General features: G+C 67.0%; 43 protein-coding genes. 13 read left to right on the plus strand and 30 right to left on the minus strand.

Going from position 1 to position 42,033, the window contains the following annotated elements:
- Positions 1–909: threonine ammonia-lyase, biosynthetic (ilvA, locus tag PSK12I2_RS0121115; RefSeq protein WP_027599953.1), on the plus strand; the 909-nt coding region annotated here is incomplete at its 5' end.
- Between the two features lie 576 nt (positions 910–1,485).
- Here the strand turns inward: ilvA and PSK12I2_RS0121120 are convergent.
- From PSK12I2_RS0121120 to PSK12I2_RS0121230, 22 genes are all read right to left on the minus strand, one after another.
- Positions 1,486–1,722, minus strand: coding sequence for a hypothetical protein (locus PSK12I2_RS0121120; RefSeq protein WP_027599954.1), 237 nt, complete (start codon positions 1,720–1,722; stop codon positions 1,486–1,488).
- Positions 1,723–1,781: 59 nt separating this feature from the next.
- Positions 1,782–2,231 (minus strand): hypothetical protein, encoded by a 450-nt coding sequence (locus PSK12I2_RS0121125; RefSeq protein WP_007161066.1) that lies wholly within the window; start codon positions 2,229–2,231, stop codon positions 1,782–1,784.
- 101 nt (positions 2,232–2,332) lie between these two features.
- On the minus strand, positions 2,333–2,731 hold the full coding sequence (locus tag PSK12I2_RS0121130; protein WP_027599955.1) for a hypothetical protein: 399 nt from the start codon (positions 2,729–2,731) through the stop codon (positions 2,333–2,335).
- Between the two features lie 23 nt (positions 2,732–2,754).
- Complete coding sequence (locus PSK12I2_RS0121135; protein WP_027599956.1) at positions 2,755–3,987, minus strand: beta-ketoacyl-ACP synthase; 1,233 nt, start codon at positions 3,985–3,987, stop codon at positions 2,755–2,757.
- The gene (gene fabG, locus PSK12I2_RS0121140; RefSeq protein ID WP_027599957.1) at positions 3,987–4,724 is read right to left on the minus strand and encodes a 3-oxoacyl-ACP reductase FabG; all 738 of its coding nucleotides are present in this window, start codon (positions 4,722–4,724) and stop codon (positions 3,987–3,989) included. Before fabG ends, PSK12I2_RS0121135 begins: the two co-directional genes overlap by 1 nt.
- On the minus strand, positions 4,721–5,170 hold the full coding sequence (locus PSK12I2_RS0121145; protein WP_007161062.1) for a hotdog family protein: 450 nt from the start codon (positions 5,168–5,170) through the stop codon (positions 4,721–4,723). The genes fabG and PSK12I2_RS0121145 overlap by 4 nt, the downstream gene beginning before the upstream one ends.
- Positions 5,167–6,351 (minus strand): beta-ketoacyl-[acyl-carrier-protein] synthase family protein, encoded by a 1,185-nt coding sequence (locus PSK12I2_RS24255; protein ID WP_037008001.1) that lies wholly within the window; start codon positions 6,349–6,351, stop codon positions 5,167–5,169. The genes PSK12I2_RS0121145 and PSK12I2_RS24255 overlap by 4 nt, the downstream gene beginning before the upstream one ends.
- A complete protein-coding gene (locus PSK12I2_RS0121160; protein ID WP_027599959.1) occupies positions 6,348–6,848 on the minus strand; it encodes a hypothetical protein in 501 nt (166 codons plus the stop codon). Before PSK12I2_RS0121160 ends, PSK12I2_RS24255 begins: the two co-directional genes overlap by 4 nt.
- A complete protein-coding gene (locus PSK12I2_RS0121165) occupies positions 6,845–8,092 on the minus strand; it encodes an NAD(P)/FAD-dependent oxidoreductase (RefSeq protein WP_027599960.1) in 1,248 nt (415 codons plus the stop codon). Before PSK12I2_RS0121165 ends, PSK12I2_RS0121160 begins: the two co-directional genes overlap by 4 nt.
- Positions 8,085–10,409: an MMPL family transporter gene (locus PSK12I2_RS0121170; RefSeq protein ID WP_027599961.1), complete on the minus strand. Its 2,325-nt coding sequence runs from the start codon at positions 10,407–10,409 to the stop codon at positions 8,085–8,087. The genes PSK12I2_RS0121165 and PSK12I2_RS0121170 overlap by 8 nt, the downstream gene beginning before the upstream one ends.
- Entirely contained in the window at positions 10,406–10,990 is a 585-nt protein-coding gene (locus PSK12I2_RS0121175) for an outer membrane lipoprotein carrier protein LolA (protein WP_027599962.1), read from the minus strand. Before PSK12I2_RS0121175 ends, PSK12I2_RS0121170 begins: the two co-directional genes overlap by 4 nt.
- Positions 10,978–11,412, minus strand: coding sequence for a thioesterase family protein (locus tag PSK12I2_RS0121180; protein WP_027599963.1), 435 nt, complete (start codon positions 11,410–11,412; stop codon positions 10,978–10,980). The genes PSK12I2_RS0121175 and PSK12I2_RS0121180 overlap by 13 nt, the downstream gene beginning before the upstream one ends.
- Entirely contained in the window at positions 11,405–12,931 is a 1,527-nt protein-coding gene (gene hutH, locus PSK12I2_RS0121185; protein WP_027599964.1) for a histidine ammonia-lyase, read from the minus strand. Before hutH ends, PSK12I2_RS0121180 begins: the two co-directional genes overlap by 8 nt.
- Positions 12,921–13,841 (minus strand): glycosyl transferase, encoded by a 921-nt coding sequence (locus tag PSK12I2_RS0121190; protein ID WP_027599965.1) that lies wholly within the window; start codon positions 13,839–13,841, stop codon positions 12,921–12,923. The genes hutH and PSK12I2_RS0121190 overlap by 11 nt, the downstream gene beginning before the upstream one ends.
- Positions 13,838–14,575 (minus strand): glycosyltransferase family 2 protein, encoded by a 738-nt coding sequence (locus PSK12I2_RS0121195; RefSeq protein ID WP_027599966.1) that lies wholly within the window; start codon positions 14,573–14,575, stop codon positions 13,838–13,840. The genes PSK12I2_RS0121190 and PSK12I2_RS0121195 overlap by 4 nt, the downstream gene beginning before the upstream one ends.
- Complete coding sequence (locus PSK12I2_RS0121200; protein WP_027599967.1) at positions 14,572–16,218, minus strand: AMP-binding protein; 1,647 nt, start codon at positions 16,216–16,218, stop codon at positions 14,572–14,574. The genes PSK12I2_RS0121195 and PSK12I2_RS0121200 overlap by 4 nt, the downstream gene beginning before the upstream one ends.
- On the minus strand, positions 16,215–16,787 hold the full coding sequence (locus PSK12I2_RS0121205) for a membrane protein (protein WP_037008004.1): 573 nt from the start codon (positions 16,785–16,787) through the stop codon (positions 16,215–16,217). Before PSK12I2_RS0121205 ends, PSK12I2_RS0121200 begins: the two co-directional genes overlap by 4 nt.
- Positions 16,788–16,797: 10 nt before the next feature.
- On the minus strand, positions 16,798–17,052 hold the full coding sequence (locus tag PSK12I2_RS0121210; protein ID WP_027599969.1) for an acyl carrier protein: 255 nt from the start codon (positions 17,050–17,052) through the stop codon (positions 16,798–16,800).
- A 10-nt stretch (positions 17,053–17,062) separates the two neighbouring features.
- Positions 17,063–17,323, minus strand: a complete 261-nt coding sequence (locus tag PSK12I2_RS0121215; RefSeq protein WP_027599970.1) for a phosphopantetheine-binding protein — start codon at positions 17,321–17,323, stop codon at positions 17,063–17,065.
- Positions 17,316–18,083 carry a 1-acyl-sn-glycerol-3-phosphate acyltransferase gene (locus PSK12I2_RS0121220; protein WP_027599971.1) on the minus strand — a complete coding sequence of 256 codons (768 nt, stop codon included), beginning with the start codon at positions 18,081–18,083 and terminating at the stop codon, positions 17,316–17,318. Before PSK12I2_RS0121220 ends, PSK12I2_RS0121215 begins: the two co-directional genes overlap by 8 nt.
- Entirely contained in the window at positions 18,080–18,802 is a 723-nt protein-coding gene (locus PSK12I2_RS0121225) for a beta-ketoacyl synthase chain length factor (protein ID WP_027599972.1), read from the minus strand. Before PSK12I2_RS0121225 ends, PSK12I2_RS0121220 begins: the two co-directional genes overlap by 4 nt.
- A 368-nt stretch (positions 18,803–19,170) precedes the next feature.
- On the minus strand, positions 19,171–20,448 hold the full coding sequence (locus tag PSK12I2_RS0121230; protein ID WP_027599973.1) for an MFS transporter: 1,278 nt from the start codon (positions 20,446–20,448) through the stop codon (positions 19,171–19,173).
- A gap of 107 nt (positions 20,449–20,555) precedes the next feature.
- Between PSK12I2_RS0121230 and PSK12I2_RS0121235 the strand changes: the two genes are divergently transcribed.
- Positions 20,556–21,446 (plus strand): LysR substrate-binding domain-containing protein, encoded by an 891-nt coding sequence (locus PSK12I2_RS0121235; protein ID WP_027599974.1) that lies wholly within the window; start codon positions 20,556–20,558, stop codon positions 21,444–21,446.
- A gap of 31 nt (positions 21,447–21,477) precedes the next feature.
- Here PSK12I2_RS0121235 and PSK12I2_RS0121240 read toward each other — a convergent pair whose 3' ends face one another.
- Entirely contained in the window at positions 21,478–21,885 is a 408-nt protein-coding gene (locus tag PSK12I2_RS0121240) for a hypothetical protein (protein ID WP_027599975.1), read from the minus strand.
- Between the two features lie 200 nt (positions 21,886–22,085).
- Positions 22,086–22,478 carry a globin domain-containing protein gene (locus PSK12I2_RS0121245; protein WP_027599976.1) on the minus strand — a complete coding sequence of 131 codons (393 nt, stop codon included), beginning with the start codon at positions 22,476–22,478 and terminating at the stop codon, positions 22,086–22,088.
- A 218-nt stretch (positions 22,479–22,696) separates the two neighbouring features.
- On the opposite strand from PSK12I2_RS0121245, the gene PSK12I2_RS0121250 reads away from it, so the two are divergent.
- Both PSK12I2_RS0121250 and PSK12I2_RS0121255 read left to right on the plus strand, forming a co-directional pair.
- Entirely contained in the window at positions 22,697–23,389 is a 693-nt protein-coding gene (locus PSK12I2_RS0121250; RefSeq protein WP_027599977.1) for a bacteriorhodopsin, read from the plus strand.
- 2 nt (positions 23,390–23,391) lie between these two features.
- On the plus strand, positions 23,392–24,243 hold the full coding sequence (locus tag PSK12I2_RS0121255; RefSeq protein WP_027599978.1) for a Brp/Blh family beta-carotene 15,15'-dioxygenase: 852 nt from the start codon (positions 23,392–23,394) through the stop codon (positions 24,241–24,243).
- Here PSK12I2_RS0121255 and PSK12I2_RS0121260 read toward each other — a convergent pair.
- Positions 24,217–24,696 carry an Lrp/AsnC family transcriptional regulator gene (locus PSK12I2_RS0121260; RefSeq protein WP_007161040.1) on the minus strand — a complete coding sequence of 160 codons (480 nt, stop codon included), beginning with the start codon at positions 24,694–24,696 and terminating at the stop codon, positions 24,217–24,219. The two genes, PSK12I2_RS0121255 and PSK12I2_RS0121260, sit on opposite strands and share 27 nt — an antisense overlap.
- A 535-nt stretch (positions 24,697–25,231) precedes the next feature.
- Positions 25,232–26,683, minus strand: coding sequence for a glycine betaine/L-proline transporter ProP (gene proP, locus PSK12I2_RS0121265; RefSeq protein WP_027599979.1), 1,452 nt, complete (start codon positions 26,681–26,683; stop codon positions 25,232–25,234).
- A gap of 293 nt (positions 26,684–26,976) precedes the next feature.
- Between proP and PSK12I2_RS0121270 the strand changes: the two genes are divergently transcribed.
- Positions 26,977–27,957, plus strand: coding sequence for a DUF6515 family protein (locus PSK12I2_RS0121270; RefSeq protein ID WP_027599980.1), 981 nt, complete (start codon positions 26,977–26,979; stop codon positions 27,955–27,957).
- Between the two features lie 19 nt (positions 27,958–27,976).
- On the opposite strand, the gene PSK12I2_RS0121275 is transcribed toward PSK12I2_RS0121270, so the two are convergent.
- A complete protein-coding gene (locus tag PSK12I2_RS0121275) occupies positions 27,977–28,660 on the minus strand; it encodes a class I SAM-dependent methyltransferase (protein ID WP_051398778.1) in 684 nt (227 codons plus the stop codon).
- Between the two features lie 1,163 nt (positions 28,661–29,823).
- Between PSK12I2_RS0121275 and PSK12I2_RS24415 the strand changes: the two genes are divergently transcribed.
- Genes PSK12I2_RS24415 through PSK12I2_RS0121305 form a run of 6 tightly spaced genes read left to right on the plus strand, consistent with a single transcriptional unit; the run spans position 29,824 to position 37,281 of the window.
- Positions 29,824–30,348 carry a GspH/FimT family pseudopilin gene (locus PSK12I2_RS24415; RefSeq protein WP_051398779.1) on the plus strand — a complete coding sequence of 175 codons (525 nt, stop codon included), beginning with the start codon at positions 29,824–29,826 and terminating at the stop codon, positions 30,346–30,348.
- The gene (gene pilV / locus PSK12I2_RS0121285; protein WP_256204016.1) at positions 30,345–30,872 is read left to right on the plus strand and encodes a type IV pilus modification protein PilV; all 528 of its coding nucleotides are present in this window, start codon (positions 30,345–30,347) and stop codon (positions 30,870–30,872) included. The genes PSK12I2_RS24415 and pilV overlap by 4 nt, the downstream gene beginning before the upstream one ends.
- 10 nt (positions 30,873–30,882) lie before the next feature.
- On the plus strand, positions 30,883–31,794 hold the full coding sequence (locus tag PSK12I2_RS0121290) for a PilW family protein (protein WP_037008009.1): 912 nt from the start codon (positions 30,883–30,885) through the stop codon (positions 31,792–31,794).
- Positions 31,791–32,414 (plus strand): PilX N-terminal domain-containing pilus assembly protein, encoded by a 624-nt coding sequence (locus PSK12I2_RS24420; protein ID WP_156930172.1) that lies wholly within the window; start codon positions 31,791–31,793, stop codon positions 32,412–32,414. Before PSK12I2_RS0121290 ends, PSK12I2_RS24420 begins: the two co-directional genes overlap by 4 nt.
- Before the next feature lie 17 nt (positions 32,415–32,431).
- Positions 32,432–36,820: a pilus assembly protein gene (locus PSK12I2_RS0121300; RefSeq protein WP_027599984.1), complete on the plus strand. Its 4,389-nt coding sequence runs from the start codon at positions 32,432–32,434 to the stop codon at positions 36,818–36,820.
- Between the two features lie 20 nt (positions 36,821–36,840).
- Positions 36,841–37,281 (plus strand): type IV pilin protein, encoded by a 441-nt coding sequence (locus PSK12I2_RS0121305; RefSeq protein ID WP_027599985.1) that lies wholly within the window; start codon positions 36,841–36,843, stop codon positions 37,279–37,281.
- Here the strand turns inward: PSK12I2_RS0121305 and PSK12I2_RS0121310 are convergent.
- Both PSK12I2_RS0121310 and PSK12I2_RS25125 read right to left on the minus strand, forming a co-directional pair.
- Positions 37,278–38,117 (minus strand): DUF6502 family protein, encoded by an 840-nt coding sequence (locus tag PSK12I2_RS0121310; RefSeq protein ID WP_007161030.1) that lies wholly within the window; start codon positions 38,115–38,117, stop codon positions 37,278–37,280. The genes PSK12I2_RS0121305 and PSK12I2_RS0121310 overlap by 4 nt on opposite strands.
- Positions 38,118–38,238: 121 nt before the next feature.
- Positions 38,239–38,382, minus strand: a complete 144-nt coding sequence (locus PSK12I2_RS25125) for a hypothetical protein (RefSeq protein WP_007161029.1) — start codon at positions 38,380–38,382, stop codon at positions 38,239–38,241.
- A gap of 177 nt (positions 38,383–38,559) precedes the next feature.
- On the opposite strand from PSK12I2_RS25125, the gene PSK12I2_RS0121320 reads away from it, so the two are divergent.
- The gene (locus PSK12I2_RS0121320) at positions 38,560–39,660 is read left to right on the plus strand and encodes a catalase family protein (protein ID WP_027599986.1); all 1,101 of its coding nucleotides are present in this window, start codon (positions 38,560–38,562) and stop codon (positions 39,658–39,660) included.
- A 7-nt stretch (positions 39,661–39,667) separates the two neighbouring features.
- On the opposite strand, the gene PSK12I2_RS0121325 is transcribed toward PSK12I2_RS0121320, so the two are convergent.
- Complete coding sequence (locus tag PSK12I2_RS0121325; protein ID WP_027599987.1) at positions 39,668–40,300, minus strand: glutathione S-transferase family protein; 633 nt, start codon at positions 40,298–40,300, stop codon at positions 39,668–39,670.
- Positions 40,301–40,427: 127 nt separating this feature from the next.
- Here PSK12I2_RS0121325 and dbpA point away from each other — a divergent pair, with 127 nt between their 5' ends.
- Positions 40,428–41,801 carry an ATP-dependent RNA helicase DbpA gene (gene dbpA / locus PSK12I2_RS0121330; protein WP_027599988.1) on the plus strand — a complete coding sequence of 458 codons (1,374 nt, stop codon included), beginning with the start codon at positions 40,428–40,430 and terminating at the stop codon, positions 41,799–41,801.
- The last annotated feature ends 232 nt before the right edge of the window (positions 41,802–42,033 follow it).

Genomic DNA, 42,033 nt, shown 5'->3' on the forward strand with positions numbered 1-42,033 from the left:
GAACCGGACGATTCCAACTGCCTGCAGCAGGCCATGGCCGCCGGTGAGCGGGTGGTGCTGCCGCGGGTGGGGCTGTTCGCCGACGGCGTGGCCGTGGCCCAGATCGGCCACCACACCTTCGAGATCTGCCGCCGTTATGTCGACGAGGTCATCACCGTCAGCTCGGATGAGATCTGCGCGGCGATCAAGGACATCTACGACGATACCCGCTCCATCACCGAGCCCTCGGGCGCCCTGGGCGTGGCGGGGATCAAGAAATACGCCGAGCGGGAAGGTTCGAGCGGCCAGGTGCTGGTGGCCATCGACTCCGGCGCCAACATCAATTTCGATCGGCTGAGACACGTGGCCGAGCGCGCCGAACTGGGCGAGCAGCGCGAAGCCATCATCGCCGTGACCATCCCCGAGCGGCCGGGCAGCTTCCGCGCCTTCTGCGAGGCCCTGGGCCGGCGGCAGATCACCGAATTCAACTATCGCTATCACACCGGCGAAGAGGCGCACATCTTCGTCGGCGTCCAGACCCATCCTCAGCGCGATCCGCGCGACGCCCTCATCCAGGGCCTGCGCGATCAGGGTTTTCCGGTGCTGGACCTGACCGACAACGAGCTGGCCAAGCTGCATATCCGCCACACCGTGGGCGGCCACGCGGCGCGGGTCGGCCAGGAGCAGGTGTTCCGCTTCGAATTCCCCGAGCGCCCCGGGGCACTGTTCGACTTTCTCGAAAAGCTGGGCGGGCGCTGGAACATCAGCATGTTCCATTACCGCAACCACGGCGCGGCGGACGGGCGGGTGTTCGCGGGGCTGGAAGCCAGCCAGACCGAGCGGGAAGAGCTGCTGGCGACCCTGGATGCCATCGGCTATCGCTATTGGGACGAGACGGAGAATCCGGCGTATCGGTTGTTCCTGGGCTAGATCTGGCGGCGTTGGGCTTCGCTGCAGGTAGGGTGGACAACGGCGCAGCCTTATCCACGCTACGGCGATGATCGCGGCCATGGGCCGCTCCTACAGGGAATGATGTTCTTGTAGGCGCGACCGCAGCGGCGGACCGCCATGGCCGCGATGCGCCCACAAGCCCACGCTGGACCAGACCGCCCCCTCTCCCTCGGGGAGAGGGCTGGGGTGAGGGTAGCCCCATACCGGAAGGTGCCACCTGCTGGACTTTGCGGCGCCCAGCGCCAAGCTACGGGTAGGGTGGATAACGGCGCAGTCTTATCCACCGTTGGCACCGCGGCTCGTCTGCGGAAAAGGCTGCGCCGTTTTCCACGCTACGGGTAAGCGCAATTGATCGCGGCCATGGCGGTCCGCCGATGCGGCCTCTCCTACGGTCAAGCCTGTAGGAGCGGCCCATGGCCGCGATTGGTATTTGGCGCAAAAAGTGGAAAACGCTGCGCGGTTTTCCGCGCTACGCGCTGCGGAGCCCAACCGCCCCTTCTCCCTGCGGGAGAGGGTTGGGTGAGGATGACCACGCGCCAGACGCTCAGCGCCAACCTACGAAGCCAGCGGCTCCACTCGGATATCCGTCAATCCATGCACCTCCGCCTGGCGCAGGATGGCCGCGGCGGGAGCATCGGCGGGCGGCAGCGCCAGGCTGTTCTCGGCGTCGGCGCGCAGCTGTTCCAGCACGGCCAGGGCGGCTTCGTGCGGGGCGAGACTGGCCTGCGGATGCTCGAGGTCGAGCTGGCGGGACTCGCCGTCCTTGCGGTAGTGGACGCGAAACATGGGCATGGCGGCGGCCTCTAGGTAGGCCTCTAGACAGACCCACCCAGGCGCGCCGCCGTTCCGATCTACTTGAGGATGACCAGCTTGCCCTTGAGGGCGACACCGGCCATGAGGGCGCCGGCGTGGCACTCGTAGCGGGTGGGATCGCTCCACTCGTTCTTCTTGTAGTAGCTGGTGATGTCGGTGACCGCATTGGCACCGGCGGCCTTGGCCGCTTCCTGCAGGCGGATCAGCGCCGATTGCAGCACCCAGCGGCAGGCGACCTCATCGGTCTTGTTGAAGGCGTTGGTCTTCTGATTGGTGGTGATGCTGGAGTTGACCACCGTGGCCTTGCCCGGCACCGGATTGCCGGCCAGGTAGAACTTCACGCTGCCATCCAGGCGCTTGGCGGCCAGGGCTTCCTGGACGACTTCGGCGAAGGGCAGTTGCAGGGTGGTGTCGCGGGCCTGGGCGGCGCCGGGCAGCAGCGCGGCCAGGCTCAGGGTGAGGGCGAGGGTGGAGGTGAGGATACGCATGGTGACTTCCTTGTGGTGGTGGGGATGACTGTTTAACCCAGAACGCCCGCTCCGTCAGCCGTGGGACCGGCGTTCTGTGCTATCGCGCAGACCGCGGATGGTCACTCCGCGGCGGCTGCGGGGGCCGGTAACTGCAGTTGCCGGCGGATGTCGGCGTCGAGCAGCTGGACCCATTTGTTGTAGTTGCGATGGATGCGCTCGCCGTCGTAGTCGAGGCCGGCGCTGTCGCGGTAGCGGATCTGGTAGCCCTTGGTGCTGTAGGGGATGTCGACCCAGGCCTGGTGGCGATCGCGCACCACGATGCTGGCGACCACCAGGCCGGGGCTCTCCTGGCCGACGCTCCAGCCACGGCGTTCGAGGGTGTTGACGATGGCGCGGCGGACATCGGCGGCGTTCTCCACCCGATCGGCGGGAAAGACCTCCTGGGGCGTCACCAGGGGCGCGCGGGTGCAGGCCGCCAGAAACAGCAGAGCGGAGACAAGCAACAGGCGACGCAACATGGGCATACCTCGTGATAGGGTCATCAGGACCAGCGGCGGAAGATCAGCGAGGTGTTCACCCCGCCAAAGGCGAAATTGTTGTTCATCACATTGTCGGTGCGCAGCGCGCGCGGCCCGCCGCGCAGATAGTCCAGTTCGCCGCACTGGGGATCCAGCTCGTCGAGGTTGAGGGTGGGCACGAACAGCTCCTCGTTCATCATGGCGATGCTGAACCAGGATTCCAGGGCGCCGCAGGCACCCAGGGTATGGCCCAGGTAGCTCTTCTGCGAGCTGATGGGCATGCGGGCGCCGAACAGCGCCTGGGTGGCGCGGGTCTCGGCGATGTCGCCCTGTTCGGTGGCGGTGCCGTGGCCGTTGACGTAGCCGATGGCGTCCGGGGTCAGCCCGGCGTCTTCCAGGGCCAGCTCCATGGCGCGTTGCATGGTGGCCTGCTCGGGGCGGGTGGAGTGCTGGCCATCGGCGTTGCTGCCGAAGCCGACGATCTCGGCATGGATGTGCGCACCCCGCGCCCGGGCGTGTTCCAGTTCTTCCAGTACCAGGATGCCGGCGCCTTCGCCGATCACCAGGCCGTCGCGACTGCGGTCGTAGGGACGCGGCGAGGTCTGGGGGGCGTCGTTGCGCAGGCTGGTGGCATAGAGGGTGTCGAAGACCATGGCCTCGCTGGGACAGAGTTCTTCGGCGCCGCCGGCCAGCATCAGCGGCAGGCGCCCGAACTTGATGGCCTCGTAGGCGTAGCCGATGCCCTGGCTGCCGCTGGTGCAGGCGCTGGAGGTGGGGATCAAGCGGCCCTTGAGACCAAAGAACAGACTCAGGTTGGCGGCCGCCGTGTGCGGCATCATGCGCACATAGGTGTTGGCGTTGAGGCCCACCGCGGCGTCGCTGAGCAGCATGTTGGCCAGGGCCTTGATGTCGTCGGTGCTGCCGGTGGAGGAGCCGCAGGCCACGCCCATGCGGCCGTCGGTGATGCGGGCGTCGTCCAGCAGCCCCGCATCGGCCAGGGCGCGCTCGCCGGCGGCCACCGCCAGCTGGGACACCCGCCCCATGCTGCGCAACTGCTTGCGGGTCCAGTGGCCCGGCACCTGGAAGTCGACGATGGGGCCGCCCAGACGGGTATTCATCTCGGTGTAGCGATCCCAGGCGTCCATGCGGCGGATGCCGCTGTGGCCGGCGAGGAAATGGTCGCGGATGGTCGGCCAGTCACTGCCCAGGGCGGTGACGCCGGCCATCCCGGTGATCACGACGCGGCGCGCGCTCATCAGCACAGTCCTCCGTTGACCGCCAGCACCTGGCGGGTGATGTAGCCGGCCTCGGGGGCGAGCAGGAAGGCCACGGCGTGGGCCACCTCCTCGGGGGTGCCCATGCGCCCGGCCGGGATCATCTCGAGGATCTTCTCCACCGGCACGTGCTCGTCGAGGATCTCGGTGTCGATCAGCCCCGGGGCCACGCAATTGACGGTGATCTTGCGCTTGGCCAGCTCCACGGCCAGGGCCTTGGCGGCGCCGATCAGGCCGGCCTTGGAGGCGCTGTAGTTGACCTGGCCGCGATTGCCGATCAGCCCGGAGACCGAGGTGATGCAGACGATGCGCCCCGGCGCGCGGCGGCGGATCATCGGCATGACCACCGGGTGCAGCACGTTGTAGAAGCCGTCGAGGTTGGTGCGCAGGACCACATCCCAGTCCTCGCCGGTCAGCGCCGGAAAGGCGCCGTCGCGGGTCAGGCCGGCGTTGCAGACCACCCCGTAGTAGCCGCCGTGGGCCTCGGTGTCGGCCTCCAGGATGGCGGCGCAGGCGGCGCGGTCGCCGACGTCGAATTGCAGCACCCGGGCGTTGCGACCCAGGGCCTCGACCTCGGCGCGCACCGCCTCGGCTTCCTCGCGGCGGCTGCGGCAGTGCAGCACCAGGTCATGGCCGGCGGCGGCCAGGCGCAGGGCGATGGCGCGGCCCAGGCCGCGGCTGGAACCGGTCACCAGGACCGGAGCGGGGGCGACGCTCATGGCGCGGGCTCCTCTAGATACAGATCCACCTGGGGTGGACGGTAGACGTTCAGGCGGGCGCTGGCCTGGCAGCCAGGGCCCTGCAGGTGGCAGTCGAAGATGGCCATGCCGTCGTCGTTTTCCAGCGCCGGCTGGGCGCGGATGCGCAATTCGCCACCGGCGGGAAAGGCCGGCACGTCGCAGGCGAACTGGCGGGTGCCGAGCAGAAAGCCCAGGGCCGGGGCCTCGCCGCGACGGCGCGCCTGGCAGCCGGCGAAGGCGGCCACGCTCTGGGCCATCAGTTCCACGCCGATCCAGGCCGGCAGGGCGCCCGCGGCATCGGTGAAGAGGCCGGGCCTGACCACCAGGCGGGTCTCGATGCCGCTCTCGTCGCAGGCGAGGATCTCGTCGATCAGCAGCATGTCGCCGGCGTGGGGCACCAGCTCGGCGAGGGTCCAGGGGATCATGGCGTGGCTCCGAGGATGAGGCTGACGTTGCTGCCGCCAAAGGCGAAGCTGTTGCTCATGGCGTGGCGGCGACCGTCCAGGCGGCTGTCGGCATCCGTCAGCGCCAGCCGTGGCAGGGCCGGATCGGCCTGGCCGTCCCAGCGCTGCGGCGGCAACTGGCCGGCGGGATTGAGCTGCGGGTCCAGGGTCAGCCAGGCGAAGGCGGCTTCCAGGGCGCCGGCGGCGCCGAGGGTATGGCCGGTCAGCGGCTTGGTGGAGGAGCAGGGCACCCCGGCCGGAAACACCTGGTGGGTGGCCTGGCTTTCCATGGCGTCGTTGTGCGGCGTGGCGGTGCCGTGCAGGTTGAGATAGCCGATGTCCCCCGGCTGCAGGCCGCTGGCGCGCAGGGCGGCCTGCATGGCCTGGACGGCGCCGCGCCCGCTGGGATCGGGGGCGGAGATATGGTGGGCATCGGAACTGGCGCCGCCGCCGAGCAGGGCGATGGGGCCGGGTTCGCGAGTCAGCAGGAACAGCGCCGCCCCCTCGCCGATGTTGATGCCGCAGCGATTGACCGAGAAGGGATTGCACAGCGATTCGCTGACCGCTTCGAGGGCGGCGAAGCCGTTCAGGGTCAGGCCGCAGAGGCTGTCGACGCCGCCGCAGAGCACGGCGTCGCAATGGCCCTGGACCAGCAGCCGCCGGGCGCTGAGCAGGGCGCGGGCGCTGCTGGTGCAGGCAGTGGAAAGGCCGTAGCAGGGGCCGCTCAGGCCCAGGTAGCGGGCGAGGAAGTCCGCCGGCGCCACCAGTTCCTGCTGGGCGTACTCATAGCCCTCGGGCAACTGGCCGCTGCGCTGGTGCACGGCGATGCCCAGGCTGGCCTCGTGGATGCCCGAGGTGCTGGTGCCCAGCACCACGCCGATACGCGCCGGGCCGTGGCGCTCGATGGCCTGGCGCACCTGGGGTTCGATCTCGGTCAGGGCCGCCAGCAGCAGCTGGTTGTTGCGGCTGAAAAAAGGTGTCCACTCCAGCGGCCAGGCTGGCAGCGGCGCGGTGACGGTACCCACCGGCGGCTGGCGCTCGGGAATCCAGCCCGCCGTAGGCTGCATGCCGGCCGTATCACCGGCGAACAGGCCACGGGCCACCTCGGCCTTGCCCTGGCCGAGGGCGCAGAGCAGGCCCAGGGCATTCAGGTAGGCGCTCAAGGCGTGGACTCCGGCAAGAGCGCCAGGTGATAGCTGGACCCATCCGGCGCCTGCAGCTCCAGGCGGTCGGCGGCGGGATAGCGCACCTGCCAGTCCTTGAGGCTGCGGCTGCCGTCGGCGGCCCCCTGCCAGTCGCCCGCGGCATAGGCCCGTGGCAACTGGTCGGTCGGGGTCAGGGCGAACAGCAGCACGCTGAAGAAGGTGCGCGCCCGGGGATTGGGCGGCAGGAGGCCGTCGGCGTGCCAGGCGCCATCGATCAGTTGCTGGCGCGCCTGGGGCACGCCAAGGGGATCGAACAGCGAAAAGCGCAGGGCGGCGCCTTCCGGCTGGATGGCCAGCAGCAGGGCGTCGCTGCCCTCGGCGGTCTGGCGCTCCACCTGGTAGACCAGGGCACGCGCCAGCGGCGGCGGACTGCTGGGCAGCGGCGGCTGGCTGGCGCAGGCGGCGAGCAGCAGCAGGCAGGCCAGCGCGAAGACGAACGGACGGGGCAGGGTCATGCAGGATGGGCCGCATTCAGCTGACAGAGCTCGACGAGCAGGCGCAGGCGCCGCCGGGGCTCCTTGACGAAGGGGTTGCGAACGTCCCAGGCGTAGCCGGCGAGAATGGCGCAGATCATGCGCTTGATCTCGGGATCGGCGTGTTCGAAATAGATGACGTCCTGGAAGCTGCCATCGTACCAGCCCTCCACATAGGCACGGAACGTATCGACGCCCGCCTTGAGCGGCCGGGCGAATTCGGCCTCCCAGTCCACCGACTCGCCGCGCAGCTGGCGATCCACCAGCGGTGCGGCCAGACTGGCCGAACGCAGGGCGATGGTCACGCCCGAGGAAAACACCGGATCGAGAAACTCGGCGGCGTTGCCCAGCAGGGCGAAGCCGGGGCCGTGCAGGCGCTTGACGTTGGCGGCGTAGCCACCCAGCTCGCGCACCGGCGTATCCCAGACCGCATTGTGCAGCACCCGGGCCAGGCTCGGGGTCTCGGCCACCCAGTCGCGCAGACAGGTGGCGAGATCGGCGGCGCGTCCGGCATAGCGCTCGGCGGCGGCGACCACCCCGATCGAGGTGCGGCCGTCGCTGAAGGGAATGGTCCAGAACCAGACGTCCCGCAGGGTCGGATGGGTGGTGATGAGGATGCGCTGGCGGTCGAAGCCGGGATCGTCGATGCGATCCTCCACATGGGTGAAAAGGGCGCGGCGCACGGGGAAGTCCGAAGGCGCCTCCAGATCCAGCAGGCGGGGCAGCACGCGGCCGTAGCCGCTGGCGTCGAGCAGGAAGTCAGTGGTCAGCGCATAGGCCTGGCCGTCGTCGCCCTGCACCTCGAGCCGGGTCCTTTCGCCGTTTTCACCCAGGGTCACGGCGGTGACGCGCTGACCGTAGCGGATCGTAACCCCCTGGCGCGCGGCGTCGTCGGCGAGGATCTTGTCGAAGGGGCCGCGCTGGACCTGGAAGGTGCTGCGGCCACCACTATAGGTGTCGCGAAAGTCGAAGTCGGTGTAGCGCTCGCCCCAGGCGAAGGCCGCGCCAATCTTGGTCTGGAAGCCGGCAGCTTCGACCGCGGGCAGCATCCCGGCTTCCTCGACGAAGTCCAGGCTGTGGGACAGCAGGCTCTCGCCGATGGAAAAGCGCGGAAAGTGCTGGGCTTCCAGCACCAGCACCGGATGGCCGCGGCGCTTGAGCAGGGCGGCGACCACGGCGCCCGCCGGGCCGGCACCGATGACGATCAGGGGATGATGTTCAACCATGACGAAGGTCCTTTTCGTGGGAGACGGGGGGCGAGGCCCAGGGCGCCAGCAGAAAGCTGAACACCAGGCCCAGGCTGATGGCCAGGCCGAAGTTGGCGATGGCCGGGGTGCTGCTGAGCATCAGCAGGCCAAAGGACAGCCAGCTGCCGACGCCGGACAGCAGGCCGCCGAGCAGACTGACCGCGGCGCCGCCGATGGCCTCGTGCATGAGGATGGCGTAGTCCACGCCGATGGCGGTGATGAGCAGCAGGGCGAAGAGGCTGAACAGGGTCAGCGGCTGACCCAGCCAGCCCAGGCAGGCCAGGGCCGCCAGGGCCGCCAGCAGCGGCAGGCAGACGATGCGCAGCGCCGCGCGGCGGCCGAAGGCCCAGAGCAGCAGGAGGAAGATGGCGCCCGAGGCCAGCAGCTTGAGTTCCACCGCCAGGCGCTGGGTGTGGACGAACAGTCCGCGCAATTCGCCCAGGCGATCCACCAATTGCACGCCGGGCAGGCCTGCGGCCACTGTCTGCAGCACCTGGGCATTGCCCAGGCCTTGCAGACTGACCAGGCCGGCCGCGCCGCCCTCGGTCGTGCGGCCCAGCCAGAGCGGTCGCCAGGGTTCGCCCAGGGGGCCGGCCAGGGCCTGGTCCAGGTTCAGGTCGGGCAGCTGCTGCAGTTGCTTGAGCTCGGCCTCCAGCGCCTCCGCCGGGATACCCACGGCCAGCAGCGGTTGCAGGCGTTCGCCCCAACCGGCCAGGGCCTGGCGCAATTCGGCCTGGGCCGCGGCGGGAGCGAGCAGACCGCTGAGGGCGCGATAGCCCTGCAGCTGGCCGGCGCTGACCAGGGCGTCGAGGCGCTGGCCCAGGGCGGTCTGGCGCTCCAGCACCTGGTCGGCATCGGCGCCACGCACCAGGAAGAACTGGCTGGTGGGTTGCAGGCCGGTGAGACGGGCGATGGCCTGGGCTTCGCGGGTCAATGTCGGGTCCTGGCCGAGCCAGAGGCGCAGGTCGTTCTGCAGGTGCAGCTGCCAGACACCGGCGCCGCAAAAGGCCAGCAGAGCTAGCAGCAGCGGCAGGCTGCCGGTGCGCGCCAGCAGGCGCAGGCGCAGGTCGAGCAGCCGTTGCATGACGCGCAGGGGCGCGGCAGGCGGTGCCAGGTCCAGGCGCTGCCACCAGGCCGGCAAGAGGCAGACGGTGGTGAGGTAGGCGCCGATCAGGCCGGCGGCGGAAAACACCGCCACCTGGGTCAGCGCCGGAAAGGGCGTGCAGGCCAGCGCCAGATAACCGAGCAGGTTGGTGGCCAGGCTGAGGGACAGTCCGGGTAGGGTCTCGCGCAGGATGGCCGTGGCGTCCCAGGGACCGCCCTTCCAGCTCTTGCTGAGATAGTGCAGCGGATAATCGGCGGCCACCCCGGTCAGGCTGGCGCCAAGGATCAGGGTGAGGGCGTTGATCTGGCCGAACAGCAGCACGCAGGCGGCGCTGCCGGCCAAGAGGGCCACGCCCACCGCCAGCAGGCTGAGCAGCACCCGCCAGCGCCGGAACAGCCCCAGCAGCAGGGCCAGGGTACCGAAGGTGGCGAGGCCGCCGATCAGCGACATCTCGCGACTGGCGGTGGCCTGGCCGCCAGCGGCATATCTCAGGCCGCTGGCGGCCAGCAATTGACCGCCGTCGGCCACTACCTCGCGGCGGGCGGCCTCGATCAGGGCTTCCACCTGCGGCGGGGCATCGAAGTCGAAGGCATCGGCGCGGGTGCGGGCGCGGATCAGCGCCCAGCTCAGGCCGTCGCCCTGGGTCAGCAAGAGGCCGCTGCCGGCGTCGAATTGCACCTTGCTGGCCGGGGTGAGCTGGCGCTGCACCAGCAGGCCGAGGCCGAACCAGTCCTGCTCCAGTGGCAGGGCGCCGGCGCCGGCGAAGGGATCGAAGAGGGCCGCGGCGCGGGCTTGCAGATAGGCGTCGGGCGTCTTGATCAGCTCGTCGCGCGCTGGCCCCGGTGCCAGCGCCAGGCGACTGGCCAGGAGTTGCTGGCGCAGGCCGGGCAGGTCAGGGGTGAGTTGCCACTGCACCCTTTCGAACAGCGGCTCCCGCGACCAGGCCTGGCCCAGGCGCTCGGCCAGGGCCGGCAGTCGCTCGCGCTGGGGATGGCCCACCAGCAGCAGCACCTCGCGATTGAGCGGCTCGGCCATGCGCGCCTCGGCCTGCAGGGTCAGGGCATCACCGGCGCCCTGGGGCAGCAGCGCCAGCAGATCGGCGGCCACCGGCGGACCGTGCCGCCACTGCCAGGCGCTGAGCGCCAGCAGGGCGAAGAGGAATAGCAGGAAGGGGCGCTGCAGGCGGATCACTGGAAGGCCGCGCGCTGGTCGGCGGAGAGGGCGTCGCGGGCCTGGCCGTCGAGCCTGAGCAGGCTGCGATCGCCCTGGGTCTCGCGGATCTCCACCTGCTCCACCAGCTCACCACCCTGGATGAGGATGCCGTCGAACACCTGCTTGAGCAGGGCGCCGCGCGGGGTCAGGCGCAGCTGCCAGTGGCGGGCGTCACCGCTCAGGGCCAATTCGAAGTCGCGTTCCAGACCGCTGCGATCGCCGCCGAGCACGGCGAGGAACAGCGCACTCTGGCGCGCGGCCAGGTCGCTGCCGGGCAGCGGTGTCCAGCCGGCGGGGGTCTCTTTGGCGATGGCGCCGGGGGTGATGCGATAGGTCTGGGTCAGCGGCTTTTCCAGCCGCCAGAGCAGGCCCAGGCCGCGGGCCAGGGTGAAGTGGCCGCTGCTGGTGAGCGGCTGCGGCAGGGCGCGCAGATAGCGTTGCTGGACGAAGCTGCCCGCGACCGCGGCCGGCCGTGCCAGCTGGGTGGCCAGGTCGTCGAGATCGAAGGCCTGGGCCAGGGGGGCGGCGAGGATGAGCAGCAGAGCGATCAGCGTGCGCATGCCAGGGCCCTCTCCACGGCGTCGATGAAGACCCTGGGCGAAGCCAGCTGCATCTCGCGGCTGGCCATGTCCACGGCCACCTGCACGGTGCTGGCGCGGGTCAGGCGCTCGCCGGTGGCGGCATCGCTGATCAGGTAGTTGAGCTTGAGGCGGTTCTCCCACTCCACCAGATCGGCCTTTACCCGCACGCGCTGCTGGAACAGCAGGGGACGGATGTAGCGGATCTGCAGGTCGATCACCGGCCAGCCATAGCCGGATTCGCGCATCTGCAGGTAGTTGTGGCCCAGGCGGTCGAGCAGGGCGCAGCGCGCCACTTCCAGGTATTTGACGTAATGGCCGTGCCAGGCGATTTCCATCATGTCGACGTCGAAGAAGGGGATCTGCATCTCCACCTCGACCTGCAGGGCACCGGTCTTACGCATAGAGCCTCCAGTGGCGGGCGCGGATCAGGGTCAGGGTCTGGCGCAATTCGGCCTCCAGGGCGCGGTCTTCGATCAGCGGCGCAAAGGTCTCGCCCAGGTCGCGGTGCATGGCGGCCAGCGGTGCGGGCGGCTCCGTGCCCTGCTGGCGCCTGAGCCAGACGCCCTGCTGGGCAGCCAGCAGGGTGGCGGCGGCCACCTGCTCGGTGAGCTCCAGCACGCGCAGGGCGTCGCGGGCGGCGATGGTGCCCATGCTGACCTTGTCCTGGTTGTGGCATTCGGTGGAGCGGGAAAAGACGCTGGCCGGCAGGGTGCCCTTGAGCGCCTCGGCGGTCCAGGCGCTGGCGCCGATCTGCACCGCCTTGAAGCCGTGGTTGAGCATGGCGCGTTCGGCCGGTGCGCCGGAGAGATTGCCCGGCAGGCCGTGGTTGTAGCGCGCGTCCACCAGCAGGGCGAGCTGGCGGTCGAGCAGGTCGGCGACGTTGGCCACCAGGGTCTTGAGGCTGTCCATGGCGCAGGCGATGTGGCCGCCATAGAAGTGGCCGCCGTGCAGCACCCGCTCGTCCTCGGCGTCGATCAGCGGATTGTCGTTGGCGCTGTTGAGTTCGGTCTCGATGAACTGGCGCAGCCAGGGCAGGCTGTCGGCCAGCACCCCCAGCACATGGGGCGCGCAGCGCAGCGAATACCTGTCCTGCAGGCGGTGCAGCGGCGCGGCCGGGCCTTCGGCGGCCAGGTCCGCGCGCAGCCAGGCGGCGACCTGGCCCTGGCCCGGATGGGGCTTGGCGGCGAACAGGCGCTGGTCGAAGTGCTCGGGATTGCCGGCCAGGGCCACCACGTTGAGGGCAGTGATGCGGGTCGCCAGGCGCAGCAGGTACTCGGCGCGGGCGAAGGCCAGGCAGGCCAGGCCGGTCATCACCGCGGTGCCGTTCATCAAGGCCAGGGCTTCCTTGGGCCTGAGCACCAGGGGTGTCCAGCCCAATTCGGCGTGGACGTCGGCGGCGTCCCGCACCTCGTTGCGCCAGAGCACCTGGCGCTCGCCGCAGAGGGCGGCGGCGACGTAGGACAGCGGGGTGAGATCGCCACTGGCGCCCACCGAACCCTCTTCGGGGATCAGCGGCAGGATGTCTTCGCGCAAGAAGGCGGTGAGGCGTTCGAGCAACTCGACGCGCACCCCGGAAACCCCCTGGCACAGCGACTGCAGCCGCGCCGCCAGCACCGCGCGGGTCGCCGTCGGGTCCAGGTGACGACCCAGGCCGCAGCCGTGGAAGGTATAGAGCTGGCGTGGCAGGGCCTCGACCTGTGCGAGGGGCACGGCGACCACGCAGGAGTCGCCATAGCCGGTGGTGATGCCGTAGACCGAGCCCTCGCGGGCCAGCAGCGACTCGACGAAGCGCGCGCCGCGGGCGATGCCGTCGCGAAAGGCCGCGTCGTCCTGCAGGTCGGCCCGGGCCCGGCCCTCGGCCAGGGCGACCAGCTCTTCGAGGGCGAGGGCCTGGCTACCAAAGCGAACACTAGCGTTCATCGCGACTCCAGAAGGGATAGAAGTTGAACCACTGCCGCGGCGCCTTGAGGCAATGGGCGGCGAGGCGCTCGGCATAGGCCTGGGCCAGGCCCTGGATGCCGGCGGCGCGCTCCTGGCGGCGCCAGCTTGGCGCCGGGGCGAAGTCTTCCAGGTAGAGGTGGTAGCCGTCGGCTTCGCGCAGGCAGAACAGCAGGTTGGTCGGGCAGCGCAGTAGGTGGGCCAGCAGCCAAGGCCCCTGGGGGAAGGGTGCCGGGGCGCCGAGAAAATCCACCGCCACGGTGCGCCCGCCATGCAGCGGCACCCGGTCGCCGGCGATGGCCAGCCACTCGCCGCGCTCCAGGCGCTCGCTCAGCTGCAGCATCACCGCCGGGTCCAGCTCGCTGACCTGGATCAGCCGCAGGTCGCTGGCGCCGGCTTCTTCCAGCAGGCGATTGAAGGCCTCGGCGTGGCGGGTGTGCACCAGCACGTTGAGGCGTACCCGCCGCCCCAGCTGGGCCAGGGCGCGACAGACTTCGAGGTTGCCCAGGTGGGCGGTGACCAGGATCTCGCCGCGCGGCCCGTGCATGCGGCCGTGCACCTGGTCCGGGTCGTGCAACTGCACCTGATCCAGGCCGAGACGGCCGTTCCAGGCATCGAGCTTGTCCAGCAGGGCTTCGGCGAAGGCCATGAACTGGGCATAGCCGCTGCGCCAGCTGGGCTGCAGCTCGGGACGACCGCTCCAGTCGGCCAGGCGCTGCTGGTACTCGCGGATGCCACGGCGGGCGCGGGCGCCGAACAGAAAGAAGTACAGCACGATCAGCCGCAGCAGCGGGGCGATGGCGCGGCGGCCCAGGTGCCGCGCCAGCCAGGCGGTGAGGCGCATCAGCACGGGGCTGCCGCGCTCGCGCTGCTGCGCCCAGTGGCCGCTCATCCGCGCACCCGGCGCCAGAGCAGGCGCGGCGCGCGCAGCAGCATGCCGAAGAACAGCCGGGTGTGCATGCGCGAGATCAGCACGTTGTCCTGCCAGAGGCGAAAGTGCGAGCGGCCATCCAGCGGATAGTGCACCCGGGTCGGACGCCAGCGCATGGGCTGGTCGCGCCAGGCCAGGCGCACCAGGATCTCCGGGTCGAAATCCATGCGCTTGCCCAGGCCGCCGGCGCGGATCACCGCCAGGGTCGGTGCCAGCGGATAGACGCGAAAGCCGCACATGCTGTCGCGGATCTCCAGCGACAGGCTGTTGATCCAGACCCAGACATGGGTGAGGTAGCGGGCATAGAGCCGGCCCTTGGGCACCGAGTCGTCGAATTGCGGATAGCCGCAGATCAGCGCGTCTGGATAAGCCTGGGCCTCGGCGAGAAAGGCGGCCACGTCGGCCAGGTCGTGCTGGCCGTCGGCGTCCACCTGCAGGGCATGGCTGAAGCCCAGGCGCTGCGCCTCGGCGAGGCCGGCCATCACCGCGCCGCCCTTGCCCTGGTTGACCGGCAGGCGCAGCAGGTGGATGTCGGGTTGCGTGGCCAGCTCGTCCATCACCTGGGCGCAGGCGGGACTGGAGGCGTCGTCCACCAGCACGCAGGGCAGGGCGCGCTGGCGCAGCGCCTGGACTACCAGCGGCAGAGCGTGCTCGTGGTCGAACACTGGGATCACCGCGCAGGCACGAAAGCTCAAGACCGCGCCTCCTTGAGCAGGATGCGCCCGGACGAGCAAGCCGCCGTACCCTGGCGAAAGGCGAAGTGCAACTTGCTGCGGCTGGCGTCGAAATGGAAGGTCAGGGTCACCCGATCGCCGGGGCGCAGCAGCTGCTGGAATTTCAGCACCTCCATCCCGGCGAAGTCCGCCGGCAGGGCCAGGTGCTGGCGCGCCAGGCGCTGGGCCCAGCCCACCTGGACCACTCCGGGCACCACCGGCGCCGTGGGGAAGTGGCCGGAAAAGAACGCCAGGTCCGGCGCGACTTCCAGCTCCAGCCGCCAGCCATCTGCGGTCTGCTCGACACTGAGGGGCTCGATCTCCACCGGCCGGGGCTGGGCCAGCAGGCGCTCCACCTCGGCCTGGGCCAGTTTGCCCTGGGCGCTATAGGGCAGCGCCAGCAGCAGGCGCCAGCGGCGCGGCAGGGCGATGGCCTCGCAATGGCCGACCAGGTGTTCGCGCAGCTCGGCCACCAGGGCGCGGCGACCGCCGTTGCGCAGCTGGTGCAGACCGCGCTCGCTCAGGGCGACCAGGGCGCCGAGCAGGGCGCGGCCCTGCTGCACCACGCCCAGGCGGACATCGGCGATGGCGGGATGGCCGAGCAGCCGCGCTTCGAGGGCTGGCAGGGCGATGCGTTTTTCTTCCAGCTTGACGATGCGATCCAGGCGGCCGAGCAACTCGAAGCGGCCGTCGCCCAGCAGGCGCACGTCGTCCATGGTCTGCTCGCGCACGCCCTGGGGCAGGTAGGGCGAGGTCAGCCAGAGGGCGCCCTCGGCATCCTGGCCCAGCTCGATGTCGGCAAAGGCCTGCCAGGGTTGCGGGCCTCTCCGCCAGGCGATGCCGCCGGTCTCGGAGCTGCCATAGACCTCGGTGGGATAACGACCGAAGCGTTGCTGACAGGCCTTGGCGGCCGCGCCTGGCAGCACGCCGCCAGAAGAGAATACCTGCACCACCTGGCCGAGGACGGCATCGTCGAGATTCTCGCCCAGGCGCTTGAGCAATGCCGGACTGCTGATCCACACCGCGCGCCGGCCCTGGCGCGACAGGGCGGCGGTCTCGCGCTGCAATTCCTCGGTGAAGGGCAGCGCCTGGCGGGCGAAGGGCCGCCCGGCGCAGAGCGGCCAGAGCACGCGAAACAGCAGGCCATAGATGTGCTGGGTGGAGACGCTGCCAAGGACGGTCGCCGCGCCAAGGGACGCGCCCCAGAGGCGCTCCAGGGCGGCGACCTCGTTGGCCAGCTGGAACAACTGCTTGGCGATGAGTTTGGGTTCACCGCTGGAGCCCGAGGTGCTCAGGGTCAGCAGCGGCGCCTGCAGATCGAGCCGGGCGGGCGTCAGGGGTTCGGCCGCGGTCCAGCCGTCGAGGTCGTCGAGCCAGGCATCGAGCGTCGGCGCCAGGCGCGCGCGGGTGGCGGGCTGGGCATCCGCCGGCAGGATCACCTCGATCCCGGCGCGCCAGGCGCCGAGCAGGGCGCAGGCCAGGTCTTCGGCATCGTCCAGGTGCAAGGCCAGGCGCCTGAGACCGGCGTTCTGGAAGGCGGCCGCCAGCTGCAGGGCGCGCTGCCTGAGCACCAGGTCCAGCGGGCTCGCGGGCGCGAGCAATTCGGCCAGGGGGGTAAAGGTCATGGCAGCCTCCGCACGCGCTGGCGGACCAGCCATTCGCCGGCGAACAGCAGGCCCATCAGGCCATAGGCGATGACGCCGGTATAGAGCGTCCACCAGGCCAGCGGCGCCCACAGCGCCAGGCCGGCGGCGGTCAGCGCATTGCCCAGAAAGAACAGGCACCAGACCTGGGTCACCCGGCGGGTATAGCGCACCGCGCGCGGCGGCAACTCGGGTTCGCGCAGCCGTGCCAGGCGCTCGATCAGCGGCTGGCCGCGCAGCAGGCTCAGGCCGAACACCGCCAGCAGGAAGAGGCTGAGCAGCACCGGATACCAGCGCAGCAGGACGGCGGCGTCGCTCAGGGCCAGCAGCAGGCAGAAGCCCAGGGCGACCAGGGCGGTGCCGCGCTGCAGGCCGTTGAGACCGGGTTGCAGCAGGCGCAGGCCCCAGAGGACGCCGAGGCCGGCGGCGAACAGCCGTGGCGACAGGTGCTGCAGGCCGAAGTAGACGGCGAAGGGATAGGCCAGGCCGAGCAGGAGCAGCAGGGCACTGGCGACCAGGCCCAGGGGAGAGCGGGAAGGCAGGGCACTCATAAGCGGCGGATCAGGCGTCCGCCTGGCTGATGCGATGGACGGCCTCGACCACGTCGCCCACGGTGCGCACCTGGCGGAATTGCTCGGCGGCGATCTTGTGGCCGGTCTGGCGGCGCAGGTGGTCGATCAGGTCGACGGCGTCGATGCTGTCGATCTCCAGGTCCTCGTAGAGGTTGGCCTCCAGGGTCACCCGCTCGGGCTCCAGTTCGAAGAGTTCGACGAGGGCGCTGCGCAGGGTCTCGAAGATGGCTTCACGGCTTTGCATGGCGATCTCCTCAGGCGGCGCGCTGGGCGGCGACAAAGGCCGCAAGGGCGTTGACGCTGGCGAAATGGGTGCGGGTGTCCTTGGCTTCGGCGTCGATGCGGATGCCGTAGCGCTTCTGGATCGCCAGGCCCAGCTCCAGGGCGTCCACCGAATCCAGACCCAGGCCGTCGCCGAACAGGATCTGGTCGTCGCCGATGTCGTCGACGGTGACGTCCTCGAGGCCGAGCGCCTCGATGATCAGGCCTTTGAGCTCGAGATTGAGATCAGTCATGGTTGCCGGTTTCCTTCAGGTAGAGCTGGTGCAGCTGGTCGTTGAGTTCACGCGACGCCAGCGGCAATGGCCGCCCGGCGAAGGTGGAGGGATCGATGTCGGCGCCGACGTCCAGCTGGAAGTCGAAGCGCCGCGCGGGAATGCGATACCAGGGCGTGGCCTTGGTCAGGGTGCTGGGCACCACGCGGATGATCACCGGGGTGATGCAGCGGGCGCCGCGCAGGGCGATGGCGGCGGCGCCGCGGTGGAAGCGCGGCGGCTCGCCCGGGGTGGTGCGGGTGCCCTCGGGAAAGATGATCAGCGTCTGGCCGTCGCGCAGGGCGTCGGCGGCTTCGTCGAGCATCTCGGCGCTGCCGTTGTTGCTGATGTAGCCGGCGGCCTGGATCTGCCGCTTGAGATAGGGGTTCTGCCAGAGGCCCTGCTTAACCACGCAGTTGGCGTCCGGCACCAGGCCGATGAGCACCACCACATCGATCAGCGAGGGATGGTTGGCGATGATCAGCTGGCCCGGACGCCCCAGGCGCTCGCGGCCCTGGATGCGCAGATTCATCACCCGGGTCAGCACCATGAAGGCGACGAAGAAGCGGAACAGCCGGGCATTGGCCCGCCGCGCGCGCTGGCGGCGGCGCAGGGGATCGCCCGGCAGCGCCAGCAGGAGCGGCAGGATCAGCAGGCGAAAGACCAGGGCGCCGCAGCCGAACACCACGAAGTTGAGCCCCGTGGCCAGCAGGCGGTAGCCGTAGTCCAGGCGGCCGTTCATCCGCGGGCCTCCGCCTGCCAGTGCCAGGCGCGCCCGGCATAGGCGAGATGCAGGGTGCCAGGCGCTTCCAGCAGGCGCAGCAACTCCAGGGCATGGGGCCAGGCGCTGGGCGCGGTCTCCGCCGGGGCCGGCGCGCCGCTCAGGCCATGGCTGCCGCCCGGGGTCAGCAGCAGGCCCACGGCATAGGGAAAGGGGACGTCGTCGATCTGGGGGGCATAGAGGGTCGGCGGGGCCTCCTCGGCGATCACCACCAGCACGCCGCTGGCGCCTTCGGCGAGCAGGGTGCAGGCCTCCAGCACGGCGTGTTCGAGGCCGTCGCGACCGGTGGCCAGGGCGTTCATCTCGCTGTGGTCGCCGCGCAGGATCGACCACTGGCCGATGATGGCGTTGTGCACCGAGAGGCTGAACTGAGTCGGCGAGAGCGGCTCGCCGCGGGCCAGTTCCTGGAGGATGGCCAGGGTGCGCGGGGTCTCGCCATGGCGCGAGGCGAAGATCAGCGGCAGCGGCTCGCCATGGGCGTCGGCCAGCGGCCAGGCGACCTGGAAGGTCATGCGCGCCAGCCGGCTCAGGCGGCGCCGCTGCATGGCCGGCAGGAAGCTGGCATCGGGCTGGCTGCCGTCGTCCGCCGGACGCCAGGGCGCGGCGCACCACTGCCGCCAGGCGTCCTGGTCGCCAAGACCAGGTGCCCAGGCGCGCCAATCGCTAATCTGGAAGTGCATGTTCACAGCCGAATCTACCCCGGAGCCTTACGTGCTTGCCGTTTCATCTATCCCTGATGAGCAGGGTATTGCAGCGTTCGGCGCGCATTATCCAAGCGGCTCCCACCCTAGGCAAACATTTGTCTGAACTTTGCGAAGAGGTGACAGTCGCGCCGCCAAGCCAGAGACAGGCTAGCGTGGCGGGAGGTAGAGAGCCCCTTTTCAGGGAGTGAAACGCCGCTCCGTGCGACGAGCGGCAGCGCCAACCCCGATTTGCGGGACAGGGATGAAGGTAAAGGAGGAGCTGTCGCTGAAGGTTATCGCGATCAGGGCCTTCCCGGCGGCTCCAGGGGGAATTTCCTCCTGCCTGGAGCCGCCGCGGCCCGCGATCAGGCCGCCGGCAGCGGCTGCAATCGCGACAGCCGAATCGCCACGGCCAGGGCCGCCAGCAGCAGGGCGCCGATGAACAGGCCGACCCCGGTCCAGCCACCCAGGTGCCAGCAGAAGCCGCCCAAGGTCCCGGCCACGCTGGAGCCGGCGTAGTAGCTGAACAGATAGAGCGACGACGCCTGGCCTCGCGCCTGGCGCGCCCGGCGGCCCACCCAGCTGCTGGCCACCGAGTGGGCGCCGAAGAAGCCGAAGGTGAACAGCAGCATCCCCGGCAGTACCAGCCACAGCGGGGTGAACAGGGTCAGCAGCAGGCCGCCGAGCTTGAGCACGATGGCCGCGGCGAACACCTGTCGCCGACCGAAGCGATCGGCCAGGCTGCCGAACTTGGCCGAGCTGTAGATACCGGCGAGATAGACCAGCGAGAGGACGCCGATCCAGGCCTGGCTGAGATGATAGGGCTCGGCCAGCAGGCGATAGGCGATGTAGTTGAACAGGGTGACGAAGGCGCCCATCAGCAGGAAGGCCTCCAGGAACAGCCAGGGCAGGCCGGCGTCGCGAAAGTGCAGGGCATAGCCGGCGAGCAGGCTGCGCGGTCGCAGTGGCCGTGGCTGGAAGCGCTTCGACGCCGGCAGGCTGCGCTTGAACAGCAGCGCCGCCACCAGGGCCAGCACCCCCAGGGCGCCGAGGGCGATGCGCCAGGAGACGAAGTCCACCAGCACCCCGCTGATCACCCGGCCGGACATCCCGCCCAGGGCATTGCCACTGATATAGAGACCCATGGCATAGCCCAGGTGCTCGGGATGCACCTCCTCGGCCAGGTAGGTCATGGCCACCGCCGCCACCCCGGCCAGCGACAGCCCGACCAGCGCACGGGTCACCAGGATGCCGTCCCAGGTGGGCATCAGGGCGCTGAGCAGGGTGAAGGCGCCCGCAGCGAACAGCGCATAGACCATCACCGACTTGCGCCCGATGGCATCGGAGATCGGCCCGGTCACCAGCAGGCCGCAGGCCATCAACCCAGTGGCCAGGGACAGCGACAGACTGCTGGCCGCGGCGGTGAGGCCGAAGGCCTGGGAAAAGATCGGCATCAGCGGCTGCACGCAATAGAGCAGGGCGAAGGTGGCGAAGCCGCCGCAGAACAGCGCCAGGGCGGTGCGCAGGAACTGCGGCGTGCCCTTCTCGATGAAGACGTCCGGTTCGTGGTGGGCTTCGTTGGCGGCGGGCAGGGTGGCTAAGGTGGGGGTGGATGGCGTGGCGGACGACCGGGACGTGTTCACGGGTACCTCAGGACAGGTCTGATCTCACCACCCTAGGCTGGTGGCTGCCATATATCCAATATATTGTCCGTCTCGATTGATAGGTTCTACGACTCAATGGAAGACGTATGGAATTGCGCCACCTGAGGTACTTCGTGGCGGTGGCTGAAGAGCTGCACTTCGGCCGCGCCGCCCAGCGCCTGAACATCTCCCAGCCACCGCTCAGCCAGCAGATCCAGGCCCTGGAAAGCGAACTGGGCACCCGCCTGCTGGAGCGCACCAATCGACGCGTCGCCCTGACCGAGGCCGGCCGGCTGTTTCTCGACGAAGCCCGGCAGATCCTCCTGGCCAGCGAACGCGCCGCCGAACGGGTCCGTCGCGCCGGCCGCGGCGAGACCGGGCAATTGCAGGTGGGCTTCAGCGCCTCCTCGCCCTTCGTCGCCACCATCCCCAAGACGCTGTTCGCCTATCGCCGCGCCTATCCCGAGGTGCGCCTGCAACTGCAGGAGATGAGCAGTCGCGAACAGATCGACGCCATGCTGGCCGGCAACCTGCAGATCGGCCTGATCCGCCCCATCGAATTGCCCGACGCCCTGGCGGCGGTCGAACTCTTCCGCGAACCCCTGGTTGTCGCCCTGAGACACGACCATCCCCTGGCGCAGCAGGGCAGCGGCCCGCTGTCCCTGGCCGCCCTTGCCGAAGAGCCCTTCGTCTACTTCCCGCGCAGCTTCGGCACCGGTCTCTACCAGCAGCTCCACAGCCTCGCCGCCCGCGCCGGCTTCACCCCGCGCATCGTCCAGGAGGCCAGCGAAGTCCTCATCATCCTCGGCCTGGTCGCCGCCGGCCTCGGCGTCACCGTGCTGCCCGCCACCTATCAGCGCACCCAGATGGAAGGGCTGGTGTATCGCGAGCTGGACGATCCCGAGGCGACCTCGGCGGTGTGGTTGCTCAGGCGCCGGGACGAGGTGTCGCCGCAGGCGGAGGCGTTTGTGGGGTTGTTGATGAGCGCAGCGCAGTAGCGGCCTTGCCCGACCAGGCGCTTTGCTCGCCCTAGTCCGGTGTCGAGTCGACCGGCGTCTTGCGGCGCAGGCGATTGGCGGCACGGGCGTCTTCGCTCGAGGCGAAGAAGTCGAGTTTGACCAGCCGCGACACGATGGCGCCCTCGCTGCGCTGGACCTCTGCGGCGATACGGGCGACATCCAGTTGGGCCTCGTACCAGAGTTGCGCGAGCTGGGTGTCGTCTTCGGCTGTCCACCGGGCGCCCGCCTGGGCAGGTTTGTTGACCGTGTCAGCGACCGCATCGGGAAAAGCAGCAGGGATCGGCGGCAGCGGTTGCCAGCCGTCGGCGGCCTGAGAAGCCCACAACCACAGCGAACCGTCGTCGCAAAGGGCGAAAAGCCGGTTGGACGCCGATTCCGCATCGGCAGGCAGTACCTGAATCTGGATGATCTTGCGCACGGCTTGGCCTCCGGTTGCTGGTCAGGAGGTGAGGATAGAGCAGGAAGATTGCAGCGGTTCCTGGTGCCTTGTCCAAATTCAGACGCTTGGGTTTGCCCTCACCCCGGCCCTCTCCCTGAGGGAGAGGGGGTGTTTGGGGCGAGTACGGTGCAGGTGGGGCGTAGGTTGAGCGCAGCGCAGCCCAACAGGGCCCAGCCCGGTCAGTAGTAGCTGCGCATCACCGCGATCCCGGCCTCCAGCACCTCCCGCCATTCCTGGCGCAGCGCTGGAGAGAAGTCGGCATCGTGCTCGGCCAGGGTGGCGAGCAGGCAGTCGACCCAGAGCTCGTAGAGCTCGGGCCCTATGTCCAGCCGTGCGCGGCAATGGCTTTCGCCGAGCTGGCGCAGCCGGGTGGCGGGCATGCCGCGGGCGACGAGGACCAGGTTCATGATGCCGTGGCGCAGCAGCAACTGCTGGGCAGCCATGTCGGTGTGGGCGAATTTCTCCCGCACCCGGGGCGAACTGGCCAGGAAGCGCTGGTAGAAATCATCGAAGAAGGCGGGGCTGGCGCAGCAGCGTCCGTAGCTCAGCATCACGTTCTGGGCGGGCAGCATGCGGATTCCTGGGCGGGCATGAAGCGGCGCAGCCTGCCCGAGCGATGCCGAGGTCGTCTTGATTCCCATCAAGAGGAGGACGCTTCGCGACTCTCTGAAACATTTTGAACCATTTCACAAGGCGGCTTCTCTACCTTAAGCGCAGCGATCGCCGAGAAACCCCTACTCCAGAGGGCCTGGTCCGTCGCGGCGCGCCTATTATCCCGCTGGAGAACCCCATGAGTCCGACCCCTCTGCTAATCGGCTTCGTCATCATGTCGCTCGCCTCCCTGGCCATCTATGCCAAGGGCGCCCACCGCGGTCCGCTGCGTGGCCACACCCTGGTCCATGCCGCCGTGCCCTTCATCGCCGCCACGGCCTATCTGGCCATGTATCTGGGGGTCGGCAACCTGATCAAGCCGGACGGCAGCATCACCTATGTCGCCCGCTACCTGGACTGGACCTTCACCACGCCGCTGCTGCTGGCCGGGGTGGTGAGTTCGGCCTATCTGGGTGCCCGCGAGCAGGAAGGCCAGGCCGGTTTCGTGGCCTCCATCGTGACTCTCGACGTGGTGATGATCGTGACCGGTCTGGTCGCCTCCCTGGCCCCCTACGGCACCATCAAGTGGGTGTTCTTCGCCTGGTCCTGCGCCGCCTTCGTCGGGGTGCTCTATCTGCTGTGGAAGCCGCTGGCGACCCTGGCCGGGCAGCATGCCGCCATCGGTGCGGCCTATCGCAAGAACGTCGGCTTTCTCAGTGTGCTCTGGCTGATCTATCCGGTGGTCTTCGCCGTGGGACCCGAGGGTGTCTGGGCGGTGAGTGATGCGGCCACGGTCTGGGTCTTCCTGATTCTCGATGTGCTGGCCAAGGTGGTCTACGCCTTCACCTCGGAGCGCAATCTCAAGACGGCCCTGGCGCGGTCTGGCGTCTGAGCATGATGGCCATCGGGCGCGGCGGATGGCTGTTGCTGCCGGCCGCCGGGCTCGCCAGCCTGGCGGGTGGGGCAGGGCAGCTGGCCTTCGCGCTGCTGGTGGGCCTGGGGCTGGGGCTCCTGCATGGCGCAAGCGATCTACGCCTGGTCGCTCCCGCACGGCGCCTCGCCTTTCTTGGCAGCTACCTGGCGACGGCCCTGGCCTGCCTGCTCTGCTGGCAACTGGCGGGGACGCTGGCGCTGCCGCTGTTCCTGCTGTTGTCGATCTGGCATTTCGCCCATGAAGACGAACTCCTCGCCGATCGGCTGAGTGCGCTGGCGCTGGGACTGTTCATCGTGGGTGGTCCGGCGGTGCTGCACGAGACGGCCGTGGCCCGGCTACTGGCGCTGGCAATGGGGTCGGATGCCGCTCCGGCGTTGGCCGAGTGGCTGGCCAGGCTGCTGGTCCTGGCTGGGACGCTGGCATTGCCGGTGCTGCTGCTGGCCGCCTGGCAGCGCCGCTGTCCCTGGCTGGCGGCCACGCTGCTGGCCGTGGTGCTGGCGCCGCCTCTGGTCGGTTTCGCCCTGGGCTTCTACCTGCTGCACGCCGCACCCCAGACCGGGGTACGCCAGCGGCTGCTGGGGGCGCCTACCTTCACGGCCTATCTGCAGCTGACCTGGCCGATCCTGCTGGGCGCGGCCGTCTTCACCCTGGCCGGTGGCCTGCTCTTCGTGCTGCAGGAGCGCACCGGCATCCGGGCGCTGTTCGCCGTGCTGGCGGCCTTCGCCGTACCTCACATGCTGGTGCTGCCACGCTTTCTCGCCCCGGGTGCCGAGGCCGCACTGCGCTCAGGGCCGCAGATGGTTGAGCGGTAGCTCGGTGCTGGCCAGGATCTGGTTGAGCACGAAACTCGAACGCACGCTGGAGACCCCCTCGATGCGCGTCAGGGTGCCCAGCAGCAGCTGCTGATAGTGCTCCATGTCGGGCACCACCACCTTGAGCTGATAATCCGCATCCATGCCGGTGACCAGGCAGCACTCCAGCACCTCGGGACACTGGGCGATGATCCCCTGGAAGTTCTCGAAGCGCTCGGGGGTGTGCCTGTCCATGCCGATCAGCACGAAGGCGGTCAGCGACAGCCCGAGTTTCTTGCGATCCAGCAGGGCGACCTGGCGGGTGATGTAGCCACTGTCTTCCAGCTGCTTGACCCGTCGCGAGCAGGGCGAGGGCGACAGGCCGATGCGTTCGGCCAGTTCCTGGTTGGAGAGGCGCGCGTCGCGCTGCAGTTCTGCCAAGATTTTCAGATCGAAGCGATCGAGTTTGTCCATTTTGCATGCCTTGCGCTAGCCGATTGCGCCTAATGCTAGGTTTATGGCCAGGGATTGCGCAAGAGGCTGGAAAGAAGCTGCACAACGCAACCCGCTGCTGGCAGCAGGGGCGTAAGCTGAACTCAACTTCGATAGCCCGGTAGAGCTGTCCAACGAAGGCGCCCCAGGAGGGCCTTTCGCATCGCCAACGACGGTATCCCGTCCGCCGCGCCCGGGCCCGCCCAGGTCACCATTCCTGGTCGATCGCAGCCACCGTCACGAGCGGTGCGAGAGGACAACGAATTCAAGGGGAGGCCGCAAGGTCTCCCCTTTTCTTTTGGGCGGAAGTTCTGGCGTTGGGCTCACCCTCACCCCGGCCCTCTCCCAGAGGGAGAGGGGGCGTTTGGGGGAGGTTGGGTGGGAAGAGCATCGCGGTCATGGCGGCCGCTGCTTTGGAGGCTATTCGATCGCGGCCATGGGCCGCTCCTACAAAAGTCCATGCTTGTAGGAGCGGCCGCCTCGGCGGACCGTCATGGCGGCGAGCAGACCTTCAGGCTTACGCCTGCCCGGGCGGCTGCTTGTCCACGGTCAGAGGTGCGTCGCTGGCGAGGTATTCCTTGGCTTCCTCTTCGCTGGCCACCGAGGGCGGCGAGCCGCGCAGGGGTTTGCCGGCGGTTTCGCGCACGGTGAGCATGGTCAGGATGCCGATCACGGCCGCCGCCATCAGGTAGTAGGCCGGCACCAGGGGGTCGCCGGTCTTTTCCACCAGCCAGGCAGTGACCAGCGGGGTGGTGCCCCCGAACAGCGACACCGAGATGTTGAAGGCGATGGACAGGGCGCTGTAGCGGATCGGGGTGTAGAACAGCGCCGGCAGGGTGGACGGCATGGTGCTGGTAAAGCAGGCCAGGGCCACGCCCAGCAGCATCAGGCCGAGGAAGATCAGCCAGTCGTGGCCGCTGCCGATCAGTTTGAGGCAGGGAATCGCCAGGACCAGGATCGCCAGACAGGCGCCGATGATCATCGGCTTGCGGCCCAGGCGGTCGCTGAAGAAGCCGCCGAGAATGTTGAGCGGCATCATCACCACCATGACGATGAGGATCAGCAGCAGCCCCTTGGTCTCGGCGTAGCCCATGGTCACGGCCAGGTAGCTGGGCATGTAGGTCAGCAGCATGTAGTCGGTGACGTTGAACACCAGCACCAGGCCGATGCACTTGAGCAGGGCGACGCGATGCAGGGTGAACAGCTCGCGCAGGCTGTGCGCCGGACCGTCCGCCGCCTTGCCTTCGTTGGCTTCGGTGTGGGCCTTGAACGCCGGGGTCTCTTCCAGCTTGAGGCGCATATAGAGGCCGAGCAGGCCGAGCGGGCCGGCGATAAAGAAGGGAACCCGCCAACCCCAGTCGAGCAGCTGTTCCTGGGTCAGGGCCGCGGTGAGCGCCGTGACCGTTCCCGCGCCGGCGATATAGCCGGCCAGGGTGCCGAATTCCAGCCAGCTGCCCATGCGTCCGCGGGTCTTGTCGGTGGCGTATTCGGCGATGAAGGTCGCTGCGCCGCCGTATTCGCCCCCGGTGGAGAAGCCCTGTACCACGCGCGCCAGCAACAGCAGGGCCGGTGCCCAGATGCCGATGCTCTCGTAGCTGGGAATCAGGCCGATGCTGAAGGTGCCCAGGGCCATCATGATCATGGTCAGGGCCAGCACCTTCTGGCGACCGTACTTGTCGCCCAGGGGGCCAAAGACCATGCCGCCGATGGGGCGGACCAGGAAGGCCACGGTAAAGGTGGCGAAGGTGGCGATCAGCTGGGCGGCGGCATCGCCATCGGGAAAGAAGACCTTGCCCAGGGTCACGGCCAGGTAGCCGTAGACGCCGAAGTCGAACCATTCCATGGCGTTGCCGAGGGCGGCGGCGCCGACGGCACGCTTGACCAGAGAATTGTCGACGATGGTGAGGTCGTCCGGTTTTACCTCATGGCGGCGCTTGAACCAGCCAACGTGATGATGGTGTTTCGACATGTGTTTTCCTCCTTGCGTGGGGCCATAGACCCGAGCGGACCGCTAGAAGTGCGATGACAGAGGGGCAGAAACTTCCCCGCCGCCTCCAGGGAGCGACCCGGGAATGCCTGCGCGGCCCTGGGAGATTCCAGGCCCGGGCGTCCGCTCCGCCCTTGCGGCCTCCGCGTTTCCCGGCTTGCCCTCGGCAGTCTGTGGCGGCCGTTCGATGGCAGAGGGGCGCGCGGCTAACGGCCAGGCTGGGGCAGGGTCCAAGCCTTGGGGTACTCTGGGTCATCCCCTCGTGGAGCCGTGCGATGAAATCGCCTGCCGTGCTGTGTGCGCTCGTCCTTTCCGGCGTTTCCCTATGGAACGCCGCGCCCGCCTGGGCCGATAACAACTATCGCCTCGGCGGCGGCTACGTGACCCCGCCACCGGGGGCCCAGCCGCCGCCAATCGCTCCCGCCGGCAACGCCGGGCGCTGGCAGGGCGGTGGCCAGGGTGACTGGAATGGGGGGCCGCCCGGGCGTGGCGACGGTCCTGGGCGCGGCAATGGTCCGGCGCTGGAGCGCTGGGAGCGCAACGACCCCCCGCCACCGCGGCCGGGCTATCAGCCGGCCTGGCAGGATCGCCCCGTTCCCTTGCCGCGCCCGGGATATATGATGCCGGCGCCCGATCAACCGGGGCGGAACTACCCGCCGCCGCCGCCACCGCGTCCGGAGCGGGATCCCCAGTGGGCCGGTCCGCGTCCGGGCTGGGGCACCAATACCCAGTGGCGTCCGGGCTTCGAGGTGCCGGGCGTGCCGGCTGGCTTCACCCGCGTCTGGTACCGCGACAGCCAGTACTACTATGCCGACGGTTACTGGTATCGCCCCCAGGGGCCGAGCTATGTGGTGACCCTGCCACCGACCGGGGTACGGGTCAGTGTCCTGCCGGCCTTCGCCGAGACCCTGTGGATGGGCGGCACTACCTATTACTTCGCCGCGGGCAGCTATTACCGCACCGATCCGGGCGGCGGCTTCGTCACCGTCGCCGATCCCACCGTGGCGGCCGTGCCGGCCACGACGGCCGCGCCTGCCGGAACGGACTACGACGCCTATGACGTCACCGCCTATCCTATGCAGGGGCAGTCGCCGCAGCGCTACGCCACGGATCGCTACGACTGCCGGCGCTACGCCGCCGGGGAGTCGGGCTTCGATCCCGAACGACCCGGCGCGGTCGGCGATCCCTACCTCACCCCGCGCTTTCGCCAGGCGCTGGCGGCCTGCCTGGCGGGGCGTGGCTATCGCGTGGAGTAGCTATCGCGTGGAGTAGCCATCAGTCGTTGGTCAGCTGCACCAGGGTGAACAGCCCGAAGGGCGGCACGCTGCTGCGACGGGCGCGGCGCAGGTCTTCGCGGAAGAGGATGGAGTCCATGGCGAAGTCCGGGTGCCAACCGAGCTTGCGCGAGGCCGGCGCCAGGGCCTTTTCCGCCAGCAGCCGCAGGCCGCTCTCGGCCTGGAAGTGATTGACCAGCAAGAGGTGACCCCCCGGCTTCACCACCCGGCGCATCTCCTGCATCAGCTTGCGCGGATTGGGCACCACGGAGGCCACGAACATGGCCACGGCGATATCGAAGGAGCCGGTGGGCAGGCCGGTTTCCTCGGCATTGGCTTCGAGCAGGGCATCCACCGTGGTGATGTCGTCGCGAATGACCCGCTCCCGGGCCTTGGCCAGCATGTCGGGCGAGAGATCGATCCCGGTGACGCGCTTGTCGGCGCCATAGTGGGGCAGGGCCAGCCCCGTCCCGACGCCCACTTCCAGCACCCGGGTACCCGCCAGGGCGTTGACCGCCGCCACCGCACGCTTGCGACCGGGGGCGGAAACGCCGCCGAACACCCGATCATAGACATTGGCCCAGCGCCGGTAGGCGGAAATGATGGCGGCATTGTCCAGCGCGGAGTGCGGTGCGGAAGTGTTGGCGGTATTCAGCGAATAATCGATTTTCTTCGAGTCGTGCATAGCGGCCTTGTCATTGTCGGTAGATGAAAGCAGAGGCGTTACGGCGCCAACTCGGCGCGGCGTCCGAGGGTGAAAAGTTGCGGCCCGTCGATGGAAGCAGACGCTTCGCTATTTCGTCGTGCGGATTGGAAGTGGCTCTTTCGCTTTTGTATCCAGGGGCTGCAAGCCAGGCGTGACGGCTGCTCCAGATAGAATCTTTACTGTTTTAGAACAATCGCACGGTGTTTGGCTAGTTGTGTCGGGCGTTATCTGGCTTGAATGAGAAGTTGGTAGTTCTAATTGTTTTTGATTGTTCGTTCTTTCAATTTAAATATCAGTTTATTATTTGTTCGTTCAATTAATGAGGTGGATAGGCAGGGGTACGCTGCTCTGCAATCCTCCGGCCAGGAAAGCGGAGGCAGAGCGCAGAGAATCGGGAGCCAGGCGAGGGGAGCTAAAGACAGATGCCATGATCAGCAGTCCTTCGGTTGCTTCCGCGAAAGCGTCTTGGCTTTGCTGGGCGCTGGCCGATAGACCCTGGCCATCAGGTCTTTTGGAATAGGTTCTAATGCTTAGCTGGCACATTGATAGTCAGCTTTATTTGCATTCTGCAAGGCAATGCGCCACGCCGCAGCCTTCCGTTTCGTCTGTCCCGGTCCTGTCCAGTCATCCCGCCAGGATGGCCGAATATCCAGCCGTTGCTGATTTGCAGCCCGCCTGGGTGCAGCATTCCCACCATCCCGTTACCCATGAGGTCGAGCGAGCGTGCAGGAGGCTGCGGGCTTCACTTTTGCCTTATAGCTAAGGATCAGGTCGCTGCTGTACGGAGCTACACCGGAACGCTGTACCCACGGCTGGAGAGAAAATTCCTTAACGGCCAGAGCCAGTGAGTAGCTCCTGGAACTCGCATCGCATCGCCAATGGATGCTGCCTTCGCTACCCATCACGGGGCTGCTCGGCCTGGTTGTCAGGGCTGATACACGCCAAGGCGGCTACGCCGGCCATCATGGTTTCGGGGCCGACTATCCCGCGTCTGCTGACTTGCGTTGCCCATGGATTCAGCATGGTAGACACAGGTATCAGCGGAACACGTCCAGGCTTGTGACGCCGGGTCGATACGCTATTGTCTGAATGCTCAAGGATGACGACTGAGTGCTGTCTCGCCGCGGAAGGAGATTCCCGGCTTGCGCTTTTCGCTTGGATACCCCGTCATGAAAAACAGGTCATTACGTCCCGCCCAGGGTTTTACCCTGATCGAGATGTTGGTAGTTGTCGCCTTGCTGGGCATCTTCTTGGCCATCGCCGCGCCCAGTTTTGCCGGTCTGATCCGCTCCAACAAGGTCCAGGCCGCTGCCGATGAGTTGGTAACGGTGTTGCAGTATGCGCGCAGCGAAGCCATCACCCGGGGGGTGACGGTAACGCTGACGGCGGATAGTGCGACCACCTGGAATGCCGGCTTCAACATCACGGCAGCAGGGCAGATACTCAGGCGTATCGACGCCGGCGGTTTGCAGAGTGGCATAACGGTGAGCTCGGGTGCCGCTCAGGCGAGCTTCAGTGCGACCGGTGCTACCGGTGCCACGATCAATCAGTGTTTCACCCTTTGCCCAGTCGATCAGGCCGGGCAGTGCCGTTTCGTGGGTGTCAGCGTGACCGGACGGATCACCCAGCCATCCACTGACCGGCCCGTGACTGGGGAGTGCACGTGAGGAGGCTGCAGTCAGGCTTCAGCATGATTGAGGTGTTGGTCAGCGTCGTGCTGATCTGCGTGGGTCTGCTTGGCATTGCCGCCTTGCAGAGCAAGACGGTGCCTTTCACTCAAGACTCCGTCCAGCGCAACGCTGCCATGATGCTGACCAATGACCTGCTGGAGCTCGTCCGCGCCAACCCGACGGCAGTCGACAGCTACCTCAAGGCGCCTGACGATGAATTCGCGAGTGCACCGGCAAGCTGTCGTCCGACCCCAGCCGCTGCGGCTGATCAGCTTGCCTGCTGGGCAGCCCAGGCCAGTTCGCTGCTGCCCGGTGCGGCGGATCTGCTGAGCAGTTCCTTTTATGTCTGTCAGAACGCGACCCCGGGTCCTGCGGGGGCGGCGGCGTCCTGTAAGGGAGGCAACTACCTCGAGATCCAGGTGGCCTGGGTCGCGCCGGTCGACAGCTGCCTGGACGGTGGTACTCCGATTGACAACGGTACCAGCTCCATCTGTACCTACCGTTTGCGAACCCGACTCTGAGGCCAGTTCAATGCTCAACCGCTTCGTGAACGCATCGGCCCGGCAACGTGGACTGTCCATCGTCGAACTGATGGTTGCCCTGGCCATCAGCAGCTTTCTGATCCTAGGAATCACCCAGCTCTACATCAACAACAAGAAAACCTACCTGTTCCAGCAGAGCCAGGAGGTCAACCAGGAGAATGGCCGCTTCGCGCTGGCGCTGCTGAATCAGGAGCTGGCCAAGGCAGGCTATCGACGGCGGCCGGATATCGCGGTCACCCAGGATTTTCCGGCTGACAGCGGAAGCTCGAATACCGGCAACGCCCTGGGTTGCAAGTTCGCGGCGGGTGCCTCGGTGACTGGCGATGCGACCAGTATCTGTATTCGTTACCAGGCGCGCGATGCGCGGGAAGTCGACTGCCGCGGTCAGGTGCTGAGTGCCCAGTCGAACACCTTGGCCAACAATGCCGATGCCCCTTACGAGTACTCCAATACCGCTCAGAACGCGGTGATCGTCGAGCGCTTTTCCCTGGCGACCGATTCGAACTTCACCACTGGGGCGGCCAACGAACGTCCAGGCGCCTTGGTCTGTGCGAGTAATCTGCTGGCCTGCGGCAATGGCGCCTGTACTCGGATCAAGGGTGATACCGGCACCGCTCAGCTCATCAGCGGTATTCGCGATCTGCGCTTCGACTATGGCGTCGGTGTCGACAAGAGCGTCTCCTCCTTTACCCTCACACCCGCTACCAGTTCGGCCACCTTGATCCGGGCGGTGCGCTATTCGGCGCTCTTGCAGTCAGTGGCCCGTGGATTACGAGATACCAGCGATACACCGCTCGTCCTGAGCCAGTGGAACCAGACCTATTCCACGACCTTTACCGGCAACGCCTATCTGTACCAGATCGCCCAGGACACCATTACCCTGAGGAACCTGATGCCATGACCTTTTCTCGATGCCACTCGGGAAGACGACAGCGTGGTGCGTCGTTGCTGATCGCGTTGGTGCTGCTCCTGCTGTTAACGATTCTGGCCCTGACCAGCCTGCGGGGCGTCACCCTGGAGTCACGGGTCATGGGCAATATCAAGCAGCAGCACAATCTGCAGAGCGCCGCCGAGACCGCACTCAGGGCCGGCGAGGGCGTGATCGGCAGAGCCGTTGCCGCGCCGGACTTGGCAAGCACCTGTACCGTGACCTTCTGCATTCCCTATCAGCTGCGCAACAACGCCTACCTGAACGCCGGAGGTGCTGCCCTGGGTAGCGAGACGATCGGCAAGCTCAGCGTCCCTCTGGGGTACATGACGCCGCTGTTCCGTAACGGCGACCCGAGCGCAGCCCTCGACGGCTACAGCATCTTGAGCTCAGGCACCACGACGGAAACGCCCAATGCCCGCTGGTACGTGGTCGATCTAGGTCCGCTGGATAGCGGTAGCGAGAACAACTGCGCCCTGACCGGGTGCGGCACGCGCTACTACGAGGTGGACAGCTGTGCGGGTGCTGGCTGTGCGAGCGATCAAGTTGGCCAGCGGATCACCTACCGCTCGGTCATGGCCAAGAGCTTCTAATGCGCGAGGACGCGTCGATGAACGTTCAAACCGGTCGTCACGGTTGGATAGCGCTGCTGGCAGCCCTGGTCTTCTCCAGCCTGGCACAGGCCACCACGACCTTTCCCAGCCAGTCGCCCCTGTTCGTGAGCCAGGCGGAGCCGCCCTTGGCGATGTTGGTATTGGGCAAGGATCATTCGCTGTTTTTCGAAGCTTACAACGATGCCAGCGATATCGACGGCGATGGCGTACTGGATCTGAAGTTCAAGCCGGCCATTGCCTACTACGGTCTCTTCGACTCGACCCTGTGCTACAGCCATTCCGGTGGTAGCGGCAACGGCGACAAGTTCACCCCCATCGGGAAGGCCGTCAGCAATAGCGCCGGGACCTATGCCACCTGCTCGGGGAGCTGGTCCGGCAACTGGCTCAACTACGTCACCACCAGTCGCATCGATGCCTTGCGCAAGGTGCTTTATGGCGGCTATCGACAGCTCGATGACACCTCCCAGACCGTCCTGCGGCGGGCCTACATTCCGCAAGACGGCCACTCCTGGGCCAAGGAGTACACCAGCGTCGCCGTCGATGGCTACGACATCGCCAATTTCACGCCCCTGAGTGCGCCTGCCAACGGCACCCGATTGTTCTTCGGCAACGTGACCATGACTGCCGGCACCAACTGCAGTGTCTTGAGTTCCTGCAGTAACCTGCCGCCGTTGTTGTCCGTGGTCAAAACCGCGGATACCACCACAAGGGTCTGGGATTGGGCGTCTTCGGAATCTCCGGTGCTCAACAACAACACTTACGGTAAGGGTACCCGTACCAACTACACCGTACAGGTAGCGGTCTGCACGAGTGATTATCACGACAACGACTGCCAGGCCTATCCAAACGGGCAGTACAAACCGGTCGGATTGCTGCACGACTTCGGTGCCGACGACGCCATGCTTTTCGGCTTGTTGACGGGCAGCTACAACAAGAACATGTCCGGTGGCGTGCTGCGCAAGGTCGTATCCAGGTTCAGCACTGAAGTGAACGCCAATACCGGGGTCTTCAGCGCCAATGCCACCATCGTCAGAGCCCTGGATGCGTTGCGCATTCGCGACTACAACAATGGCAGCAATGGCAGTGCCTATCGGCGTGGCAGTTACCGGGCGGGCATCATGCCGGAAGGCAATTATCCCGATTGGGGCAACCCCATCGCCGAGATGATGTACGAAACGTTGCGTTATTTCGCCGGCAAGGCTGCGGCGACCGCGGCCTTTACCGGAAACAACAGCGACACCGGGCAGAATGAAGACGCCAACGTGGGGCTTCCACAGCCGGCGTGGGACAACCCCTATGCCAGCAACAGCGCAGCCAATGCCCACTGGTGCGCCAAGCCCAACATGCTGGTGATGAGCAACGTCAACGTCTCCTACGACTCGGATCAGTTGCCCGGCAGTGCCTTTGCGTCCTTCAGCGGCGATCTCAGCGGTCTTGATGTCAGCGCCCAGGCCAGGGCCATCAGTGCCCTGGAGCCCTCGGTGGCCGGTCAGCGTTACATTGGTGCGGTAGGCAGCAACGAGGACTATGCGCCTACCGCCAAGACGGTCACCACTCTCGCCAACATCCGCGGCTTGGCACCTGAAGAACCCACCAAGCAAGGCAGCTACTATTCGGCCTCTGTGGCTCGCTATGGCGCGAACACCGATTTGAACAGCGCCTCGGGCGATCAGAAAACCAATACCTACGTTGTCGCCCTGGCATCCTCCCTGCCGAAGTTCGAATTCAACGTTGGCGGCAAAACCGTTTCCCTGGTGCCCTTTGCCAAGACCATCAACGGTGTCGGCACCAATCGAAGCAGGGGTAACTACCAGCCCACGGACGCCATCGTCGATCTGTACGTCGAATCCTACAGCAGCACAGGCGCAGTCTTTCGCGTCAACTACGAGGCCGATGAACAGGGCAACGATTTCGATAGTGACGTCATCGTCAAGTACGACATCAGCGTAGCCAGTGGTCAGCTAAAGGTGGTGGTGACCCCTACGGCCCAGTCCACCGGCAGTAATCAGAACCTGGGTTACGTGATTTCCGGGACCAATCGTGACGGAGCCTATCTCGTCACCCAGGACAAAAACGCCAGCCTCAAGTACTTCCTCAACGTACCGCCAGGCCAGGATGCCGGTTACTGCAACTACAGCTCCGAGGCGAGCATGGCGGCTTCCTGTGCCCAACTGCCTTGGATCAATGGAAACCCAGCGGCCAGTACCCAGCTGTTCACGCCGGGCAATACGGCGGCTACCACGCTCAACAATCCGCTGTGGTTCGCCGCCAAATATGGCATCGCCGGACGCGATACGACGGGGATCGTTGGCGATCCGGATAACTATTTTCTGGTCACCAACGCCGCGAGACTGAAAAGTCAGCTGCGCGCTGCGTTGAGTCAGATCTTGCAGAACAACAATTCCGTGGCAGCGCCGGCGGTGTTGCCCTCCCTGAGCACCAGCAGTGGCACGACCACCAACTATGACACCTATGCCACGGGTCTAAACGTGACGTACTGGAGCGGCGAGCTGACCAAGACGACAGTGGCTATCGGCACTGCCAACGGTGCTACGAACAAGACCACCACTACGGCCTGGAAGGCCAGTACAGTGATGCCCGCCTGGACCGACCGCACCATTCTGATTCCTGCGGTTCCCGGTACGGGAACGGGGCTACGTTCGTTCACCTACAAGAATCTTGCGGACCGTACCTACGACGGCAAGCCCCTGCAAACCAATCTGGACGCCGATAAGGTCGATTTCCTCAAGGGCGATGCGTCCAAGGAAGCCTCTCTCTACCGCAAGCGCTCTTCCTTGTTGGGCGACATCGTCAATTCTGCGCCCGCAGTGGCCAGTGGCGCCCAGTACCTGACCAGTGCTGCCAATGCGCTGGAAGGCGCCACGGGTGACTATGCAACCTTCAAGGCTAACCAGGCGCGTGTTGCGCCCATGGTCTACGTCGGTGCCAATGACGGCATGTTGCATGGTTTCAATGCCAATACGGGAAAAGAGACCTTCGCCTTTATCCCCACGGCGGTGATTCCCAACCTCTATCAGTTGGCCCGTTCTACCTATAACGACGCCTCTGCTTCGCTCCATACCTACTATGTGGACGGCTCGCCCGTCATTGCCGACGTCTTTTTCGGACAGCAATGGCGTAAGGTTCTGATCGGCACTTTGCGTGGAGGCGGTAGAGAGGTCTTCGCGCTGGATATCACCGATCCGACATCGCCCAAGTTGTTATGGGAGTTCACCGGGGCGGACATTCGCACCAACCCTGCCAACGGCAGCGCGCAAGGGGTAACGAACTCGCGTAGCGACCCCACGCTGGGCAACAGTTTCGGTACTCCGCTGGTGGTTCGATTGCACACGGGGCAGTGGGCAGTGCTGTTTGGCAATGGCTATGACGGTAACGGCCGCAAGGCCGCGCTTTATGCATTGAACGTGGCGGATGGCTCTGCCATCGGCAGCAATTTTCCGCTGGTTGTCGAGGCCGGCAGCAAGAGCAACGGTTTATTCAACCTGAAGTCTCTGGACGTCAACTCTGATGGTATCGCCGACTATGTCTACGGCGGAGACCTGCAGGGTAATCTGTGGCGGTTCGATCTGGTTGCCGACGGTAACCTCACGAGCTCGGCACGCGCCTCGGACTTCAAGATTTCCTTTGGTGGTAGTCCGCTCTACCAGGCAAGGAGCCGTGACAAGAACGGTACCGTCCAACCCATCACGGCGCCGCCGTCGCTGGTTCGTCATCCATCCGGCCAAGGCTTCGTGGTGATGTTCGGCACCGGCAGCTATTTTTCCCTGGAAGACAAGTCGTCCACCGACCTGCAGAGTATCTATGGCATATGGGACAAGAATGTCGCCACGGTCTCTACCTCCAATGCCGCAGCCACTACGCCGACGCTCAATCGCGCCTCTTTGCAACAGCAAGCCTTTTCCCAAGAGAGCTCTCTGAGCGGCAAGGCCGTGCGAGTACTCAGCAACAACAGCGTGAACTGGTCTGCGGCAAGTGGCTGGTATCTCGACCTCGCCTACGGTGGCGTCCAGCTCGGCGAGCGTATGGTTGATCCCATGACAGCCAGCGGTCAGGCGCTATTTTTCAGCACTATCACGCCCAATAGTGAAGTCTGTGCAGCAGGGATCTCTGGCTGGACCTATGCGGTGGATCCAAGTTCGGGAGGGCGCACGACGTTCAATGTGTTCGACCTCAATGGCGATGGCGTGGTCAACGCTGCGGACAGTTCGAATGATACGGTGATCTCTGGATTCGACATGCCTGCAGGAGGAACTACGCTCTCGGGTAGCCAGCTGGGCAGTACGGACGCCAACTTGACCACCATCAATAAGGGCCCTCAGGCATCGGGCCGGCAAACCTGGCGGGTAATACCGCAACCTCAATGAGTTCGGGAGACAAACTCAGCATGACCAGTACCCGGGGCTTTACCCTGATCGAGCTGATGATCACCGTTGCCATCGTTGGCATCCTGGCCGCCATCGCCTATCCGAGCTACCAAAGCTACATCCTGCGCAGTCATCGTTCGGAGGGCATGGCGCTGCTCAGCGAGGCAGCGGCTCGGATGGAGCGTTATTACGCGCAGAACAGCACCTATGCCACGGCGTCCCTTAAGGGCCTGGGCCTGACTAGCGACGATAAAGCCACATCTCTGGACTCATCGAACAAGTATTACTCCCTAAGTCTTGGTACCCCTACAGCCACTACCTACAACCTGAGCGTGGCGCCGCGGAACGCGCAGACCAAGGACAGCTGCGGGACCTTGACACTGGATTCCACCGGCCTGCGCGGTGCAGCAGGCACGACCGCAGACAAGGACGCTGCAACCGTTACCAACTGCTGGCGCTAATCCTCCCGTCCCTGCACCAGGCCGGCATCCCTGTCCTGTTCCACGCGATAGCCGCCGAAGCCCAGGGTGACCCGCTGGGTGGCGTCGGCCTTGCCGGCGTCGCGGGCTTCGTGTTCGACCACCAGGCGGTTGAGGCGGTTGAGCAGGTGCATGGATTCGTCGTAGGCGGTGCGATAGAGGCTGAGCGTGGAATCCTCGGTCAGGTTGTGGCCGTAGACCACGTGAAAGGTGAAGTCCGGCGCGGCGCGGTCCTGCAGGTAGAGGCGCTCGAAGCCGGCCAGCAGGTCGCCGGTGAAATGGGCCAGCAGCCGCCCTGCGCCTTCCTGGCTCTCGGTGCCGCGCAGCAGCGAGCGGGGGGTGAGCACCACCCGGTCTTCCTCGTCGAGGCGGGCGTAACCCTTGCGCAGCCATTCATCCAGCACGGTGCGGGCGCGCACGTCGCTGCCGACGCTGGCGACCAGGGCGTCGAAACTCTGTTCGCCGCCACGGCGCTGAGTGCGGGGGAGGGGGCGCAGATTGCCCTCGGCATCGAGCAGATCCAGTCGTGAGGTCCAGGCGCTGAGCACCTGCCATTCCAGGCTGGGCGTGCAGGGCGTACGTTCCGGGCTGGCCTCGCGCAGGGCTCGGACCTCGCGGCGCGGCAGGCCGGTCAGCACCGAGATGCGGCTGTCGGAATTGGGCTTGTCGCGCAGCGGTTCGAAATCCTGGGCGACCTCGAAGTAGGTCTGGCGCAGCAGGCGATCGAAGGTCTGGTAGGTCACGCCGGAGGCGATGGCGATACGCACCAGCCGACCGATCAGGCTACGCAGAAGCAAGGGTACCTTGGTGGAAAGCATGGGGGACTCGACACGGCAGACGCCTGCCCATCTTCGCGGCGCCTTGAGCGCCCGTCAAACCGGCCGGTCACAAAGTGTCGCGGACGCCACTCAGGCTGTCGTCCGCGGGGCAGGGCCGTGGCTAGCCAGGAGTGCCCGATTCGGTCGCACCGGCCACGTCCGGATCGTCCGGAAACTCCTCGGGTTCCATGTCCGCATAGGGCAGCTCTTCGGGCGGCGGGGTGTTGCTGGGGTTGTCGTAGGTCTTCTGGTCGGCGTCGCTCATGGTGGCTCTCCGGGGTGGGTGTGGAGATATCGAACCCCTCTGGGCGGGGCCGTTCCCGAGCGGCTGTCGACAGCGACCTCGTGTCGGCCGGGTGGCCAGCGCTCGAACGTCGTTAGCGCGATAGCGGTCTAACGCCTGACCGTCTCATCCGAACGACGGCGCCCGAGGAGTCCCGTGATGACCACGCCTACCGCTGTCCACCCGCTGCCGTTCCAGCCCGCCTTCGAACAGGTGCCGGATGATGAAGCCGAAACCGTTCGCGAGATGGTCGCGGCCATGAGAGACATTACCGAGACCACCTACGCCAACGGCGGCCATGCCATCCGCAGCGTGCACGCCAAGAGCCATGGCCTGCTCACGGGTCGAGTGACGGTGCTGGGCGGCTTGCCGCCGGCTTATGCCCAGGGTGCCTTCGCCGTGCCGGGCAGCTATGCAGCGGTGCTGAGATTCTCGACCAATCCGGGCGACATCCTGGCCGACAGCGTTTCCACCCCGCGGGGTCTGGCGCTCAAGCTGATCGACGTGCCGGGCGAGCGCCTGCCCGGTAGCGAAGGCCAGGTGACCCAGGATTTCGTCATGCAGAACGCCCCGGCCTTTACCGCGCCGGATCCCAAGACCTTTCTCAAGACGCTCAAGCTGCTGGCCAAGACCACCGACCGCGGTGAGGGCCTGAAGAAGGTGGCGTCAGCGGTGCTGCGCGGCACCGAGAAGGTGGTGGAAGCCTTTGGCGGCGAGAGTCCGACGCTGAAGAGCCTGGGTGGCCACCCAGAGACCCATCCGCTCGGCGAAACCTTCTACACCATGGTGCCCTTTCTCTACGGCCCCTATTTCGCCAAGCTCAGCGTGGTCCCGGTGGCGCCCGAGCTGACCGCTCTGACCGACGCGCCGGTCGAGGTCAACGGCAAGCCCGACGGCCTGCGCGAGGCGGTCAATGCCCATTTCGCCCGGCACGGCGGCGTCTGGGAGATCCGCGTGCAGCTGGGCGTCGATATCGAGCAGACACCTATCGAGGACGCCTCGGTGGTCTGGCCGGAAGACCTCAGTCCCTATGTGACCGTGGCGCGCCTGGAGGTCCAGCCGCAGCCGGCCTGGAACGAGGCGCGCTCGCGCGAAGTGGACGACGGCATGGTGTTCAGTCCCTGGCATGGCCTGGCTGCGCACCGCCCGCTGGGCGGCATCATGAGATCGCGGCAACCGGCCTACGAGATGTCGTCGCAGTTTCGCAGCGAGCGCAACGGCTGCCCGTTGCACCATCCGCGCGGACCGGTGGAGCTGTAGCGCGGGCTCAGTTGAGCGTGGCGAGCTCGGCGTCGTCGAGTTCGCGGGCGCGTATCGCCGCCGGGCGGGACACCAGCCCGGCGACATAGCGCTCGAAGTGCGGACGCTTCTCGATGGTGCCGAAGGCCATGCCCCAGGCGAGATGGGCACCGACATAGACGTCGGCAGCGGTGAAGCGGTCGTCCACCAGGTATTCACCGGGGGCCAGGGCGGCGTCGAGGGTGTCGAGCACCTCGGCGAGACTGCCATAGCCCACCGCGCCGCGCTTTTGCGGATCCTCGGGCAGCACGACGCCCAGCGCCTGGTTGGTGGTGGCCGCCTCCAGCGGACCGGCAGCGAAGAACAGCCAGCGGTAGTAGGTACCGCGCGCCGGATCGCTCAGCGGTGGGGCGAGCCCCGCAGCGGGAAAGGCGTCGGCGAGATAGGCGCAGATGGCGGCGGTCTCGGTCACCACGGCGGCGCCATGGCGCAGCGCCGGCACCTTGCCCATGGGATTAATGGCGCGATAGCCCGGGGATTTCATCGCCGGCCCGTAGTCGACCCGTTGCACCTCGTAGGGTTGTCCGAGCTCCTCCAGCAGCCAGCGCACGATGCGTCCGCGCGACATGGGGTGGGTATAGAGCACAGGCCGGTCGAACATGGTGAAGCTTCCTTGAGTTGTCGTACCCCTTAGCATAGGTAGCCCCTCATCCAGCGTCCATTCGCAGGAGAGCCGGTACCCTTCTGCTAAACTGGTAAACCTTTACCAGCCGTTTCACAGGACTCCCGTGCCCTCATCCTTCGATTCCCTGCCGCTGGCCGAGGCCATGCAGGCCAATCTGGCCGAACTCGGCTACCTGAGCATGACGCCCATCCAGGCGGCCAGCCTGCCCATCATCCTCAAGGGCCAGGACCTCATCGCCCAGGCCAAGACCGGTTCGGGCAAGACGGCCGCCTTTGGCATCGGCTTGCTGACGGGACTCAATCCGCGCTATTTCGGCTGTCAGGCGCTGGTGCTCTGTCCGACCCGCGAACTGGCGGACCAGGTGGCCCGCGAACTGCGTCGCCTGGCGCGCACCACGCCCAACATGAAGATCCTGACCCTCTGTGGCGGCATGCCGCTGGGGCCGCAGATCGCTTCCCTGGAGCATGGCGCCCAGGTGATCGTCGGCACCCCGGGGCGGGTGCAGGAGCACCTGCGCAAGGGCACCCTGGTGCTGGACGGCCTCAACGTCGCGGTGCTCGACGAAGCCGATCGCATGCTCGACATGGGCTTCATCGACGCCATCGCCGACATCCTCAGCCAGACGCCGGCACGGCGGCAGACGCTGCTGTTCTCGGCGACCTATCCGGAAGGCATCGAGCGCCTGGCCCAGGACTATCTGCGGGCGCCGCTGCGTATCAGCGTCGAGAGTCAGCACAGCGAGACCCAGATCCGCCAGCGCTTCTACGAGATCGCCGCCCAGGATCGCCTGGCCGCCGTGGTGCGCCTGCTCCGGCACCATCGCCCGGCCAGTGCCGTGGCCTTCTGCCAGACCCGCCAGCAGTGCCAGGAGGTGGTCGAGGCGCTGCGTGCCCAGCGCATCTCCGCGGCCGCCCTGCATGGCGACCTGGAGCAGCGCGAGCGCGACCAGGTGCTGGCGATGTTCGCCAACCGCAGTCTCTGCGTGCTGGTGGCCACCGACGTGGCGGCCCGCGGCATCGACGTGGCCGGCCTTGAGGCCGTGATCAACGTGGAGCTGTCCCGCGATCCGGCGGTGCACGTGCACCGCATCGGTCGCAGCGGTCGGGCGGGTGAGCAAGGCCTGGCGCTGTCCTTGGTGGCGCCGGCCGAGGCCAGTCGCGCCCAGGCCATCGAGGTGCAGCAGGGCTCGCCGCTGGACTGGCAGCCCCTCGGCGCCCTGCGCGACACCCCGGAGCCGCTGGTACCGGCGATGCACACCCTGGCCCTGGCGGCCGGCAAGAAGGACAAGCTGCGCCCCGGCGACATCCTCGGCGCCCTGACCGGCGACGCCGGCCTGCCCGGCGCCAAGATCGGCAAGATCACCCTGTTCGACAACCAGGCCTATGTCGCCGTGGAGCGCGATATTGCCCGCCAGGCGCTGCAGCGGCTGAGCGAGGGCAAGATCAAGGGGCGGTCGATCAAGGTGCGGATGCTGTAGGGCGGATTTGGCTACGGTCATTGTGGCTCTGACGACCCGCGCCTGACGGTATTGGCTTTATCGCGGCCATGGGCCGCTCCTACAGGTATCAAACCGATCTGTAGGAGCAGTCGCTACGGCGCACCGGCACGGCCGCGATCAGCGATAGGCCTGTCTCAGGTGTGTGGTAGCGCTGTAGCGTGGAAAACGGCGCAGCCTTTTCCACCGGGACTTCGTCGCGAGGCGCGCCCTC

It is taken from the genome of Pseudomonas sp. MOIL14HWK12:I2 (assembly GCF_000510745.1).
Taxonomy (GTDB): Bacteria; Pseudomonadota; Gammaproteobacteria; order Pseudomonadales; family Pseudomonadaceae; genus Chryseomonas; species Chryseomonas oryzihabitans.

What these genes read in the sequence shown, in the direction of transcription:
- PSK12I2_RS0121120 (WP_027599954.1), bottom strand. Translation starts at nt 1,722, where the DNA reads ATGCCCATGTTTCGCGTCCACTACCGCAAGGACGGCGAGTCCCGCCAG.
- PSK12I2_RS0121125 (WP_007161066.1), bottom strand. Translation starts at nt 2,231, where the DNA reads ATGCGTATCCTCACCTCCACCCTCGCCCTCACCCTGAGCCTGGCCGCG.
- PSK12I2_RS0121130 (WP_027599955.1), bottom strand. Translation starts at nt 2,731, where the DNA reads ATGTTGCGTCGCCTGTTGCTTGTCTCCGCTCTGCTGTTTCTGGCGGCC.
- PSK12I2_RS0121135 (WP_027599956.1), bottom strand. Translation starts at nt 3,987, where the DNA reads ATGAGCGCGCGCCGCGTCGTGATCACCGGGATGGCCGGCGTCACCGCC.
- fabG (WP_027599957.1), bottom strand. Translation starts at nt 4,724, where the DNA reads ATGAGCGTCGCCCCCGCTCCGGTCCTGGTGACCGGTTCCAGCCGCGGC.
- PSK12I2_RS0121145 (WP_007161062.1), bottom strand. Translation starts at nt 5,170, where the DNA reads ATGATCCCCTGGACCCTCGCCGAGCTGGTGCCCCACGCCGGCGACATG.
- PSK12I2_RS0121160 (WP_027599959.1), bottom strand. Translation starts at nt 6,848, where the DNA reads ATGACCCTGCCCCGTCCGTTCGTCTTCGCGCTGGCCTGCCTGCTGCTG.
- PSK12I2_RS0121165 (WP_027599960.1), bottom strand. Translation starts at nt 8,092, where the DNA reads ATGGTTGAACATCATCCCCTGATCGTCATCGGTGCCGGCCCGGCGGGC.
- PSK12I2_RS0121175 (WP_027599962.1), bottom strand. Translation starts at nt 10,990, where the DNA reads ATGCGCACGCTGATCGCTCTGCTGCTCATCCTCGCCGCCCCCCTGGCC.
- PSK12I2_RS0121180 (WP_027599963.1), bottom strand. Translation starts at nt 11,412, where the DNA reads ATGCGTAAGACCGGTGCCCTGCAGGTCGAGGTGGAGATGCAGATCCCC.
- hutH (WP_027599964.1), bottom strand. Translation starts at nt 12,931, where the DNA reads ATGAACGCTAGTGTTCGCTTTGGTAGCCAGGCCCTCGCCCTCGAAGAG.
- PSK12I2_RS0121190 (WP_027599965.1), bottom strand. Translation starts at nt 13,841, where the DNA reads ATGAGCGGCCACTGGGCGCAGCAGCGCGAGCGCGGCAGCCCCGTGCTG.
- PSK12I2_RS0121200 (WP_027599967.1), bottom strand. Translation starts at nt 16,218, where the DNA reads ATGACCTTTACCCCCCTGGCCGAATTGCTCGCGCCCGCGAGCCCGCTG.
- PSK12I2_RS0121205 (WP_037008004.1), bottom strand. Translation starts at nt 16,787, where the DNA reads ATGAGTGCCCTGCCTTCCCGCTCTCCCCTGGGCCTGGTCGCCAGTGCC.
- PSK12I2_RS0121210 (WP_027599969.1), bottom strand. Translation starts at nt 17,052, where the DNA reads ATGCAAAGCCGTGAAGCCATCTTCGAGACCCTGCGCAGCGCCCTCGTC.
- PSK12I2_RS0121215 (WP_027599970.1), bottom strand. Translation starts at nt 17,323, where the DNA reads ATGACTGATCTCAATCTCGAGCTCAAAGGCCTGATCATCGAGGCGCTC.
- PSK12I2_RS0121220 (WP_027599971.1), bottom strand. Translation starts at nt 18,083, where the DNA reads ATGAACGGCCGCCTGGACTACGGCTACCGCCTGCTGGCCACGGGGCTC.
- PSK12I2_RS0121225 (WP_027599972.1), bottom strand. Translation starts at nt 18,802, where the DNA reads ATGCACTTCCAGATTAGCGATTGGCGCGCCTGGGCACCTGGTCTTGGC.
- PSK12I2_RS0121235 (WP_027599974.1), top strand. Translation starts at nt 20,556, where the DNA reads ATGGAATTGCGCCACCTGAGGTACTTCGTGGCGGTGGCTGAAGAGCTG.
- PSK12I2_RS0121245 (WP_027599976.1), bottom strand. Translation starts at nt 22,478, where the DNA reads ATGCTGCCCGCCCAGAACGTGATGCTGAGCTACGGACGCTGCTGCGCC.
- PSK12I2_RS0121250 (WP_027599977.1), top strand. Translation starts at nt 22,697, where the DNA reads ATGAGTCCGACCCCTCTGCTAATCGGCTTCGTCATCATGTCGCTCGCC.
- PSK12I2_RS0121255 (WP_027599978.1), top strand. Translation starts at nt 23,392, where the DNA reads ATGATGGCCATCGGGCGCGGCGGATGGCTGTTGCTGCCGGCCGCCGGG.
- PSK12I2_RS0121260 (WP_007161040.1), bottom strand. Translation starts at nt 24,696, where the DNA reads ATGGACAAACTCGATCGCTTCGATCTGAAAATCTTGGCAGAACTGCAG.
- proP (WP_027599979.1), bottom strand. Translation starts at nt 26,683, where the DNA reads ATGTCGAAACACCATCATCACGTTGGCTGGTTCAAGCGCCGCCATGAG.
- PSK12I2_RS0121270 (WP_027599980.1), top strand. Translation starts at nt 26,977, where the DNA reads ATGAAATCGCCTGCCGTGCTGTGTGCGCTCGTCCTTTCCGGCGTTTCC.
- PSK12I2_RS0121275 (WP_051398778.1), bottom strand. Translation starts at nt 28,660, where the DNA reads ATGCACGACTCGAAGAAAATCGATTATTCGCTGAATACCGCCAACACT.
- PSK12I2_RS0121290 (WP_037008009.1), top strand. Translation starts at nt 30,883, where the DNA reads ATGCTCAACCGCTTCGTGAACGCATCGGCCCGGCAACGTGGACTGTCC.
- PSK12I2_RS24420 (WP_156930172.1), top strand. Translation starts at nt 31,791, where the DNA reads ATGACCTTTTCTCGATGCCACTCGGGAAGACGACAGCGTGGTGCGTCG.
- PSK12I2_RS0121300 (WP_027599984.1), top strand. Translation starts at nt 32,432, where the DNA reads ATGAACGTTCAAACCGGTCGTCACGGTTGGATAGCGCTGCTGGCAGCC.
- PSK12I2_RS0121305 (WP_027599985.1), top strand. Translation starts at nt 36,841, where the DNA reads ATGACCAGTACCCGGGGCTTTACCCTGATCGAGCTGATGATCACCGTT.
- PSK12I2_RS0121310 (WP_007161030.1), bottom strand. Translation starts at nt 38,117, where the DNA reads ATGCTTTCCACCAAGGTACCCTTGCTTCTGCGTAGCCTGATCGGTCGG.
- PSK12I2_RS25125 (WP_007161029.1), bottom strand. Translation starts at nt 38,382, where the DNA reads ATGAGCGACGCCGACCAGAAGACCTACGACAACCCCAGCAACACCCCG.
- PSK12I2_RS0121320 (WP_027599986.1), top strand. Translation starts at nt 38,560, where the DNA reads ATGACCACGCCTACCGCTGTCCACCCGCTGCCGTTCCAGCCCGCCTTC.
- PSK12I2_RS0121325 (WP_027599987.1), bottom strand. Translation starts at nt 40,300, where the DNA reads ATGTTCGACCGGCCTGTGCTCTATACCCACCCCATGTCGCGCGGACGC.